The 55,475-nt window shown below is 64.2% G+C and carries 58 protein-coding genes and 1 pseudogene (1 of these 59 running past the window's edge); 32 read left to right on the top strand and 27 right to left on the bottom strand.

What is annotated here, in order from left to right; all coding sequences use genetic code 11:
* A protein-coding gene (locus I6F33_RS29515; RefSeq protein ID WP_036014324.1) for a hypothetical protein crosses the window boundary here: on the bottom strand, positions 1-79 show its beginning. 227 nt of this gene lie to the left of the window's left edge; 79 of the gene's 306 nt are visible here — the first part of the coding sequence; it begins with the start codon at positions 77-79; its stop codon lies off the left edge, out of view.
* A gap of 193 nt (positions 80-272) precedes the next feature.
* On the opposite strand from I6F33_RS29515, the gene I6F33_RS29510 reads away from it, so the two are divergent.
* The 5 genes from I6F33_RS29510 (at position 273) to I6F33_RS29490 (ending at position 5,601) form a co-directional block, all read left to right on the top strand.
* Positions 273-752, top strand: coding sequence for a hypothetical protein (locus I6F33_RS29510; RefSeq protein WP_036014322.1), 480 nt, complete (start codon positions 273-275; stop codon positions 750-752).
* 344 nt (positions 753-1,096) lie between these two features.
* Positions 1,097-2,044: a TAXI family TRAP transporter solute-binding subunit gene (locus I6F33_RS29505; RefSeq protein ID WP_036039897.1), complete on the top strand. Its 948-nt coding sequence runs from the start codon at positions 1,097-1,099 to the stop codon at positions 2,042-2,044.
* Between the two features lie 162 nt (positions 2,045-2,206).
* Entirely contained in the window at positions 2,207-4,327 is a 2,121-nt protein-coding gene (locus I6F33_RS29500; RefSeq protein ID WP_036027038.1) for a TRAP transporter permease, read from the top strand.
* Entirely contained in the window at positions 4,288-4,701 is a 414-nt protein-coding gene (locus tag I6F33_RS29495) for a DUF1850 domain-containing protein (RefSeq protein ID WP_225113356.1), read from the top strand. Before I6F33_RS29500 ends, I6F33_RS29495 begins: the two co-directional genes overlap by 40 nt.
* A gap of 93 nt (positions 4,702-4,794) precedes the next feature.
* Positions 4,795-5,601 (top strand): SDR family NAD(P)-dependent oxidoreductase, encoded by an 807-nt coding sequence (locus I6F33_RS29490; RefSeq protein ID WP_036027040.1) that lies wholly within the window; start codon positions 4,795-4,797, stop codon positions 5,599-5,601.
* Between the two features lie 78 nt (positions 5,602-5,679).
* Here I6F33_RS29490 and I6F33_RS29485 read toward each other — a convergent pair whose 3' ends face one another.
* Positions 5,680-6,015 (bottom strand): putative quinol monooxygenase, encoded by a 336-nt coding sequence (locus I6F33_RS29485; protein ID WP_225144907.1) that lies wholly within the window; start codon positions 6,013-6,015, stop codon positions 5,680-5,682.
* Between the two features lie 151 nt (positions 6,016-6,166).
* Here I6F33_RS29485 and I6F33_RS29480 point away from each other — a divergent pair, with 151 nt between their 5' ends.
* The 4 genes from I6F33_RS29480 to I6F33_RS29465 all read left to right on the top strand — a co-directional run bounded on the left by I6F33_RS29480 (position 6,167) and on the right by I6F33_RS29465 (position 10,639).
* A complete protein-coding gene (locus tag I6F33_RS29480; RefSeq protein WP_225144906.1) occupies positions 6,167-7,408 on the top strand; it encodes an FAD-binding protein in 1,242 nt (413 codons plus the stop codon).
* Positions 7,408-8,730, top strand: coding sequence for a glycolate oxidase subunit GlcF (gene glcF, locus I6F33_RS29475; protein WP_225144905.1), 1,323 nt, complete (start codon positions 7,408-7,410; stop codon positions 8,728-8,730). Before I6F33_RS29480 ends, glcF begins: the two co-directional genes overlap by 1 nt.
* A gap of 85 nt (positions 8,731-8,815) precedes the next feature.
* Positions 8,816-9,175 carry a hypothetical protein gene (locus tag I6F33_RS29470; protein ID WP_036039910.1) on the top strand — a complete coding sequence of 120 codons (360 nt, stop codon included), beginning with the start codon at positions 8,816-8,818 and terminating at the stop codon, positions 9,173-9,175.
* A gap of 450 nt (positions 9,176-9,625) precedes the next feature.
* Positions 9,626-10,639, top strand: a complete 1,014-nt coding sequence (locus I6F33_RS29465; RefSeq protein WP_036027050.1) for a TorF family putative porin — start codon at positions 9,626-9,628, stop codon at positions 10,637-10,639.
* 140 nt (positions 10,640-10,779) lie between these two features.
* On the opposite strand, the gene I6F33_RS29460 is transcribed toward I6F33_RS29465, so the two are convergent.
* A complete protein-coding gene (locus I6F33_RS29460) occupies positions 10,780-12,531 on the bottom strand; it encodes an ABC transporter ATP-binding protein/permease (protein ID WP_036039911.1) in 1,752 nt (583 codons plus the stop codon).
* Between the two features lie 387 nt (positions 12,532-12,918).
* On the opposite strand from I6F33_RS29460, the gene I6F33_RS29455 reads away from it, so the two are divergent.
* Positions 12,919-13,317 (top strand): META domain-containing protein, encoded by a 399-nt coding sequence (locus I6F33_RS29455; RefSeq protein WP_225144904.1) that lies wholly within the window; start codon positions 12,919-12,921, stop codon positions 13,315-13,317.
* Between the two features lie 125 nt (positions 13,318-13,442).
* On the opposite strand, the gene I6F33_RS29450 is transcribed toward I6F33_RS29455, so the two are convergent.
* From I6F33_RS29450 to groES, 3 genes are all read right to left on the bottom strand, one after another.
* Complete coding sequence (locus I6F33_RS29450) at positions 13,443-14,648, bottom strand: hypothetical protein (protein WP_036027054.1); 1,206 nt, start codon at positions 14,646-14,648, stop codon at positions 13,443-13,445.
* Positions 14,649-14,845: 197 nt separating this feature from the next.
* Entirely contained in the window at positions 14,846-16,477 is a 1,632-nt protein-coding gene (groL, locus tag I6F33_RS29445) for a chaperonin GroEL (protein WP_036014289.1), read from the bottom strand.
* A gap of 118 nt (positions 16,478-16,595) precedes the next feature.
* Positions 16,596-16,892, bottom strand: a complete 297-nt coding sequence (gene groES, locus I6F33_RS29440; RefSeq protein ID WP_025033779.1) for a co-chaperone GroES — start codon at positions 16,890-16,892, stop codon at positions 16,596-16,598.
* Between the two features lie 314 nt (positions 16,893-17,206).
* Between groES and I6F33_RS29435 the strand changes: the two genes are divergently transcribed.
* A complete protein-coding gene (locus tag I6F33_RS29435; RefSeq protein ID WP_036014287.1) occupies positions 17,207-17,728 on the top strand; it encodes a hypothetical protein in 522 nt (173 codons plus the stop codon).
* 234 nt (positions 17,729-17,962) lie between these two features.
* Here I6F33_RS29435 and I6F33_RS29430 read toward each other — a convergent pair whose 3' ends face one another.
* Complete coding sequence (locus tag I6F33_RS29430; protein ID WP_036014285.1) at positions 17,963-18,748, bottom strand: protein phosphatase CheZ; 786 nt, start codon at positions 18,746-18,748, stop codon at positions 17,963-17,965.
* Positions 18,749-19,064: 316 nt separating this feature from the next.
* Between I6F33_RS29430 and I6F33_RS29425 the strand changes: the two genes are divergently transcribed.
* Entirely contained in the window at positions 19,065-19,895 is an 831-nt protein-coding gene (locus I6F33_RS29425; protein ID WP_225113352.1) for a L,D-transpeptidase, read from the top strand.
* 34 nt (positions 19,896-19,929) lie between these two features.
* Positions 19,930-20,127 (top strand): hypothetical protein, encoded by a 198-nt coding sequence (locus tag I6F33_RS29420; protein ID WP_146207773.1) that lies wholly within the window; start codon positions 19,930-19,932, stop codon positions 20,125-20,127.
* Between the two features lie 417 nt (positions 20,128-20,544).
* Here the strand turns inward: I6F33_RS29420 and I6F33_RS29415 are convergent, their stop codons facing one another.
* The 6 genes from I6F33_RS29415 to I6F33_RS29390 all read right to left on the bottom strand — a co-directional run bounded on the left by I6F33_RS29415 (position 20,545) and on the right by I6F33_RS29390 (position 26,577).
* The gene (locus I6F33_RS29415) at positions 20,545-21,360 is read right to left on the bottom strand and encodes a DUF2076 domain-containing protein (protein ID WP_036014279.1); all 816 of its coding nucleotides are present in this window, start codon (positions 21,358-21,360) and stop codon (positions 20,545-20,547) included.
* Positions 21,361-21,484: 124 nt separating this feature from the next.
* Positions 21,485-22,330: a ChbG/HpnK family deacetylase gene (locus I6F33_RS29410; protein WP_225144903.1), complete on the bottom strand. Its 846-nt coding sequence runs from the start codon at positions 22,328-22,330 to the stop codon at positions 21,485-21,487.
* Positions 22,327-23,364, bottom strand: a complete 1,038-nt coding sequence (locus I6F33_RS29405; RefSeq protein ID WP_036014274.1) for a glycosyltransferase family 2 protein — start codon at positions 23,362-23,364, stop codon at positions 22,327-22,329. Before I6F33_RS29405 ends, I6F33_RS29410 begins: the two co-directional genes overlap by 4 nt.
* An 86-nt stretch (positions 23,365-23,450) precedes the next feature.
* On the bottom strand, positions 23,451-24,428 hold the full coding sequence (hisG, locus tag I6F33_RS29400) for an ATP phosphoribosyltransferase (protein ID WP_225144902.1): 978 nt from the start codon (positions 24,426-24,428) through the stop codon (positions 23,451-23,453).
* Positions 24,429-24,432: 4 nt separating this feature from the next.
* Positions 24,433-25,584 carry an ATP phosphoribosyltransferase regulatory subunit gene (locus tag I6F33_RS29395; RefSeq protein ID WP_109145350.1) on the bottom strand — a complete coding sequence of 384 codons (1,152 nt, stop codon included), beginning with the start codon at positions 25,582-25,584 and terminating at the stop codon, positions 24,433-24,435.
* 237 nt (positions 25,585-25,821) lie between these two features.
* On the bottom strand, positions 25,822-26,577 hold the full coding sequence (locus tag I6F33_RS29390; RefSeq protein ID WP_225144901.1) for a 16S rRNA (uracil(1498)-N(3))-methyltransferase: 756 nt from the start codon (positions 26,575-26,577) through the stop codon (positions 25,822-25,824).
* Positions 26,578-26,785: 208 nt separating this feature from the next.
* On the opposite strand from I6F33_RS29390, the gene I6F33_RS29385 reads away from it, so the two are divergent.
* Positions 26,786-27,448 carry a hypothetical protein gene (locus tag I6F33_RS29385; RefSeq protein ID WP_036014267.1) on the top strand — a complete coding sequence of 221 codons (663 nt, stop codon included), beginning with the start codon at positions 26,786-26,788 and terminating at the stop codon, positions 27,446-27,448.
* Positions 27,445-28,377 carry a 4-hydroxybenzoate octaprenyltransferase gene (gene ubiA, locus I6F33_RS29380; RefSeq protein ID WP_225144900.1) on the top strand — a complete coding sequence of 311 codons (933 nt, stop codon included), beginning with the start codon at positions 27,445-27,447 and terminating at the stop codon, positions 28,375-28,377. Before I6F33_RS29385 ends, ubiA begins: the two co-directional genes overlap by 4 nt.
* A gap of 119 nt (positions 28,378-28,496) precedes the next feature.
* Here ubiA and I6F33_RS29375 read toward each other — a convergent pair whose 3' ends face one another.
* Positions 28,497-29,015 (bottom strand): DUF6101 family protein, encoded by a 519-nt coding sequence (locus I6F33_RS29375; protein WP_225144899.1) that lies wholly within the window; start codon positions 29,013-29,015, stop codon positions 28,497-28,499.
* A gap of 264 nt (positions 29,016-29,279) precedes the next feature.
* Between I6F33_RS29375 and I6F33_RS29370 the strand changes: the two genes are divergently transcribed.
* From I6F33_RS29370 to lpxK, 6 genes are all read left to right on the top strand, one after another.
* Complete coding sequence (locus I6F33_RS29370; protein WP_036027073.1) at positions 29,280-30,671, top strand: TldD/PmbA family protein; 1,392 nt, start codon at positions 29,280-29,282, stop codon at positions 30,669-30,671.
* The gene (locus tag I6F33_RS29365) at positions 30,658-31,476 is read left to right on the top strand and encodes a 3'(2'),5'-bisphosphate nucleotidase CysQ (protein ID WP_036009209.1); all 819 of its coding nucleotides are present in this window, start codon (positions 30,658-30,660) and stop codon (positions 31,474-31,476) included. The genes I6F33_RS29370 and I6F33_RS29365 overlap by 14 nt, the downstream gene beginning before the upstream one ends.
* A gap of 61 nt (positions 31,477-31,537) precedes the next feature.
* Positions 31,538-31,780, top strand: a complete 243-nt coding sequence (locus I6F33_RS29360; protein ID WP_225144898.1) for a DUF4170 domain-containing protein — start codon at positions 31,538-31,540, stop codon at positions 31,778-31,780.
* Entirely contained in the window at positions 31,777-32,496 is a 720-nt protein-coding gene (locus tag I6F33_RS29355) for a lysophospholipid acyltransferase family protein (protein ID WP_036039958.1), read from the top strand. The genes I6F33_RS29360 and I6F33_RS29355 overlap by 4 nt, the downstream gene beginning before the upstream one ends.
* Complete coding sequence (locus I6F33_RS29350) at positions 32,459-33,805, top strand: 3-deoxy-D-manno-octulosonic acid transferase (RefSeq protein WP_225144897.1); 1,347 nt, start codon at positions 32,459-32,461, stop codon at positions 33,803-33,805. Before I6F33_RS29355 ends, I6F33_RS29350 begins: the two co-directional genes overlap by 38 nt.
* Complete coding sequence (gene lpxK, locus I6F33_RS29345; RefSeq protein WP_225144896.1) at positions 33,798-34,814, top strand: tetraacyldisaccharide 4'-kinase; 1,017 nt, start codon at positions 33,798-33,800, stop codon at positions 34,812-34,814. Before I6F33_RS29350 ends, lpxK begins: the two co-directional genes overlap by 8 nt.
* A gap of 317 nt (positions 34,815-35,131) precedes the next feature.
* On the opposite strand, the gene I6F33_RS29340 is transcribed toward lpxK, so the two are convergent.
* The 5 genes from I6F33_RS29340 to I6F33_RS29320 form a co-directional block, all read right to left on the bottom strand.
* Entirely contained in the window at positions 35,132-35,359 is a 228-nt protein-coding gene (locus tag I6F33_RS29340) for a hypothetical protein (protein WP_225144895.1), read from the bottom strand.
* A gap of 309 nt (positions 35,360-35,668) precedes the next feature.
* Positions 35,669-36,046 (bottom strand): TadE/TadG family type IV pilus assembly protein, encoded by a 378-nt coding sequence (locus I6F33_RS29335; protein WP_225113339.1) that lies wholly within the window; start codon positions 36,044-36,046, stop codon positions 35,669-35,671.
* Positions 36,043-36,483, bottom strand: a complete 441-nt coding sequence (locus tag I6F33_RS29330) for a TadE/TadG family type IV pilus assembly protein (protein ID WP_036027076.1) — start codon at positions 36,481-36,483, stop codon at positions 36,043-36,045. Before I6F33_RS29330 ends, I6F33_RS29335 begins: the two co-directional genes overlap by 4 nt.
* A 74-nt stretch (positions 36,484-36,557) precedes the next feature.
* Positions 36,558-37,853, bottom strand: a complete 1,296-nt coding sequence (locus I6F33_RS29325) for a pilus assembly protein TadG-related protein (RefSeq protein WP_081494561.1) — start codon at positions 37,851-37,853, stop codon at positions 36,558-36,560.
* A gap of 244 nt (positions 37,854-38,097) precedes the next feature.
* Positions 38,098-38,322 (bottom strand): DUF2093 domain-containing protein, encoded by a 225-nt coding sequence (locus I6F33_RS29320; protein WP_036009228.1) that lies wholly within the window; start codon positions 38,320-38,322, stop codon positions 38,098-38,100.
* A gap of 192 nt (positions 38,323-38,514) precedes the next feature.
* Here I6F33_RS29320 and I6F33_RS29315 point away from each other — a divergent pair, with 192 nt between their 5' ends.
* Together I6F33_RS29315 and I6F33_RS29310 are read left to right on the top strand one after the other, a co-directional pair.
* Positions 38,515-39,309 (top strand): dienelactone hydrolase family protein, encoded by a 795-nt coding sequence (locus tag I6F33_RS29315; RefSeq protein ID WP_225144894.1) that lies wholly within the window; start codon positions 38,515-38,517, stop codon positions 39,307-39,309.
* 64 nt (positions 39,310-39,373) lie between these two features.
* On the top strand, positions 39,374-39,520 hold the full coding sequence (locus I6F33_RS29310) for a hypothetical protein (RefSeq protein WP_197424412.1): 147 nt from the start codon (positions 39,374-39,376) through the stop codon (positions 39,518-39,520).
* A gap of 130 nt (positions 39,521-39,650) precedes the next feature.
* On the opposite strand, the gene xseA is transcribed toward I6F33_RS29310, so the two are convergent.
* Positions 39,651-41,270 (bottom strand): exodeoxyribonuclease VII large subunit, encoded by a 1,620-nt coding sequence (gene xseA, locus I6F33_RS29305; protein ID WP_225126863.1) that lies wholly within the window; start codon positions 41,268-41,270, stop codon positions 39,651-39,653.
* Between the two features lie 169 nt (positions 41,271-41,439).
* Between xseA and I6F33_RS29300 the strand changes: the two genes are divergently transcribed.
* The 3 genes and pseudogenes from I6F33_RS29300 to I6F33_RS29290 all read left to right on the top strand — a co-directional run bounded on the left by I6F33_RS29300 (position 41,440) and on the right by I6F33_RS29290 (position 44,316).
* Entirely contained in the window at positions 41,440-42,243 is an 804-nt protein-coding gene (locus I6F33_RS29300) for an acetoacetate decarboxylase family protein (protein WP_225126862.1), read from the top strand.
* 150 nt (positions 42,244-42,393) lie between these two features.
* Positions 42,394-43,569: an ABC transporter substrate-binding protein gene (locus I6F33_RS29295; protein WP_225144981.1), complete on the top strand. Its 1,176-nt coding sequence runs from the start codon at positions 42,394-42,396 to the stop codon at positions 43,567-43,569.
* A pseudogene (locus tag I6F33_RS29290) lies at positions 43,566-44,316 on the top strand (SDR family NAD(P)-dependent oxidoreductase). Before I6F33_RS29295 ends, I6F33_RS29290 begins: the two are co-directional and overlap by 4 nt.
* Here the strand turns inward: I6F33_RS29290 and I6F33_RS29285 are convergent.
* The 4 genes from I6F33_RS29285 to I6F33_RS29270 all read right to left on the bottom strand — a co-directional run bounded on the left by I6F33_RS29285 (position 44,313) and on the right by I6F33_RS29270 (position 48,320).
* Positions 44,313-44,582, bottom strand: coding sequence for a nuclear transport factor 2 family protein (locus I6F33_RS29285; RefSeq protein WP_225144893.1), 270 nt, complete (start codon positions 44,580-44,582; stop codon positions 44,313-44,315). The pseudogene I6F33_RS29290 and the gene I6F33_RS29285 sit on opposite strands and share 4 nt — an antisense overlap.
* 379 nt (positions 44,583-44,961) lie before the next feature.
* Positions 44,962-45,756, bottom strand: coding sequence for a YsnF/AvaK domain-containing protein (locus tag I6F33_RS29280; RefSeq protein WP_225144892.1), 795 nt, complete (start codon positions 45,754-45,756; stop codon positions 44,962-44,964).
* Positions 45,757-46,191: 435 nt separating this feature from the next.
* Positions 46,192-47,130 carry a PhnA-like protein gene (locus I6F33_RS29275; protein ID WP_225144891.1) on the bottom strand — a complete coding sequence of 313 codons (939 nt, stop codon included), beginning with the start codon at positions 47,128-47,130 and terminating at the stop codon, positions 46,192-46,194.
* Positions 47,131-47,555: 425 nt separating this feature from the next.
* Complete coding sequence (locus tag I6F33_RS29270; protein ID WP_225144890.1) at positions 47,556-48,320, bottom strand: IclR family transcriptional regulator; 765 nt, start codon at positions 48,318-48,320, stop codon at positions 47,556-47,558.
* A gap of 422 nt (positions 48,321-48,742) precedes the next feature.
* On the opposite strand from I6F33_RS29270, the gene I6F33_RS29265 reads away from it, so the two are divergent.
* The 6 genes from I6F33_RS29265 (at position 48,743) to I6F33_RS29240 (ending at position 52,674) form a co-directional block, all read left to right on the top strand.
* Positions 48,743-49,753 carry an alpha/beta hydrolase gene (locus I6F33_RS29265; RefSeq protein ID WP_225144889.1) on the top strand — a complete coding sequence of 337 codons (1,011 nt, stop codon included), beginning with the start codon at positions 48,743-48,745 and terminating at the stop codon, positions 49,751-49,753.
* A 2-nt stretch (positions 49,754-49,755) separates the two neighbouring features.
* Positions 49,756-50,277: a DUF2306 domain-containing protein gene (locus I6F33_RS29260; protein WP_225144888.1), complete on the top strand. Its 522-nt coding sequence runs from the start codon at positions 49,756-49,758 to the stop codon at positions 50,275-50,277.
* Complete coding sequence (locus I6F33_RS29255) at positions 50,274-50,825, top strand: hypothetical protein (protein WP_225144887.1); 552 nt, start codon at positions 50,274-50,276, stop codon at positions 50,823-50,825. Before I6F33_RS29260 ends, I6F33_RS29255 begins: the two co-directional genes overlap by 4 nt.
* Positions 50,826-50,827: 2 nt before the next feature.
* Entirely contained in the window at positions 50,828-51,127 is a 300-nt protein-coding gene (locus I6F33_RS29250; protein WP_225144886.1) for a transcriptional regulator, read from the top strand.
* A 315-nt stretch (positions 51,128-51,442) separates the two neighbouring features.
* Positions 51,443-51,688, top strand: coding sequence for a hypothetical protein (locus tag I6F33_RS29245; protein ID WP_225144885.1), 246 nt, complete (start codon positions 51,443-51,445; stop codon positions 51,686-51,688).
* A gap of 155 nt (positions 51,689-51,843) precedes the next feature.
* Positions 51,844-52,674, top strand: coding sequence for a hypothetical protein (locus I6F33_RS29240; protein WP_225144884.1), 831 nt, complete (start codon positions 51,844-51,846; stop codon positions 52,672-52,674).
* Between the two features lie 17 nt (positions 52,675-52,691).
* On the opposite strand, the gene I6F33_RS29235 is transcribed toward I6F33_RS29240, so the two are convergent.
* From I6F33_RS29235 to I6F33_RS29225, 3 genes are read right to left on the bottom strand one after another with little or no spacing between them, the layout of a single operon-like run.
* On the bottom strand, positions 52,692-53,762 hold the full coding sequence (locus I6F33_RS29235) for a PIN domain-containing protein (protein WP_225144883.1): 1,071 nt from the start codon (positions 53,760-53,762) through the stop codon (positions 52,692-52,694).
* A gap of 53 nt (positions 53,763-53,815) precedes the next feature.
* Positions 53,816-54,379, bottom strand: coding sequence for a PIN domain-containing protein (locus I6F33_RS29230; RefSeq protein WP_225144882.1), 564 nt, complete (start codon positions 54,377-54,379; stop codon positions 53,816-53,818).
* Positions 54,366-55,145: a hypothetical protein gene (locus I6F33_RS29225; RefSeq protein WP_225144881.1), complete on the bottom strand. Its 780-nt coding sequence runs from the start codon at positions 55,143-55,145 to the stop codon at positions 54,366-54,368. The genes I6F33_RS29230 and I6F33_RS29225 overlap by 14 nt, the downstream gene beginning before the upstream one ends.
* Positions 55,146-55,475: the final 330 nt, after the last annotated feature.

Here is a 55,475-nt window from a genome sequence, read left to right as displayed (position 1 = left end):
CGGTTTGCGCCAATGCGGGCGCTACCAATGCGCCGAGCGCGGCTGCGAGTGCAAATGTCTTGATTGAAAATGCCGTCATCCCATCCTCCCAAGATCGGGACATTCCATGATTGAACAAATCACGAACGATGCGTCCCGGTCAACTTGCGATAGCGCCGCAGCGCATCACGTCTTGCCCAGCAGTTTGTGATTTTCCCTCCGTCCCCTCGCGACTATGTTCCGCTTTCCGTTTAGAACGCAACTCGACAAAAATATTGGTGGGGATGATTCGAATGAACCTAGTCGTCAAAGCCTGCTCGGCTGCCGCGCTGTTGCTCACGGCGCTGGCGCCGGCCGCCCAAGCCGATGACTACCGGCTCAGCCACAACCAGCGGATTTCGTGCAGCCGAGGCCTTGCCCCGGGCAAGCTGAACACGGCGACCTGCAAGTCCTACACCTATCTCTTCAACACCAGGACCTCGGAATATTTCCGCTGCCAGGTCTCCCTGGCGCTGACCCGCGACAACAAGGAAGTCATCAACGTCCAGACCGACGGCGGCTGCACCAAGAAACCGCGCATTTTCGAGACCGACGGCAAGTACGATTTCGACGCCACCGAGACCGAGCCGCCGAACACCAATTCGTTCTTCGGCCCCGGCGGCTATTCGGTCTGGGCCGCCGACGTCGGCGCGCAGAAGGTGCGCGGCTGCATCACCATCTCCTCCGGCCTCGGCTCCGACATCTCCAAATGCCTGGACATGACGTTCCAGTGAGCGAGCGCTCGATAGCCACTGCGTAGACGGTGCGCTCCCTGCTCCGCCTACGGGGGAGGGCTGGGGAGAGGTGTCTCCGCATCGGGACAATCTCCTAGAGGAGAAAACCCTCACCCGCGCCTTCGGCGCGACCTCTCCCGCAAGCGGGAGAGGTGACCGAGCAAGCCGCTCCGACTCGAACCTAACGCGACTCCAGTCCCGCTGCGCCACCTCGCCGCACCGTCCGGTTCCCAAAAACCCAGCGGGAACGGCCCTTTGCCGCAGTCCTGTTTTGCCTTTTGGATGGGTTGACCCGCATCCCTCATCCGGCCAATTTCGCCGCCGGTTTGGGGAGAACAACAACCATGAAACGGACGATTTTCGGCGCGGCCGCGGCTCTGGCTCTGGCGGCGTCGGCACCTTGCGCCCAGGCGCAATCCTTCATCAACGTGCTGACCGGCGGCACCTCGGGCGTCTACTATCCGCTCGGGGTCGCGATCGGAAAGATCTACGGCGACAAGATTCCGAACGTGAAGACGCAGGTGCAGGCCACCAAGGCGTCGGTCGAGAACCTGATCCTGCTGCAGCAGGGCCGCGGCGAGCTGGCGTTCACGCTGGGCGACTCGCTGAAAGCCGCCTGGGAGGGCGAGGAGGAGGCGGGCTTCAAGACCAAGCTCGACAAGCTCCGCACCATCGGCGCGATCTACCCGAACTACATCCAGATCGTCGCGACTGCCGACAGCGGCATCAAGACGCTCGCCGATCTCAAGGGCAAGAGCCTGTCGGTCGGTGCACCGAAGTCGGGCACCGAGCTGAACTCCCGCGCGATCCTGGCCGCTGCCGGCATGAGCTACAAGGAGCTCGGCAAGGTCGAATATCTGCCCTTTGCCGAATCCGTCGATCTCATGAAGAACCGGCAGCTCAACGCCACGCTGCAATCGGCCGGGCTCGGTGTCGCCTCGCTGAAGGACCTCTCGACCTCGAGCCCGATCACGGTGGTGTCGGTGCCGAAGGAGACCGTCGACAAGATCGGCCCGCCCTTCGTGGCGGCGACCATTCCGGCCAACACCTATACCGGCCAGGACAAGGACGTGCCGACTGCGGCCGTGATCAATTATCTGGTCACCAGCTCCGCCGTCTCGGACGATCTCGCCTATCAGATGACCAAGCTGGTCTATGAATCGCTGCCCGAACTCGTCACTGCGCACGCGGCCGGCAAGGAGATCAAGCTCGAGACCGCCGCCACCGGCAGCCCGGTCCCGCTGCACCCCGGCGCGATCCGCTATTACAAGGAAAAGGGGCTGATCAAGTAATCAGCTCCTGTCGTCGGACGTCATGGCCGGGCTTGTCCCGGCCATCCACGTTCTGCGGCTGTGCATGGAAGTTTCGTGGATGCCCGGGACAAGCCCGGGCATGACGGCTCGGGACATACCGTGCCAATGCTACAAGCGCTCGACGATTGGGGATGGGCTGAGATGCTGGAAAAGGCAGAGGGGACTGAGATCGCGCCCGACAAGGTCAAGGTCGAGTTCGACAATTTCGAGCATGGCTTCCCAGAAGGCTTCGGCCCGGGCTGGTGGGGCCGGCTCGCCTACTGGATCGGCATCGCGTTCGCGATCTTCCAGCTCTACGTCGCCGCCTTCAACTATCTGCCGAGTCAGGTGGTGCGCGGCGTCCATGTCGGCTTCCTGCTCCTGCTCACCTTCGGCCTGATCGCCAACTTCACCGCGAAGAGCAATTTCGGCCGTGCGCTGGGCTGGGCGATCGGCGCCGCCGGCTTCTACTGCGGTCTCTACCAATGGATCTTCTATGCCGACCTGATCGCGCGCGACGGCGATCCGACCAGGCTCGATCTCGCCGTCGGCACCCTACTCGCGGTGCTGATCTTCGAGGGCACGCGGCGGCTGATGGGCGCGGCGCTGCCGCTGATGTGCGGTGCGTGTCTCGTCTATTGGTTCTTCGGTCAGTACCTGCCGTCGCCGCTCAACCATCGCGGCTATGATTTCGACCAGATCGTCACGCATCTGTCGTTCGGCACCGAAGGCTTTTACGGCGTGCCGGTCTACGTCTCCGCGACCTACATCTTCCTGTTCATCCTGTTCGGCTCGTTCCTGGAGCGCGCCGGCATGATCCAGCTGTTCACCGACGTCTCGCTCGGCCTGTTCGGCCGCACCCGCGGTGGACCTGCCAAGGTCGCGGTGTTCGCCTCGGGCATGATGGGGACCATCTCCGGCTCGGGCGTCGCCAACGTCGTCACCGTCGGTCAGTTCACGATTCCCTTGATGATCAGGTTCGGCTACCGCCGCGCCTTCGCAGCCGGCGTCGAGGCGACGGCCTCGATGGGCGGCCAGATCATGCCGCCGGTGATGGGGGCGGTCGCCTTCATCATGGCCGAGACGCTCGGCGTGCAATATTCGGAGATCGTCAAGGCCGCCGCGATCCCCGCGATCCTCTATTTCGCCTCCGCGTTCTGGATGGTGCATCTGGAAGCCGGCAAGCACGGCCTGGTCGGCATGAAGCGCTCGGAGATCCCGAGCGCCTGGAAGGCGCTGGTGACGCGCTGGTACCTCGTGCTGCCGCTCGCGGCGCTGGTCTACATGCTGTTCGAGGGTTTTACGCCGCTCTATGCCGGCAGCATGGGCCTTGCGCTCACGGTGACGCTGATCCTCGGCACCGCCATCACGACGGGCGCCTCCTCGAACGTGATCCGCACCATCTTCTGGGTCGGGCTCGCGCTCGTCGTCGCGGCATTGTCGCGCGACGGCCTCCAGATCGTGCCGGTCGCGACCGTCGTGGTCGGCCTGATCGTGATCACGGCGTTCGTGCGCGGCGGCTTTGCGGCGTTGCGGGCCTGCCGCGATGCGCTGGCCGAGAGCGCGAAATCCGCCATCACCGTCGGCATGGCCTGCGCGATCGTCGGCGTCATCATCGGCATGATGTCGCAGACCGGCGTCGGCACCATCTTCGGCGGCTGGGTGATCGGACTCGGCGAGAAGAGCCTGTTCCTGGCGCTGGTCATGACCATGCTGCTGTCGATCCTGCTCGGCACGGGCATCCCGACCATCCCGACCTACATCATCACCGCCGCGCTCGCAGCTCCCGCGCTGGCCAAGCTCGGCGTGCCCTTGATCGCGAGCCACATGTTCGCATTCTATTACGGCATCATGGCCGACCTCTCGCCGCCGGTGGCGCTCGCCGCGCTTGCGGCCGCGCCAATCGCCAAGGAGAACCCGGACAAGATCGGCTGGGAGGCGATGCGCATCGCGCTCGCCGGCTACGTCATTCCCTTCATCTTCGTCTATTCGCCGGCCTTGATGCTGCAGGCCGGCGATCCCATGGCGGCCAAGCTCGGCTTCTACGGGGCGGTGGCGCTGGCGAGCTTGAAGGCGCTGGTGGCGATCGGCCTGTTCGGCATGGCCGCGATCGGCTTCCTGTTCACGCGGCTGACGCTGATCGAGCGCCTGGTCGCGCTCGGCGCCGCGTTCTGCCTGCTCGGCGAATTCCCCTTCAGCGACAGCGCGGGCTTCGTGCTCGCCGCCGCGCTGGTGCTGTGGCAATGGCGGCAGCGTCCGCCGGCGCCGGTCGAGGCGGTGTGAGCCTCTGTCTTGCGACAGCGGGCGGCGTGAAAGCGCTGACGCTATCCGCGTTCACGCTTGTCTGGACGCATTCGATCGCGAAGGTCGAATGGCAGGAAGACTGGCGCCTCACGCCCGCCGGCCTCGAGCTGGTGCAAGCCCGCGTCAAGGGCACCGGCCCCGGCATGGAGCCGCCGGCCGAGGCGCGGCTGGTCGACGGCTGGTTTCAATGGCGGCCGCAGCGTGCGCCGATGCCGGAATTGGTGCTCGGCGATTCCGGCGCGGCCGGAGAATGGCGACTCTGCCATGACGGGACGTGCCGGACATTGTCGGAGATTGTCGGGCATCCCATTGGTGCTAACGTGACCACGTTGAGCGTCTGCAAAGAACCGTAGCCCGGATGGAGCGGAAGCGTAATCCGGGACCACTGCCCCGGATTGCGCTGCGCTCCATCCGGGCTACAAGAACAACAACACGGGAGACACGCGATGGATCGGCTCAAGGGCAAGGTTGCGATGGTGGTGGGGGCCGGCTCGATCGGTCCAGGCTGGGGTAACGGCAAGGCGACCGCGGTGACCTTTGCGCGCGAGGGCGCGCAGGTGTTCTGCGTCGATCGCAACGGTGCCGCGGCCGAGGAGACCGCCAGGATCATCAGCGGCGAGGGCGGCAAGGCGATTGCGTTCACGGCCGACGTGTCGCGGCCTGCCGAGATCGAGGCGATGGTCGCGGCGTGCCTCAAGGCCTATGGCCGCATCGACGTGCTCGACAACAATGTCGGCATCGCCGAGATGGGCAGTGTCGTCGAGGTGAGCGAAGACAGCTGGGACCGCGTCTTCAGCGTCAACCTCAAGAGCGCCTATCTCGCCATGAAGCACGTCGTTCCCGTCATGGTGAAGCAGGGCGGCGGTTCGATCATCAACATCTCCTCGATCGCCTCGATCCGCCACATGGGCATCTCCTACGTTACCTACGGCGCCTCGAAAGCGGCGATGAACCAGATGACGCGCACCACAGCGATCGAGTTCGCGCGCCATCACGTCCGGGTCAACGCGATCCTGCCCGGCCTGATGAAGACGCCGATGGTCGAGCACTCCGCCGGCCTCGCCGCCAGCTACGCCAAGGGCGATGTCGAGGCGATGTGGCGCGCGCGCGACGCCCAGGTGCCGATGGGCCATATGGGCGATGCATTCGACGTCGCCAACGCCGCGCTGTTCCTGGCCTCGGACGAGTCGAAATACGTGACGGGCATCGAGCTCGTTGTCGACGGCGGGATCACGTGCAAGGCCGGGGCTTGATCCAGCCCCAGCTTGCACGCAGCCCGCCGCTGCGAGTCATAGGCGATCGCCCTGGCTCGCAAGGAGGAAGCAGATCATTCACAGCAGGGCGTATTGCGCGCGTTCGCGCCTGGTTAGCAGCGGCAGCGCCTGTTCCGCGATGTAGCTCTTGAAATGCGCGCTCTCCTGGTGCGCCCTAAAGGCGTCTTCGTCGCGGAACAACTCGTAGAACAGGAACTGGGCCGGATTGTCCTTGGCGCGCGAGATCAGGAACAGCTTGACGCCTGGCTCGCGCTGCGCCTGAGGGAGGAAGCCGCGCAGGATTTCGGCAATGCGGTCGGCCTCTTCGGCCTTTGCTTCCCATTGCGCCACGACGAGAAGTCCGCCGCCGATGGCCGGGTGGCCGGTCTGTTGATTCATTGCCTGTTCGATCATGATGGAGCTCCCTGAGAATTCTCCATTCGATACCGCAGCTCTGGGCGACAATGGTTCGATGAACATCGTAGTGCGAATGTCGCCGAACGGCCCGACGTTCCGTCGTGGGTCGAATTGATTTCCTGCGCGAATTTCGCTACCGCCTTTTCCCGTGGATACGCTCAAGGTCAGAGACGCCAAAGACGTCGAAGAGGTGGTGCGCGCGGCGATCGCGAGCGAGCAGCCGCTCGAGATCATCGGCCATGGCGGCAAGCGCGGCATCGGCCACGCCATGGCGACCAACGCCGTGCTCGACCTCTCCGCACTCAATGCCGTCACCGCCTACGAGCCGAACGAGCTCATCATCACGCTCCAGGCCGGCGCGCCGCTGGCCGACGTGCTGGCGCTGATCGACGCCAAGAACCAGCAATTCGCCTTCGAGCCTGTAAACACCGCCCCGCTGCTCGGCACGCCGGCAACAGGCACCATCGGCGGCATGATCGCGGCCGGGCTCGCCGGGCCGCGGCGGATCCGGGCGGGCGGGGCGCGCGACCACCTGCTCGGCGCGCATGCCGTCTCGGGCTTCGGCGACAGCTTCAAGACCGGAGGCAAGGTGGTGAAGAACGTCACCGGCTACGATCTCTGCAAGCTGCTGGCGGGGTCCTGGGGCACGCTGTCGGTGATGACCGAGGTCACGCTCAAGGTGATGCCCAAGCCCGAGGCCGAGCGGACGCTGTTGCTGCGCGGGTTAGATGATGCCACCGCCAACAAGGCCATGACTGCGGCGCTGGGCTCGCCCTTCGACGTCTCCGCCGCCGCGCATCTGCCGAAATCCGCACTCCGGGCCGGGACCGAGGGGCTGGGCGACATTGCGGGCCAAGGCGAGGCCGAGGCGCTGACGGTGCTGCGGCTCGAGGGCATCACCGCGTCCGCTGCGCACCGCGCCGGCTCGCTGCGCCAATTGCTGGCGCCGTTTGGAACCGCGACGCTGATCGAGGACGTGGCATCCACGGCCCTGTGGAGCGCGATCCGCGACGTGCTGCCGTTCGCGGCGAGCGGCGCGCTCGGCGCCTGGCCGGTCTGGCGGATCGTCTGCCCGCCGGCCTCGGGCGCGGCGCTGGGCACGCAGCTGGCGCGCGAGACGGGGGGCGATGTGATCTACGATTGGGGCGGCGGCCTGATCTGGGCGGCGCTCCCGCCGAAGCCGGACGCGCATGCCCCGGCGGTGCGTGCGCACGCGAACGCGGCCGGCGGGCATGCCACGCTGATCCGGGCGACTGATGATGTCAGGCGCGAGGTCGACGTGTTCCATCCGCAGGCGCCGGGGATTGCCGCGCTGAGCGAGCGGGTGCGCGCCAGCTTTGATCCGAAGATCATTCTCAACCGGGGGCGGCTCACGCGGAGCGCTGGCTGATGAAGACCGAATTCTCACTCGCGCAGCTCGCCGACCCCGATATCGCGGAAGCCGACAAGATCCTGCGCGCCTGCGTCCATTGCGGCTTCTGCACCGCAACCTGCCCGACCTATGTGCTGCTCGGCGACGAGCTCGATAGCCCGCGCGGCCGCATCTATCTGATCAAGGAGATGCTGGAGAAGGACCAGGCGCCGACCGCCGACGTGGTCAAGCATATCGACCGTTGCCTGTCGTGCCTTGCCTGCATGACGACCTGCCCCTCGGGCGTGAACTACATGCACCTGGTCGACCAGGCCCGGGTGCAAATCGAGCAGCGCTATCGGCGGCCGCTGACCGAGCGGCTGCTGCGCCAGGTGCTGGCCTTCGTCCTGCCGGACCCGCAGCGCTTTCGCGTCAGTATGTGGCTGGCGCGGCTCGCCCGTCCGCTCGGCGTCTTGCTGCCGACACCCCGGCCTGCGGCGACGCCGGGCTTGATCCAGCGCATCAAGGCGATGCTGGCGCTGGCGCCGGACCGGCTGCCGCCCGCAGGGCCCGCCGCCGGCAGCGTGTTCGCGGCGCTGGGCAAGAAGCGCGGCCGTGTGGCACTGCTCCAGGGCTGCGCCCAGCAGGTGCTGGCGCCGCGCATCAACCAGGCCGCCATCAGTCTCCTGACCCGCCACGGCATCGAGGTCGTCCTTGTCAGGGACGAGCAATGCTGTGGCGCGCTGACCCATCACCTCGGCAACGACCAGGATGCGCTGGCGCGGGCTCGCGCCAACGTCGCGGCGTGGCGGAAGGAAATGGCCGGCGAGGGGCTCGACGCGATCCTGGTGACGACCTCCGGCTGCGGCACGGTGATCAAGGATTACGGCTATCTCCTGCGCGAGGACACAGCGTGCGCGGCCGATGCTGCGAGGGTCTCGGCGCTCGCCAAGGACATCACCGAATACGTCGCCGGCCTCGAGCTTGCGACGGCGGCGCGAGCGGACGACATCGTCGTCGCCTATCACTCCGCGTGTTCGTTGCAGCATGGACAGAAAATCACAGGGCTTCCGAAAGAATTGCTTTCCAAGAATGGATTCGTGGTGAAAGATGTGCCCGAGAGCCATTTGTGTTGCGGTTCGGCGGGGACCTACAACATTCTCCAGCCCGAGCTTGCGGGTCGGTTGCGTGATCGCAAGGTCGCCAACATCGCGAGCGTCAAGCCGGACATGATTGCCGCGGGCAATATCGGCTGCATGGTGCAGATTGCCAGTGGCACGTCAGTTCCGGTCGTACACACGATTGAGCTTCTCGATTGGGCGACGGGCGGGGCGCGGCCGGCACTGAACGCGCAGGTTTGAGCTTTCAGGAGCCCGAACTATCCTCCCGAGGTGACGACTGAAGACGCCCGATCAAGCATTGTTCGGCGGCAACAGGAGGACCACAATGGCGAAAGCGAAGAAGAAGAAAAGCAAGAAGGCCAAAAAGGCCAAGAAGGCCGTAGCGGCGAAGAAGTCCGCGAAGAAGGCGACGAAGAAGAAGGCGGCCAAGAAGACCGCCAAGAAGTCTGCCAAGAAATCTGCCAAGAAGGCCGCCCCGAAGAAGGCTGCCAAGACGACCGCAAAGAAGTCGGCGGCCAAGAAGGCTGCTCCGAAGAAGGCCGCGAAGAAGGCGGCACCGAAGAAGGCGAAGGCAGCGCCTGCTCCGAAGCCGTCGGCACCGGCGGAGACCCCCGCGCCCGCCGAGACAAGCTGGGCGATGCCTTCGTCTTCTGCGGAAGCGGCGCCGGCCGAGGGGCAGGGGTAGGAAGGCGGTCTCTCAGCGCCTTCGGACTGTCACTCGGGACTGTTACTCGGGATTGTTACTTGGGATTGTTACTTGGGATTGTAACGAGAAGGCCGCGGCACCCCGGTGCTGCGGCCTTTTTGCATCGTGGAAAGCCGCCCTGGCAAAGGCGCTCCGGGCCCACCCTGATTCGTAGCGAAGGTGTCACGCCGCCTGGCGATCCCCGGGTTTACACGGGTCTGCACTGCACCTTGGAATGCAAATAATGTGATCGAGAAGCCACACAGCCTGACAACCTTTCGTGAATTCGTCAAAACGCCTAAAAAGTCGGCAGATGCCCGTGCTTTTTGCTTCACGGTTCCTGTCCATCGATCCAAATTGCCGCAGTGACGCAATTTTGCAGGTAGGCCGCATGCCCCGGGGGGCTTCCGGGGGCGACTGCTAAGTAAGAACGGGTAGATGGGGATCGAAATGAAAAAAGTGGCTTTGTTGGCAACGGCGCTGGCAATGGTGACGACGGGTTCGGCGTTCGCGGCAGATCTGCGCGTGAAGGCATTGAAGGCCCCGCCGCCCCCGGCGTTCGATCCTTGGGATATCGCCTTCGGCGGCGGCATCATGAGCGATTACGTCTTCCGCGGCATCACCCAGTCGAACCATAAGCCGGCCGTCACGGCCTATTTCGAGCCTCGCTACAACGTCACCAAGGACTTGCAGCTCTACGTCGGTACGTCCGCCTCGAGCATCTCCTTCCCGAACCGCGCTGCGGCGGAAGTCGACTTCTACGGCGGTATCCGCCCGACATTCGGCATGTTCGCCTTCGACTTCGGTCTCTGGGGCTACCTCTATCCGGGCGGACAATGCTTCGGCTCGCAGTACACATTGGCTCAGGGCAATTGTGGCGGCGACATCGATTACTCGCAGGGGGCAATCGGCCTTCCGATCAACGGCAACTTCGCCAAGAAGGACGCCAGCTTCTTCGAAGCCTACGCCAAGCTGAACGTCGTCATCAACGACCAGTGGACGGTCGGCTTCAACGAGTACTACTCTCCGAACTTCCTGAACCTCGGCGCCTGGGGCAATTACGCCTCGATCACCGCCAAGTGGACCGCCCCGAGCACGATCTTCGGTGCCAGCGGCGTCGGCATGTATGTGTCGGGTGAGTTCGGCCGGCAGTGGTTCGGCACTTCCGACATCTTCTACGGCATCGCGGGCGATCCGGTTTATGCGAACGGCATCAAGGAGCCGAGCTACAACACCTGGAACGTCGGCGTCGGCTTCACCTACAAGGTGTTCACGCTCGATCTGCGCTATCACGACACCGACCTGAACAAGGGCGACTGCAACGCCTTGACCAGCGATCACACCGCGAAGTTCACCGGAAGCTTCACCCCCATCAACCCGGGCGGCTTCGGCTCCAACTGGTGCAGCGCGGCCGGCGTGGCCAAGCTCTCGTTCGACCTGACGGCGATGAGCAATCTGAAGTAAGCTTCTTCCCGAACGACTTCGCGAGGGCGGCAGGGCAACCTGCCGCCCTTTTGCTTTTCTCCACGCCGTCATGGCCGGGCTTGACGCGTGTATGGAGTGACGACTCGAACTTGATGATCAGCGGCTACCCAGCGCTCGCCTCAGCGCGCGGCGCTCGGCTCCGCCGCAGTCCGCTCGCCGCCGACGACGTGGATCGCACCGTCCTTCACCAGCGCCACCTTGCGGGTGTGGAAGGCATCGAGCGTCGAGCGGTGGCCGATCGAGACGATGGTGGCCTGCGGCAGTCTCTCCGCCAGCAGCCGGTAGAGCCGGGCTTCCGACGGCTCGTCGAGCGAGGCGGTGGCTTCGTCCAGGAACAGATAGTCCGGCGCATGCAGCAGCGCGCGCGCTAGCCCGAGACGCTGCTGCTCGCCGAGCGAGAGCATCCTGTTCCAGTGGCCGTCCTCGTCCAGCCGCTCGGCGAGATCGGGCAGCCCGACCGCGATCAGGGCCTCGCGGACCTGCGCGGCGTCGAACGCGCCCGGCGCTGCCGGATAGACCACGGCATCGCGCAACACACCGACCGAGAAATAGGGCCGCTGCGGCAGCATCATCAGCTTTGCCTTTTCCGGGACCACAACCGTGCCGGTGCCGAACGGCCAGATGCCGGCGATGGCCCGGAACAGCGTGGACTTGCCGGAGCCGGACGGTCCGGTCACCAGCACGCGCTCCGAGGCCTGAATGGTGAAGGCCTTGGCGGCCACCAGCGGCGTGCCGTTGGGCAGGTTCACGCAGAGCTGCTCGAGGTCGATATGGCGGCCGGCGACTTCCAGCGCGATGGCAGGCTCATGCGCCGGCAGATTGACCGCCGAGGCGACCGACATCTCGAAGCCATCGAGACGGGCAACCACCGCACGCCATTCGGCCAGGGATCGGTAGGCGCTCACGAAGAAGGACAGGGCCTTCTGCACGCTGCCGAAGGCGGAGCCGGTCTGCACCATCCCTCCAAGTTGAATCTTACCGGCAAAGTAGGCAGGCGCGGTGAGGATGAAGGGAAAGATTACGGCGGCTTGGGAATAGCTCGCCGTGAAGGCAGTCAGACGCTTGGTCCGGCTCATGATCGCGTACCAATTGCCGACGACATAGCCGTAGCGGAGTAGCAGTCGTTCGCGTTCGGCGCCTTCGCCCTTAAGCAGTGCGATCTGTTCGGAGTTCTCGCGCACGCGGACGAGGTTGAAGCGGAAGTCGGCCTCGTAGCGCTGCTGCTCGAAATTGAGATTGACCAGAGGCGAACCGATCCAGTGCGTCAGCGCGGTGCCGAAGATCGCGTAGACGAGCGCCGCCCACACCAAATAGCCGGGAATGGGAAAGTCGAGGCCCGAGATATGCAGCGGTGCCGCGTTCGACAGCCCCCACAGAATGACCACGAACGAGAGCAGCGTGACGATCGAGGAGAGCAGCCCGATGCCGATATTGAGAGTCTGCTCGACGAAACTCCTGACGTCGTCGGTGATGCGTTGGTCCGGGTTGTCGGCCGCATCGCCCTTGAGCTGCATCCGATAGTGGGTCGCGCTATTCAGCCATTCGCCCAGATAGTGACGTGTCAGCCATTGCCGCCAGCGAATCTGGAGCCACTGATTGAGATAGAGCTGGTAGACGGAAAGCGCGACGCTGGCGCTCGCGAGCAATGTGAAGACGCCCAGCTCCCAGACGAAGCCGTTCCAGTCGCGCTCCTGGAGATAGTTGTAGAAGCGGCTGTACCATTGGTTCACGAGCACATCGATGGCGACCAGCAGCAGTTCGATCACGATCACCGCGGCGAGCAGGCCGCGGCCGGCCCATTTGTCCTCTGACCGGAAATAAGGGATGGCGATTCGCCAGACGATCGCGAGCGTGGCGCGGATGTTGTTCACAGAGCTGGATCTCCTCAGGGGATGTGCACGATGCCCAGAGCCAAATAGCTGAGGCGATGGCGGAAATGGGCGCGCTTAGACTAAAGTCGCAAGTTCTGCAATTTGCGTTGGATTGTCGCAGCCAGCAACCCTAGCATGGTGCCCGCCGGTGCGGGGCAGGGTGCTCCGGGATTTCGCGACCTTGTGAGCGGCCGGGAACCGCCGGATGCGCGAGAACTTCGCGCCGCGGCTGCAACTGGCTGCCGATCGCTTTCTCGTTCGGCGTGGTCTTCGAAGGCGCCCCGGGCTTCGCCATGCCGGTGCGCCTGCATCGACCATGCGCGAACCTTCTCAACGCCCCCGCCGTCTCATAGAAGGTGCGGCAAGTCAGGTCGGTCGAGAGGTCTCATGGTTTCGTTCCAGCGATTGGTGTGTGCGGCGGTTGCAATGTTCGCGATGTCCACACTCGCGCGTGCCCAGGAGGCGTTTCCGTTCGGCACCGAGATGACGCTGGAGGCGTTGCCGCAGGCAGGCTCGAAGCGGATTCCCAACATCGAGATCGGCGACAATGGCGAGGTCGTGCTGGAGCTCTGGTGCAAGGGCGGCAAGGGCCAGTTCTCGGTCGCCGGCAACACCGTGATCTTCGTGCCCGGCCAGATCCAGAACCGCAACTGTCCGCCGGCGAGAGCGCAGGCCGACGACGAGCTCGTCGCAGCCCTCGGCAGCGTCGAGACCTGGAAGCGCCAGGGCGACGTGCTGACGCTGATCGGGCCGAAGCCGCTGCGCTTCAGGACGACGGGGAATTAGGCGTCGGTCATTCCCCGCGAAGGCGGGGAATCCAGTACGCCGCAGCCTATCGATTCCATCGCTGCTGTCTCGGAGTACTGGATCGCCCGGTCAAGCCGGGCGATGACAGCGGTGGCTGTCTCAGCCTACTTCCACACCGACTTGTCGGCGTCCCAGCGCTGGCCCTTCAGCTCCTTGACGAGCGCCTCGATCGAGCCGTTGTCGTCGGGCAGATCGCCTTCTTCGTCGAGGCTGGCATCGTCGGACAGATTGAGCCTGGCCCCGCTGCCCTCGTCGGCCGTCGTGGTCGCCGGGCTGCCGATCCAGAGCATGAGCTTGTCCGTGGTGCCCGGCTTGTCGGGCGAGACCAGGCCTGCGACCTCGATCGTGTCGGTGAGCTCGAGCGCCGGGAAGTCCTGGTTCGGCCGCTTGAACACCAGCTTGAGCCTGCCGGTGGCCGGGTTGAAGTTTTGCGTGACCGGCTTTGCCGCGAGCGTCCTGCTCAGCACGCTCGCCACCGCCGTTGCAAGCTTGCCCTTGTTGATCTTGTCGCCCTCGCGCCAGTCGGCCGCAGGGAAGCGGATGGTGCGGTCCATCTCGGTCATGCCCGCGGTCCAGCCTGCGGCGGTGACGCCCGGCATTGCCTTGAACTTCGCCAGCAGCGCGCCGGCGCGCTCGGGATCGACCGACATGGTGATGGTCTGCTCGCCCGCGCGCAGCGCGTCGCAGCCGACATTGAGGCTCGCCAGCGTCACCTCGACCTCCTGGCCCTTCAGGCTCTTCAGGAAGTCGGTCGCGGCGTCGAGCTTGACCTTGACCGCGATCGCTTCCGGCGAGACGTCGGTGAAATCCTTCGGCTGCGGCGTGATGCCGTCGTCGGAGGCCTGACTGTCCAGGAATTCCTTTTCACTGAGATCGGAATTGTCCGGCGAGGTCACTTCGGTCACCGCCTGGCCGACCGCGATCTGGCCGCGGAATTCGAACATGTCGCCGGACTGCTTGCGCGTCAGCTTGACGCTGACCGGCGACTTCTCACTGATGCTCTGCGTCGTTCCGGTCAGCGTCTGGCCGGCGACCTGGAGGTTGACGACGAAGCGGTCCTTGCGGTCGGAGTTCTTCGCGATGGGGTAGCAGACGTCGAGCACCGCCGCGGTCAGCGTCTTGCCCTGGCGCGTCTCCTTCAGGATCACGTCGGCATTGCCGTCCATCAGCCCGTCCATCGCGGTGAAATAGCGCGTCTCGGTTCCCCCCGGCGCGGTCGCCTTCGGCGACAGCTTCATCTGGGCGGAGGCCTGCGGCGGAACGGCGAGCAGGGCCAGAACGGCCGTGGAGCAAACCAGAAGCGCACGCATCGATGACATCCTCGCGCAACGGCCATGATCCGGAAAGCGTGAAGCGGTCTCTAGGATCATGCCCAAACAATCAGAATCGGCGCGCCACCGTAGTGGGTTTTGGCCGCTGGTTGAATCGGAAAGCGAAACGGGCAGGGTCGGCAAAAAAGAAGGCCGCCCGGAGGCGGCCTTCGCAACTCTGTCACGGAACGGAAGGCTTAGAAGCCGCCCATGCCGCCGCCGGGGGGCATCGCGGGCGGAGCTTCCTTCTTCGGCATCTCGGCGACCATGGCTTCGGTAGTCACCAAGAGGCCGGCCACGGAGGAGGCGTCCTGCAGCGCGGTGCGCACCACCTTGGCGGGATCGATGATGCCCTTCTCGACCATGTCGACATAGTCCTCGTTCTGGGCGTCGAAGCCGAAGGTCTCGGACTTGTTCTCCAGGATCTTGCCGACCACGATCGAGCCTTCCACGCCCGCGTTCTCGGAGATCTGGCGGATCGGGGCTTCCAGCGCCTTCAGCACGATGTTGATGCCGGCCTGGACGTCGTCATTGGCGTTGGTGAGACGGCCGACCGCCTTCTTGGCGCGGAGCAGCGCGACGCCGCCGCCCGGGACGATGCCTTCCTGAACCGCGGCGCGGGTGGCGTTGAGCGCGTCCTCGACGCGGTCCTTCTTCTCCTTGACCTCGATCTCGGTGGCGCCGCCGACGCGGATCACCGCGACGCCGCCGGCGAGCTTGGCGAGGCGCTCCTGCAGCTTCTCGCGGTCGTAGTCCGAGGTGGTCTCCTCGATCTGGGCCTTGATCTGGCCGACGCGGGCCTCGATGTCGGGCTTCTTGCCGGCGCCGTTGACGATCGTGGTGTTCTCCTTGTCGATCACCACCTTCTTGGCGCGGCCGAGCATCTTCACCGTGACGTTCTCGAGCTTGATGCCGAGCTCCTCGGAGATCAGCTGGCCGCCGGTCAGGATCGCGATGTCCTCCAGCATGGCCTTGCGGCGGTCACCGAAGCCCGGCGCCTTGACGGCCGCGACCTTGAGGCCGCCGCGGAGCCGGTTGACGACCAGGGTGGCCAGCGCCTCGCCCTCGACGTCCTCGGCGATGATGACGAGCGGCTTGCCCGACTGCACCACGGCTTCCAGCACCGGCAGCATGGCCTGCAGGCCCGAGAGCTTCTTCTCGTGCAGGAGGATGTAGGCGTCCTCGAGCTCGGCGGTCATCTTCTCGGCATTGGTGACGAAGTAGGGGCTGAGATAGCCGCGGTCGAACTTCATGCCCTCGACGATATCAACCTCGGTCTCGAGCGACTTGTTCTCCTCGACGGTGATGACGCCCTCGTTGCCGACCTTCTGCATCGCCTGGGCGATCATCTTGCCGATGGCGGCATCGCCGTTGGCCGAGATGGTGCCGACCTGGGCGACCTCGGAGGAGGCGGCGACCGGCTTGGCGCGCTTCTCGATGTCCTTGATGACGGCGGCAACCGCGGTGTCGATGCCGCGCTTGAGATCCATCGGGTTCATGCCGGCGGCGACCGCCTTGGCGCCTTCGCGCACGATGGCCTGGGCCAGCACGGTCGCGGTGGTGGTGCCGTCGCCGGCGAGGTCGTTGGTCTTGGAGGCGACCTCACGCACCATCTGGGCGCCCATGTTCTCGAACTTGTCCTCGAGCTCGATCTCCTTGGCGACCGTGACGCCGTCCTTGGTGATGCGGGGGGCGCCGAAGCTCTTCTCGATGACGACGTTGCGGCCCTTCGGGCCGAGCGTCACCTTGACGGCGTTGGCGAGAACGTCGACGCCGCGCAGCATGCGATCGCGCGCGTCTCCGGAAAACTTGACGTCTTTGGCAGCCATGGTCTGCAATCCCTCGTGTTATGTGATGTGTGTTGTCTTGTGCCGTGCGGCGGAACGATGGATGCCCGGATCGCCTGGATCCGGGCATGACATTCAGCGGCTGTTCAGGCGGACGGCCTTAGGCCAGCACGCCCATGATGTCCGACTCCTTCATGATCAGGAGCTCTTCGTTGTCGATCTTGACCTCGGTGCCCGACCACTTGCCGAACAGCACGCGGTCGCCGACCTTGAGGTCGATCGGGATCAGCTTGCCGGTCTCGTCGCGGCCGCCGGGGCCGACGGCGACGACCTCGCCCTGGGACGGCTTTTCCTTGGCCGTGTCCGGAATGATGATGCCGCCCTTGGTCTTTTCCTCGGCGTCGATACGTTTGACCACGACACGGTCATGCAGCGGACGAAATTTGGATTTAGCCATGACGTTTCCCTTTGGAGGCTCGCTTCGGAAGTAGTGGGGTCGGTGGGGCGGCGCTTCCGTCCGCCCTCGCGTCGAGGATCGAACGGCGCGCTTAGCAATCGGGCTTTCCGAGTGCTAATAGTGGGTCCGGAAATATGGCTTGGCCGCGATCCTGTCAAGCAAAGGTGGTTAAGCGATTGTTGAGGCGGATATAGGATGGTGGCATTGGAAACTCGCTCGGGGCGTCGCCGTAAAGAACGACGTCATTGCTCCGGCAGCGGTTTTGCGCTTGGCTGCGGGAGGGGTGCGGCCATGGTCTTGTTCGGGGGAATGCCATGATCAGTTCGGCTCACGCGCGCACGGTTGCCAATCTGGCGGCCGCCTCTTGTCTGGCGCTGCTGCTGGGCGCCTGCGGCGGCGGCTTCAACCTGCCGTCCCTCACGTCGTCCCCGCCGCCGCCCGAAGCCGAACCTGGCGTCGCTCCGGAAATGCCCGCCAGCATCCGCGCCGACGAGATCGTCGGCCGCTGGGGGCTCGCCTCGTTCCAGAACCCGGCCGATCGCGCCCGCACCGAGAAGATGGCGCGTGAGCAATGCAGGAACCCCTACGTGATCACCGCCGGTTCCTCCGGTGGCGTGATCATGCATCTCGCCGACCAGGCGACGCCGCAGGAGCTGCGGCTGAAGGGCTCGCCGAGCGGCAAGAACTACATCGGGCCGGCCGGCCCGACCCCCGGCGACCAGGACCGCGAAATCGTCTCCTTCGACGGTCGCGTCATGATCACCCGCTTCATCGACAAGGACGCTGGCACCCGCTACGGCAACATGGTCTACGTCCGCTGCGCGCCGAGGGCGTGACGGTCTCTTACCCTCTCCCCTTGTGGGAGAGGTGGCTCGCCGCGTAGCGGCGAGACGGGTGAGGGGTCTATCTCCTCACGAACGGTCTTGCGAGTGGAGAGAACCCCTCATCCGGCGCTTCGCGCCACCTTCTCCCACAAGGGGAGAAGGGAAGAAGAGTTCACGATCTGCACCGGCCAAAACAAAAAACGCCGGCCCAAGGCCGGCGTTTTGTTATTCCGATGTCGTCGCCGCTCAGTCGAACAGCGCGTCGATGTCGTCCTGCGAGGCGTGGCCGACGTCGCCGGCGAGCTTGGGGCCGTTGAGGAGCTTCTCGTCCTCGCTGCGGTTGTCGACCTGCGCGGGCACATGGGACTTGATCGCGTCGACGCCGCCCCAGATCTCCATCATCGCGTTGATGTGCTGCTCGATGAACTTCATCGTGCCCATGACCTTGCTGATGCGCTGGCCGGTCAGGTCCTGGAAGTTGCAGGCTTCGAAGATCGAGATGACGCGTTCCTGGATGTCGTCGGCAAGGCGCTTCTGCTGATCGATCGAGTCCACCTTCGACATCGCGCTGGCGGCCTGGTCGATCGATTCCGCGGCTTCGAGGATCTGCTGGGTCGCCTGCTCGGTGCCGCCGACCACCGCGCCGAGCTCGCCGTTGACCTTGGCCATCTCGCCGCCGTCGAAGCTCTTGCCGTGCAGCGTCGCGATCTCGCGCTTGGTGCGGTCGATGGCGTCGTGGATGAGGTCGAGCTCGACCTTCAGCTTCTCGCACTGCTCGATCTGCGCCCGGTAGGTATCGAGCATGGTGCGCGCTTCGGCAAGCTCGTGCGCGGTCGAGGCGTCGATCGCCGCCATGGCAGCGCTGCCGGACAGCGGGGCCGCGACGATGCCCTTCGCCATCTGGGCGCGGATCGCGCGCAGCTCGGCCATGATCTCGCTATGCATCGGGAGTGCCTCTTCGGTTACGTCTACAATGGGCATCTCGCCACCGACGATATCTTCGACGCGAAAACGCTTGCGGTGAACAGCCATCAGGATACTCCCCCCACCTCACTCACGCGTCTTTGTAGGCAGAAGCGATTTAACACGAAGTTCACAGCAGGAACTGCTGATCGGCCGCGCGCGACGCGGCGCAAAGAAGCGATTAACCATCACCGTGCGGCGTTCATCGAAAATAAACGCTGATCGCCAAATTGCAGGCGCGCTCGCGACGTGGTGAATCCAAACGCGCTGTCCGTTTACCAAACAAAACGGCTTTTGCTTTTTATTGACCACGTCGAAGAGCGCGGATCAGCCACCGGCTCTCCACGACGCATGTGATCTAGACGAAACAGTACAGAGTACGTCGATGTTCAAGAAAATGTCTGTCGCGCTGCTCGGCAGCGCTTGCACCTTCATGGCCGGCGCGAACGACGCGGGCGCCTTCGACAACAGCGTGCCGAACGATCCGCCCGCGGTGCTGTACCAGCCGCGCGTGCCGCCGGCGCCGGTGCGCGTGGCGTCCCATTCCAACATGGGCGGCGGCTTCATCGAATTCCTGTTCGGCGATGGCCCCGGCCGCGGCCCGGCCTACGCGCCGGAGCGGCCGGTGTATCAGCAGCAGCCGGGCTATTACGACCAGCGGCGCCTGCCGCCGATGGGCGAGCCGCAGATGCAAGGTGGGTATCAACAAGGCGGATATCAGCAGGGCGCGTCTCTGCAGCAGGAGGCGGTCGATCCGCGGCAGCGTCCGTTCGATCCGAAATTCGAGAAACAACTCGTTGACTATAGCGGCAAGGAAAGTCCCGGCACGATCGTGGTCGATACGCCGAACAAGTTCCTCTATCTCGTCGAGGGCAACGGCCGGGCATTGCGCTACGGCATCGGCGTCGGCCGTCCCGGCTTCACCTGGTCCGGCGTGAAATCGATCACCGCCAAGCGCGAATGGCCGGACTGGACGCCGCCGGCGGAAATGCTCGCGCGCCGGCCCGATCTGCCCAGGCACATGGAAGGCGGCCCGGAAAATCCGCTCGGTGCCCGTGCGATGTATCTGGGATCGACGCTCTATCGCATCCACGGCTCCAACGAGCCCTGGACCATCGGCACCAATGTCTCCTCCGGCTGCATCCGCATGCGCAACGAGGACGTCATCGACCTCTATGGCCGCGTCAACGTCGGCACCAAGGTCGTGGTGATGTGAAGCGTCATGCGCTCGATGGAGCGATCAAGTCCGGGTGCCGCGTCGGCTCGAAATGCGCGGCGTCGAAGGGACGCTGCCGCCGCCAAACGTCCGCCTGAATAGTCCTACGTCCGCTGACGGTGCCTCGACCCGCGACGAGGGACAGCGGCGCGGCGAGGACGAGCTGATGAAGCCGAATGCGGTGCGCGAGCCGAGCGGTTCAGCCGCCGCACCGACAGCTCTGCCTTCCTGAGGCGCTCGTGCAGTCCCTCCAACTCGTACAATTCGGTGATGAGATGGGTCGTGACGTCGCTCAGGGTCGCGATGCGCTGTTGAAGTGAACTCATTCTTAAAACCCCCGACTGTAGCCAAGAGAGGCAGCCACGATGTGTGGCATAAGCAGTGTGTTCTTCCAATTGAACACCCATGTCCAAATTTGGAAATCCGGGAGTCTACGGCGGCGTGTGTCGGAGGACGATTTCGCCCGGCATGGTGAAGTCAGGCGCACCTCGTGACGTTCTGCACGGTGCTGTCCGACAACGCACGCACTAGTCATATTATATCGAATGGCATCATGGCGTGTGGTGGCAGAGCAGAACTGCGTTGAGCTCTGCTTGAACAGAAATCGGCCGCCCGGAGGCGGCCGTTCCACATCTGTCGGTCGAATGGCCTACGCGTAATCGCTGCCGCCGTCGTCGTCGCCGCCGAAATCGCTGTTGTCGGCCGTGTCGAAGCTGTCGTCGTGATCGTTGCCGTAGTTCTGGTCGTAGTTGTCGCGCTCGTTCGACGCCTGGTCGAAGAAGCCCTGACGGGATTCCCGGTTCGAGCCGATGTCATCGAGGCCGGCCTCGCGCGCCAGCGAGCCGCCGGACTGATCGCCGCCGCCCCAAGGACTTCCACCAGCGCTGCGGTCGCCGAGCGCGTTGCTGTCGCCAAAACCCTGCTGGTGCGATCCGCCCATCATGCCGCGGATGCTCGAGAGCAGCAGCGAGCCGCCGACGACGCCGGCTGCGGCCGCCGCCGCCGTGCCGAGGAACGAGCCGCCGCCACCGCCGATCGGCGGAGCGCCCTGACCCGGACCTTGGCCGTAAGCCTGTCCGTAAGGCGGCGCGCCGTAACCCGGCTGGCCTTGCGGCATCGCCTGGCCGGTGTTCCAAGCCGGACGCTGCTCACGCTGCGGCACATTCGGCACCGAGCCGCGGGACGGGCCGCCGCCAAACAATGTGTCGCGCATGGTGTCGAGGAAGCCGCCGGACTGCGCCTGCTCGGGCGCGTGGGCCGCTTCCAGCTCCTGGATGCGGGCATTGGCGCGCTTCAGCGCTTCGTCCTGGACCAGCGTGGTCTGCACCAGCGCGTAGATGGCGCCGGGCGCCTTGCGCAGCCCGTCGGAGATCGCGGCGATCGCATCGGGATCGCGCTGTGCATTCTCCAGCTTAGAAAGCCGGTCAAAAAGGTCGTCGACGAGCTGGCGTTCCTGCGGCGTCATGATCTGTCTCCTTCGCGCCAAACCAAGCGCGAGAGGAGATGTAGGGTTCCATTATGGCCCCAACAGTGCCGGCCGGATTAAATTTCGGTATGCGACAAGCTGCCTCTGGGCCGCTTTTCGCCGTTCACTGCAGTGTCACGTTGCTGTCGGCCAGCAGGCGCGCGAACGCATCGCCCGCGAGATAGGCGTGCTCGCGCTCGCGCACGTCGGTCATGGGGTCGAGGCCGGTGAGGACATCATCGACAAAGCCGGGATGGCACATCACGATGCCGCCATCGGGAAGGCCGTCCAGGAATTGCCGCATCAGCGCGCCGAAATCGGCGGCGCGCGTGAAATCATAGGCGCCGGCGAAGCCGGGGTTGAAGCTGAGGCCGGCGCTGCCGGCGCGGCGGCGGAATTGCGCGCTGAGGATATCGAGCACCATGGCCTTGGGGGAGGCCAGCCGCTGCCGCAGCGGCAGGTCGCGGCCGCCTTGGCGCACCCAGGCGTTCGGCGCGACTTCGCTGACCGCATCGACAAAACCGTCGCGCACCTGCGGGAAGAGCTGCACATGCTGGTGACCGTCGACGAAGTCGGGGGCGCGTCCGAACGCGTCCATGAAGGCGGCCAGCTGCGCCTTCACCTCGTTGCGGATGAATTCACGGTCGAGCCGGCGCATCAGTCCGGCGCGCAGCAGCTTGGGAAAGGCGAAGAACATGTCGCCGTCCAAGGGGCGGAAATGCATGGTGAGCGGCCGGAACGGCGCCGACAGCGTCACATGCAGCCCGATCGCGCAACGCGGGCTTTGCGTTGCCGACGCCTGCAGCGCCTCGACGTCGCCGCGCGCGATCGCGGGTCCCACCATCATCACCGAGGTCGCATTGAGGCGGCCGCGTTCGATCAGGTCGCGGATGGCGCGGTTGACGCCCGGGCTGATGCCGTAATCGTCGGCGCAGAGCCAGATCCGCCGCGGGCTCGCGGCCACGCTCATTCGGCTGCCGTCCTGCTCGCGGCATCATCAGCTTCGGAATGCTTCTCGCTGTGCTCGGCGACGAAGTAGATCGGCCGCGCCTTCAGCTCGGAGAGGATCTTGCCGATATATTCGCCGACGATGCCGATCATGATGAGCTGCACGCCGCCGATCGTCATCAGTCCGATCACGAGCGAGGGATAGCCGGGCACCTGCTTGCCGGTCGTGAACACTTCCCAGAGGATCGAAAGGCCGAACAGGAAGGCGCCTCCTGCGAGAATGACGCCGAGCAGGCTGGCGAAGCGCAAGGGCGCCACTGAAAAGGACGTCAGGCCCTCGATCGACAGGCCAAGCAGGCTCGCGGCGTTGAAGGTGGTGACGCCATGGGCACGCGCTGCGGGCTCGTAGTCGACGCGGATCTGGCGGAAACCGATCCAGCTGGCGAGGCCCTTGAAGAAGCGGTTGCGTTCCGGCAGCTGCCTCAGCGCCGCGACCGCGCGCGGCGACAGCAGGCGGAAATCGCCGGCGTCCTCCGGAATCTTCTGACGGGCGCCCCAATTGATCAGCGCGTAGAAGCCGTGCACCGCGACCCGGCGCAGGAAGGACTCGTTGTCGCGATGCGCCTTGGCGGTATAGACGACGTCATAGCCGTCATCGATCCAGTGCCGCACCAGCTGTTCCACCAGCGCCGGCGGATGCTGGCCGTCGCCGTCCATGAACATCACCGCGCCGAGGCGGGCATGGTCGAGGCCCGCCATCAGCGCGGCCTCCTTGCCGAAATTGCGCGACAGCGACACCACCTGGACGTCGATGGCGTCGGCCGGCAATGACCGCGCGATCGACAGCGTCGCATCCTTGCTGCCGTCGTCGACATAGACGACTTCGCAGGACAGGCGATAGCGCTGCCGCAGGGTCTTGGCGAGCTCGCAGATGCGCTGATGCAGGCCGGCAAGGCCAGCCGCCTCGTTGTAGACGGGGATGACGATCGACAGCCCCTTCGCGGCTGCGCTGGCTGCGGTGGTCGTCATGCCGGATACGTCAGAGCCCAGCGTCATCGATCAAGGTTCCAGAGGTGTTTAGGTCTTCTCAACCGCATATGGTAGCTGCCGTTTGCTGTCGCAAAGCTGAACAAACCTTGGGCTCACCGCCGCAGGAACGCCTCCAGCCTGGCGAACAGCGGATTCTCGCGGTCGAACACGTAGTCGAGCGACACCACCGAGACGGTCTCGGCGCCATGCTCGCGCAGGAAGCTCGCCAGCGCGTAGAGCTGACCCGGTGGGCAGTGCAGGGTCAGCATGCCTGACGAGGTCGGACCGCCGAACGGGGCCCCCACGCCGAACCGGCTGTGGGCTTCCCCGAGCAGGGCGGCATCGCATTGGCGGAAGCGGGTGCGGACTTCGCGGTACTTGTTGGCCCGCGCCCGTGCTGCGATGTGATCGAGGATGACACGCGCCGTCTCGCGCGCCTGCGGCGACCAGTCGGCCTCCTTGGCGGCCACCAGATTGGCCTGGCTGCGCAGGATCACGCCGTCGTCGAGCACCCGCAGGCCGTTGGCCGCAAGCGTCGCGCCGGTCGTGGTGATGTCGACGATCAGCTCGGCGCTGCCGGCCGCCGGCGCCCCTTCGGTGGCGCCCGCGCTCTCGACGATGCGGTAATCGCTGATGCCGTGAGCCTGGAAGAAGCCGCGGGTGAGGTTGACGAACTTGGTCGCGACCCGCATCCGCATGTGATGCTGCTCGCGGAAGCCGGTGGTGACGTCGTCAAGGTCGGCCATGGTGCGGACGTCGATCCAGGCCTGCGGCACCGCGACGACGACGTCGGCATAGCCGAAGCCGAGCCCGTCGATCAGCGACACGCGCTTGTCGGCATCGGCGATGTTCTCGCGCACCAGGTCTTCGCCGGTGACGCCGAGATGCGCGAAGCCGCGCGACAATTGCGCGGCGATCTCGCTCGCCGAGAGATAGGCGACCTCGACATTGTCGAGGCCTGCGATGGTGCCGCGGTAGTCGCGGGCGCCGCCGGCCTTCGACAGTTTGAGGCCGGCACGGGCAAAGAAGGCCTCAGTGTTCTCCTGCAGGCGGCCCTTGGAGGGAACGGCCAGAACGAATGGCGCGCTCATGATTTTACGCTCCCACCTTGCGGCCGATCCGGTTCAGCGCCTCCACCCAGACCGAGAAGCCGACCGCCGGAATCGGCTCAGCTGATCCGAGCTGGGTCATCAGCCCGTCGTAGCGGCCGCCGGCGACCAGCGGCTCGGTGCCGTTGCCGCTGTGATGCAGCTCGAACTCGAAGCCGGTGTAATAATCGAGCCCGCGCCCGAACGCGGTCGAGAAACGAATCTGCCTCACGTTGATGCCGCGCGCGGCCATGAAGCCGACCCGGCTCTCGAACTGATCGATCGCAGATGCGAGATCGAGCTTCGCGTCCGTCGTGAGTGCGCGCAGCTCGGCGATGGCGTCGTCTGGATTGCCCGAAATCGACAGGAAGCGCTTGAGCACGGCGATCGCCTCGCGCGGCAGCGCGCCGCCTTTCAGCGTCGATTGCTCAAGGAAGCGATCGGCGATCTCTGCCGTGGTGCGGCCGCCGACATTGGTGGTGCCGGCGATCGACATCAGATCGGTGACGAAGGCGAGCGCCGCCTTGCGGTCGGAGCCGGCAAGGGCCGCCAGCACGCCCTCATACTCGCTGCGCGTCGCGGTGGTCGCGGCCGCCAGCCGCTCCAGATCCTGCTCCAGGCTGATCTTGCGGTTGAAATCCTTGACCAGGCGGCGCCGCCAGACCGGATAGAGATTGAGGGCGTCGAGCAGCGCATTGAACAAGGCGACATCGCCGGTGCGGATCTCGACGTCGCGGACGCCGAAGGCGGCCGTCGCCTCCAGCCCCAGCGCCAGCATCTCGGCATCGGCCGCGGCGCGATCCTGACGGGCGAACGATTCGATGCCGGCCTGGAGGAATTCACGGGCCTGGCCGCTACGGTAGCGGAACACCGGACCGAGATAGCTGAACCCCGCCGGCTGGCCGGCGCGCCCCGAGGCCAGATAGTCGCGCGCGACAGGAATGGTCAGGTCCGGGCGCAGGCAGAGCTCCTCGCCGGAGAGGTCGGTGGTCAGGTACAGGCTCTTGCGGATGTCCTCGCCGGAGAGGTCCAGGAACGGCTCGGCCGGCTGCAGGATGGCGGGTTCGGCCCTCACATAGCCGGCCTGCGCAAACGACAAGAGCAGCGTATCCGCCCAGGCGGCGGAGCCGGCAGCATTTGAGGTGGCAGTCGCGGTCATCTCTGCGGTCCATCGCCCGGCGGAACCGGGCAGGCAAGGGGAGGCGAATTGGCGCAGCCCTTAGCATGGCCCGACAGCGGTTTCGACCTCCAAAGGATCAATCGCTTAACGGGTGGGCAATTCGTCATGGCCGGGCTTGTCCCGGCCGTCCACGCCTTGCCCACCGGCGCAAAAGGACGTGGATGCCCGGGACAAGCCCGGGCATGACGACGCCATGCGTTTGCACCGCTGACGAAGTTAGCTGGCCTTTCCGCTCCAATCCCCCAGCACCGCTTGCACCAGCGCCAGGGCGGCGACCGCGGCGGTGTCCGCCCGCATGATGCGGGGGCCGAGCGCCAGCCGCAGGATTTTGGGCTGGCGCAGCAACAGCGCCCGCTCTTCCTCGGCAAAACCGCCCTCGGGGCCGATCAGCACGTCGATACCGCGTCCGACCTCGCGCGCGCCTTGCAGGCTCTGAATGGGATTCTGGACCTCCGCCGCCTCGTCGCAGAAGATCAGCAGGCGGTCGGCGGGCCGCTGGCTCAGGAAGCGCTCCAGCGGCACCGGCTCGGCCACGCTGGCGATGCTGAGGATGCCGCATTGTTCGGCCGCCTCGACCACATTGGCGCGCATCCGCTCGGTGTTCACCCGGGACGCCTGGGTGAACCGGGTCAGCACCGGCTGCAGGGCGGCGGCGCCCATCTCGATGGCCTTCTGCACCATGTAGTCCAGCCGGGCATGTTTGAGCGGGGCAAAGACGTAAGTGAGGTCGGCGAGATGGTCCTGGGGCCGGGTCTGCTGCAGGATCACGAGGCCGTCCGGCCGCTTGCGGCCCTCGATGGCGGCCTGCCACTCGCCATCCCTGCCGTTGAAGGCCAGGACCTCGGCCCCGGCCGCCAGCCGCAGCACATTGCCGAGATAGTTGCTCTGGTCGCGGTCGAGCGGCACCCTGGCGTCCTGGGCCAGGGGGGCATCGACGAACAGGCGGGGCGCGCGAAAATCGTGGGAAGGCATCGCTTGGGATCCGATTACCGGCCGTTCTTAACCGAAAGGCGCCATTTCGGGGGTAAATATTGCCGAACTGGTGCGTCCCAGCGCCGCGCTCTCGCCCTATTCCACGGGTTGTTAAGCGCCGGCGGGAATCGTAAAAACGCGAACACGCTGGTCGCGCTTCAATTGGGAAGCCCTGAACCCGTAAGCTCCTGCCGGAGAGACTATCTTGATGATCCGCCATTTGATGGTTCCGATCACTGCCGCCATGGTGGCCATGGGTGCTGCGGGCGCGTCTGCGCAAAGCGCGTTCCCGGCGCCGCTGCCCAACCAGCCTGCCGCCAATTCCCCATTTCCTCCGGTTAACGGTTCGGCACCTGCAGCTTCGCTCGGTGCGGCGCCGCAATCGTCCTTTCCCGTGAACGGTGCTGCCCCGATCGGTGGCGCCGGCGCCTTCAGCGCGGCTCCCCCGACGCAGGCCGGTCCCGGCGAGGACTGCATGAAGGCATTCATTCCGCTGCGCGAGGAAGCCGAGAAGCGCGGCAAGCTGATCAAGGCCGCGAGCGATCGTCGCGCGCAACCGGACGAGGCCTGCAAGCTGATCCGCAATTTCAGCCAGGCTGAAGTCAAGATGATCAAGTACATCGAGACCAATGCCGCCAAATGCGGAATCCCGCCCCAGATCGGTGCGCAGCTGAAGGAAGGTCACAAGAACACCGAGGCCATGGCGACGAAGGTCTGCAACGTCGCGCAACAGATGCAGAACCAGCCGCGCGGTCCGGCCGGTCCGTCGCTGAGCGAGGTGCTGGGCTCTGGCTCCGCGCCCGAGGCCAATGCCGGCAGGAAGGGTGGCAGCACCTTCGATACGCTCAACGGCAACGTCCTGACCCGATGAGCGATACATCCGCCCGCGTTGCCGATTCCACCGGCAACTGGGTCGATACGCTCGCGCCGCATTGGGCGCGGCCTTACCTGCGCCTGTCCCGCTTCGATCGCCCGATCGGCTCCTGGCTTCTCCTGATGCCATGCTGGTGGTCGGCGGCGCTGGCCGCCGGCATGGCGCATGACGTTCGCGGCCTGCCGCTCACCATCGTGCTGTTCTTCATCGGCGCTTTCGTCATGCGCGGGGCCGGCTGCACCTGGAACGACATCACCGATCGCGACCTCGACGGCAAGGTCGAGCGCACGCGCTCGCGGCCGCTGCCGTCGGGGCAGGTGACCACCAGGCAGGCGCTGGTCTTCATGGTCGCGCAGGCGCTGGTCGGTCTTGCGGTGCTGCTGCAGTTCAACCGCTTCGCGATTGCAACGGGCATCGCCTCACTCCTGATCGTCGCGATCTATCCCTTCATGAAGCGCATCACCTGGTGGCCGCAGATCGTGCTCGGGCTCGCCTTCTCCTGGGGCGCGTTGATGGGGTTTGCCGTCACCTTCGGCCGCATCGACGCCACCGCGCTCGTGCTCTATGCCGGCGCGATCTCCTGGGTGATCGGCTATGACACCATCTACGCGCATCAGGACACTGAGGACGACGCGTTGATCGGCATCAAGTCGACCGCGCGCCTGTTCGGCGCGCATACGCGCCAGGCGCTGGTCCTGTTCTACGGGCTCGCGGTGATGCTGATCGGCATCGCGCTGGCATCCGGCGAAGCGCGCTGGCCGGCCTGGCTTGGGCTTGCCGCCTTCGCCGCGCATCTGGTGTGGCAGATCGTGCGGCTAAATATCGCCGATGGCGCGCTCTGCCTTCGCCTGTTCAAGTCGAACCGCGATGCCGGCCTGCTGCTGTTTGCGGGATTGCTCGCCGACGCGGTGCTGCGGGCGGCGTGACGCGAAATGCGTAGGGTGGATTAGCGAAGCGTAATCCACCAACCCCTATCTGCGCGGAAAGCAAAGAGGTGGGTTACGCCCTTCGGGCTAACCCACCCTACGACATCTGTGATTGCCGTTTAATTCCTCGCGATGATCTCGCGCTCGCCCTGATGAACCGGCAGCTCGCGCGCCATTGCGGTGCGCCGGCGCATCAAGAATTTCGGACGACGGGCGCGGATCGCGTTGGTGCGGCGGCGACGCGGTGCGGGTTTGCGCGCGCCTTCGTCGAGCTGCGGCAGCGCAAAGATCTCGCTCCAGATCGCCCAGGCCTGCGCGATCTCGTCCGCGTCCGCGCTGATCAGTAGCGGGATGGACAGCGAAGGATCGCGATGCACGAGGACGAGCGTCTGCGTCTCGTCATTGCCGCGGAGCGCAACGCCGGTGAAGTCGGCGACGCGCACGTTGATCGCCATCTGCATGCCGCGCACGGCACGGCGCAGCACGACACGCTCGCGATGAAGCTCGATCTGCCTGACATGCCCGTCGGCGCGCGGATCATGCGCATCGAAGCGGACCGGAAGGGAAAGAGGGTCGAGCCGCAAGGAGCGGCTCGACCCGGCGGGGTGGGCCCCGCATGTTGCTGTTTGACGCCTCACGGCTTTGTTCTCCCCGCCAGGATTATGTTCCCGGTCGATGCGAGGACCTTAGCGCCGGGCGGTCCGAAACCGCTTAAAAAGGCTGGTTAACCCACCGTCACTCGCTCCTCATGATTGACAAGACCTTGGCGTGCATGATTGACGAGACGTTGCGCCGACGTCGCGAATCTGAGCTTTTGGCGGGCTGAAAATGCTTGAAGTCCGCGCTATCAGGGCACATCTGTGGGTTCCGGTCCCGAACCCCGCCCCAACAGGATTTCGTTCGTGAACTCTTCACCAAGCCCGACGCTTTCGCCTTCCGCCAATCGCGACCTGTTCGATCAGTCCGCGCTCTCCGATCTCGCGCAGCGGCTGGTCGAGGCGGCCAAGCGCGCCGGCGCGGATGCGGCCGACGCGGTCGCGGTGCGCGGTGTCTCGCAGGGCGTCGAGGTCCGCGACGGACGCGTCGAGGAATCCGAGCGGTCCGAGGGCGACGATGTCGGTCTGCGCGTGCTGGTCGGTCAGCGTCAGGCGGTGGTCTCCACCAACGACGTCAGCGGCGATGCCGTCACCAAGCTCGCCGAGCGCGCGGTTGCGATGGCGCGCGTCGCGCCCGACGACAAATATGTCGGCCTTGCCGATCCCGCGCTGCTCGCGCGCGACTTTCCCGATCTCGACCTGCTCGATCCCGCCGTGCCCACGACGACCGAGCTCGAGCGCCGCGCGCTCGCGGCCGAAGCTGCCGCGCTCGGCGTCAAGGGCGTGACCAAGTCCGGCGGCGCCTCGGCCTCATCCGGCATCGGCGGCATGGTGCTCGTCACCTCGACCGGCTTCCACGGCTCCTATCTGCGCTCCAGCCAGGGCATCTCCGCCACCGCCATATCGGGCGAAGGCACCGGCATGGAGCGCGACTACGACTTCACCTCGGCGCCGCATGGCGCCGATCTGCTGTCGCCGGAGGTCGTCGGCCGCTCCGCCGGCGAGCGCACCGTGGCGCGCTACAATCCGCGCAAGGTCGAGACCTGCAAGGTCCCGGTGGTGTTCGATCCGCGCGTCGCCGGCTCCCTGGTCGGCCATCTCGTCGGCGCCATCAACGGCGCCTCGATCGCGCGCAAGACCAGCTTCCTGAAGGACAAGCTCGGCCAGCAGCTGTTTGCGAAGAACATCCGCATCATCGACGATCCCCTGCGCAAGCGCGGGCTGCGCTCGCAGACCTTCGATGCCGAAGGCGTCGCGGTGAAGCGGACCGCGCTGGTCGACGACGGCGTGTTGACGACTTGGCTGCTCGACTGTGCCACCGCGCGCGAGCTCGGCCTCACCACCACCGGTCACGCCCATCGCGGCGTGTCCTCCTCGCCTTCGCCGGGGCCGTACAATCTGCATCTCGAGCCCGGCTCTGCAACGCCGGCCGAGCTGATCGCCGACATCAAGCAGGGCTTCTACGTCACCGACCTGATCGGCTCCGGCGTCAACGGCGTCACCGGCGATTACAGCCGCGGCGCCTCCGGCTTCTGGATCGAGAACGGCGAGATCACCTATCCCGTCAGCGAGGTGACTATCGCCGGCCATCTGTTCGAGATCTTCAGGTCGATGCAGCCTGCGAACAATCTCGAATTCCGCTACGGCATCAATGCGCCGACGGTGCGCATCGAGGGTTTGACGCTTGGCGGACGCTGACGCGCATTCTCTCGACCACACCCTCCTGACCCGCGACGCGGCGCTGCTGAAGGACACGGTGCGGGAGGCGGGCGCGCTGGCGCAGTCGATGTTCCGCACCGAGCTGAGGAAGTGGACCAAGGGCGCGTCCTCGCCGGTGTCGGAGGCCGACATCGCCGTCAACGATCTGCTCGAATCGCGCCTGCGTGCCGCAACGCCCGAATATGGCTGGCTGTCCGAGGAGAGCGCCGACGATGCGGCGCGGCTGTCGCGGCGGCTGACCTGGATCGTCGATCCCATCGACGGCACGCGCAATTATCTCGGCGGCCATGACGAATGGTGCGTCAGCGTGGCGCTGGTGGCGGACGCTTCGCCGGTGCTCGCCGCCGTATTCGCCCCGGCCAGCGACGAATTCTTCTTCGCGGTGCGCGGCAAGGGCACGACGCTCAACGACAAGCCGGTGCGCGCGACAGGCGGATCCGAACTCGACTTCGCCCGCGTCGCCGGCCCGAAGCCGCTGGTCGAGCGGCTGAAGCCGTCACTCGGCGAGATCAAGCTGCACCGGCGGATCGGCTCGCTGGCGCTGCGGCTGTGCCGGGTCGCCGATGGCGCGCTGGATGCGGCATTTGCGGGCGGCAACAGCCATGATTGGGATCTTGCGGCGGCCGATTTGATCGTGCAGGAAGCGGATGGTAGGATGAGCGACCTCTCCGGAGAACCCATCCTCTATAACCGCCGGGAAGTGGCGCACGGGGTGCTGGTGGCAGCGGGACGCGAACGTCATGCGGGCATTGTCGCGCATTTTCGCAACCGTCCGATAGCCTAAGGCGCATTCGTGGTGCTTCTCGAACACTGCTTTGCCGGGCAGCCCCTTAGGAACAGAACTCATGCCAGATAGCGCCCCGCAACAACTGCTCCACCTCGTCATCGGCGGCGAGCTCGTCGATCTCAAGCACAACACCTTCAAGAATCTGGACGAGGTCGACATCGTCGGTCTGTATCCGAACTATGCCAGCGCCCACGCCGCCTGGCGGGCCAAGGCGCAGAGCACGGTCGACAATGCGCAGATGCGCTACTTCATCGTCCACCTGCATCGGCTGCTCGATCCGAATCAAGAACCGGCGCGTTGAAGAAACTGCTTCGCAATACGCTGCGAAGCAGCTGGTTTCAGCGTGCCGTCGGGGTCCTGGCGGCCGAATATCTGCGTCTGGTCTGGCGGACCAACACCTTCACCTTCGATCCGCCCGACGTCTACGAGCGCGTCGAGCCGCAGCTCCCTGCGATCTTCGCGTTCTGGCACGGCCAGCATTTCCTGACGCCCTTCATCAAGAACCAGAACAAGGCCTCCTATCGGGCCAAGGTGCTGATCTCCCGGCACCGCGACGGCGAGTTCAATGCGATCGCCGCCGAGCGGCTCGGGATCGGCACCATCCGCGGTTCCGGCGACCATGGCGGCGCGTTCCACCGCAAAGGTGGCGTCGGCGCCTTCAAGGAAATGGTGCGGACGCTCCAGGCCGGTTGTAATGTCGCGTTGACCGCCGATGTCCCCAAGCGCTCGCGCGTGGTCGGGCTCGGCATTATCATGCTGGCACGGGAATCGGGACGGCCGATCATGCCTTTCGCGATGGCGACCAGCCGCTTCGTCCGGCTCAAGAACTGGGATCGCACCACCATCAATTTGCCATTCGGGCGGGGCGCTTTGGTCGGCATCAAGGAAATCCACGTTCCCGCAGATGCCGACGCCGCCATGATGGAGACGTTGCGACAGGAGCTGGAAGACACGTTGAACGAGGCGACCCGGCGCGCCTATGCGCAGCTCGGCCGCCCGGGACCGGAAGATGCCTAAGTCGCTGCCCATTGCGCTGCCGATCACGCTGCGGATGTATCGGCGCCTGGCCGCCGGCCTGGTGCCACTCGCGCCTGCGCTGATCAAGCGGCGGCTGAAGCAGGGCAAGGAGGATCCCGCCCGCGTCGGCGAGCGGCGCGGCCTGTCCGCCGACGTGCGGCCGCACGGCCCGTTGGTCTGGATTCATGGTGCCAGCGTCGGCGAGGTCCTGGCGGCGGCCGCCCTGATCGAGCGCCTGCGCGATCTCAATCTGCGCATCCTGCTCACCTCGGGCACGGTCACCTCGGCCGCGGTCGTCGCAAAACGCTTTCCCCCCGACGTCATCCATCAATACGTGCCGTATGACTCGCCGCGCTACGTCGCGCGCTTCCTCGATCATTGGAAGCCGTCGCTGGCGCTGTTCATTGAATCCGATTTGTGGCCGAACCTGATCCTCGCCGGCGCGGCGCGCCGGGTGCCGATGGTGCTGATCAACGGGCGGATGTCGCCGCGTTCCTTCCCGCGCTGGCGCCGCATGCACGGCACCATCTCGGCGCTGCTGTCGCGGTTCGACATCTGTCTTGCGCAGTCGAGGAAAGATGCCGAGCGCTTTGCCGCGCTCGGCGGCCGCGACGTCGCGACGACGGGCAATCTCAAGCTCGACGTGCCCGCGCCGCCGGCCGACCCCGCCAAGCTCGAACGGCTGATGGCGATGACGCGCGGGCGTCCGATCATCGTCGCGGCCTCGACCCATCCGGGCGAGGACGAGATGCTGGTCGCGGCGCATCGCAGCCTGGTCGGCTTCTTCCCGCAGCTTCTCACCGTGATCGTGCCGCGGCACCCGGATCGCGGCTCATCGATCGCAGGCCTCGTCACGGCGTCGGGCCTGAAGCCCAGCTTGCGCTCGCGCGAGGAGCTGCCGACCGCGACGACCGACGTCTATGTCGCCGACACCATGGGCGAGCTCGGCCTGTTCTATCGGCTCTCGGGAATCGTGTTCATGGGCGGATCGCTGATCCACCATGGCGGGCAGAACCCGATCGAGGCGATCAAGCTGGGCGCCGCGATCGTCCACGGTCCGCACGTGTTCAACTTTGCCGACGTCTATGAAGCGCTCGATACCAGCGGCGGGGCGCGGCAAGCCGACACGCAGGAGGCGCTCGTCAAGCAGCTCGGCCAGTTGCTGGCCGATCCCACCATGCGCGACAAGATGCAGCGCGCAGGCACGGGCGTGGTCGAGCAGCTTGGCGGTGCGCTTGATCGCACCATGACCGCGCTCGAGCCGTATCTGCTGCAATTGCGGATCGAGATGGGGGCCGCCAATGCGTGAGCCGGCCTTTTGGTACCGGCCACGCTCCCTTCAATCGTACGCGCTATGGCCGCTCGGTGCGCTTTACGGCGCGTTCACTGCACGGCGCATGCTGCGCCAGGGCGTGGACGCCGGCATCCCCGTGATCTGTGTCGGCAACTACCATGTCGGCGGTGCCGGCAAGACGCCGACGGTGCTGGTGTTGACCAAACTCTTGCGCGAGCTCGGCGAGACGCCGGTCGTGCTCAGCCGCGGCTATGGCGGGCGCCTGAAGGGGCCGGTGATGGTCGACCGCGAGCGTCACGATGCGGCCGACGTCGGCGACGAACCCATGATGATGGCGCGCGACGTCCCGGTCGTGGTCGCGCGCGACCGCCTCGACGGCGTCGCGCTGGCGAAATCGCAAGGCGCCACCGTGATCCTGATGGATGACGGCTTCCAGAATCCGCGCCTGTTCAAGGACGCCTCGCTGATCGTGATCGACGGCGAGCGCGGCCTCGGCAACGGCGCGGTGTTTCCCGCAGGGCCCCTGCGCGCCCCGCTCGCGGCGCAGCTCGCGCGCACCGATGCGCTGGTGCTGATCGGCGACGGCAATGCCGCCAACGATGTCGCGGCGGAGATCGCCAAGCGGAACAAGCCCGAGCTGCGTGCGCGCCTGAAGCCGGATGCGGCCTCGCTCGCGCAGCTGCTCGGCAAGCGGGTGTTCGCCTTCGCCGGCATCGGCGATCCCGAGCGTTTCTTCCGTACCTTGCGTGCGAGCGGGATCGACGTCGCGCGCACGCGCGCCTTCGCCGACCACCACATGTTTTCGGACGGCGAGATCGCAGCGCTCGCAGCGGAGGCGCAGCGCGAGCAGCTCACGCTGGTGACCACGGAAAAGGATCTTGCACGCTTGCGCGGCCGCGCAGGCGTGCCTGACGGCATCGTGCCGTTCGCCGTTCAGCTCGAGTTCGATGACTTGGCGAAGCTGCGGCAATTGATCAGCGATCATCTATACAGAGCGCGCGAGCGAAGGTTCAGTGCGCGCTGATCGCGCAACGTGAGGCAACGTCTCTGCCCTGGTCGCGAAACGTGTCGTATTCGCCGCCGGGAAGCTGATCTGCGGATCCAAAGTGCAGCCGCCGCCGTCGGACGACGCGGCGGCTGTACTCATGTCGAAGTCGGAATCATGTCTGCAACGAGCCATGCTCACCACGCGCCGGCGGCCATCAATCCGATGATGGTCAGGCACGACATGCAGGCGACGACGACGGTGTAGCATTCGGGTGTATTCATTGCCGTCTCCCAAACTGTTGCCAATTGCTTGGTCACTGCTACGCGGGAGTGATCGCCGGTCTTGGAGCCGCTTCAATTCGGCAGGCCGAGACCGGTCTTGCGGTGCGGGTCCGTTTCCTCATCGTCACTCAGCGTCGCGGGATAATGATCCGCTGCGACAGCTTCAGCGCGCTCAGCTGCGATCAGAAGCTGTTTGCGCATCTCAGCGAGACGGGCGCGGCAATATTCACGATAGAGCAGGTCGAAAATGGCGGGCATGATCACCCCCATCGCTTGATTGTCGATTTGCAGATATTCCACCGCGAATTTTCAAGGTGATCGTCGCCCGTCAGATGGCTCTTCGATATGAGCCCGTTCACAGACCGCGCCAATTCCAACGCTCGATGGCTGTTTGGTTGACCTGATCGTCTGTGCGATAAAAAGAACAGGGCCAATTACCTAACCTGCACTATAGCAGTGCTTTGTTTCAGCAGAACTTCATCAAACAACTCTAGGGCGCGGAATTGCAACAAAGAATCCAACCACAGGGCGAAACGACTCACCCACGGCTGCAAGGAATGTAGAACGCAAGCGATTGGCATGGCAGAATCCATTTTTCTGTCGGCGACCTCAACTCGGGAAGCAGGCTCGCGCGGTCAGCGTGATCGGAGACAGGTTGATGATCTGCGGAAACTCGAATGAATAGCTCGCGCTGACCTGGTTGCCGCATGCGGCCGTGGCAAAGGTGAATGTCCCCGGCGGGAGCGTGAGGCCGTAGGCCTGCTGGGCAGCGTAGGTCGTGATCGCGCTGCTGCTCGGACAGAGCGTGTTGTTGACGCTCGCGCAGCGCGCGGCCATTTCGCTGCCATGCTGGATTCCGAGCTGAGTCCAGAACAGCAGCCCGCATTCGATGATCCCGAATATGAACAGGAAGAACACGGGAGCGGTCAGCGCGAATTCCAGCGCCGTGGTGCCCCGCGTGTCCCGCCATAATGCGGTGAGCTTCACTGCAGCCTCGTGGTGGACTGCGCGGTGTATGTGTAGGTAGCCGCCACGATCTGATAGTCGATGATCGTATAGTACGTCGCTTGCGCCGAGACCGTCGTATATGTTCCGGCCGGCGCACCGCCGGTGCAGACCGTTCCGCAGCTGGTGGCGCTCACGCCCGCACTCGTCGGACATCCGCAGAACTGGACTGGCGGAGGTGAAGCGGTGATGTTCGTCGCGCTGGTGGCACTTGCGACGGCGTTCGCGATGCCGCTCGTGTCGAAGCCGCGCGCAATCGCGTACTGGGCTCCCGCTTGCGCGGCATTTTCGACCTGCATCTTGCGATAGAGGGCAAGCCCGATGTCCGTGACCGAGACGACCATCAGGGACAGCAGGGGAACCAGGATGGCGAATTCGGCTGCCGCGACGCCCCGTTGATCGCCGGCAGCGATTCGCACATGCCGCGCCAGAGAACCGAGCAATCGACGGCCAAGCTTAAATGAGAAACTCTGGATCTGCATCGCTCCAAACCTCATTCGACGAGCTGCGCGGTTTGCGAACCGATCGTCGCGGTGCCGAGCGCGGTGCAATTGACCTGCAGGTTCGACGTGCCGCTGAACGTCAGCGTATCCGCGATGATCTTGGTGCAGGATGTGCTGGTGCCGTTGCCGCCGCTGAAGCTGAGATTGGCCTTTGGCAGGTAGATGGCACCGCCGAAATTCTGCGTAGCACCGCCGGTGAGATTGAAATTGGTCCCGGCCGGCATGTTGCGGTCGCCGTACATGACGATGCCCTTCGTTGGGCCGCTGGTCGGCCCGGTCAGGTCGACGCTCGCGTTGCTGCCGATCGAGGCGGTGCCCCAGTCGCTGCCGGAGCCCGTGAACACCAGGGTGACGCCGCTGCCGGTGATGGTGGCATTTCCGGCGACGCTCAAGCTGGCGCCGTCCAGATAGTAGATGCCGGGATTGAGGTTCAGGACTGCGCCGGCGTTGACCGTGATGCTGCCCATGTAGCAGCCGGGGTCGAGCGAGTTCGTCTTTCCGTTGGCGTTGACCGTGATCTTGGCATTGCTGCAACTCGGCCGCGTCGGCGGAGTGACGTCAGCATAGGGATCGGCGACAGGCGTGATGTGCGTCTTGACCCCGTTGGTCGCCGTGATGCTGCTCGCGCCGGAGACGTCGCCGACCACGCCGACCTGGTTTGCCGCCACCGAGGCGCTGCCGGCGACGTTGAGCGAGGGGCTCGCGCTCGAATTGCTGTAGAGATTGCACTTGATCAGGTTGAGCTGGTTGCCGCCGCTGACGTTGACGGCGGGGCTTGCGCTCCTGTTGAGCGCAAGGACGCAGCCCGTCCCGGAGTTGGGCAGCGCGACCGAGCGCGCGGTGATTGGTACGCGATCCGAGCCGAACAAGGCCGACAGCAGCCGACGCTGCGGTTGACTGACGATGACTTCGATGGCCTGCGCGTTCGACGCTTGACTGCCTGTTTTCGGTGGCTGGTTCACGGTGACAGTGACGTCGTTCGCGCCGTCGGTGTAACCATAATTTGCCGCGACCGCCTTGGCTTCCGACGAGGGGTCGCCGCCGACACTGGCAGCCGTCGCAGCGCTGACTGCGCCGGAATCTGCAACGCTCTGCATGTTCTTGTGCTTGTAGTACCACCAGCCCACTTCCGTTCCCAGGCCGGCGGTGCCGACCAGGACCGGCATGAGCACCGCAGAAATGAGCACGTAGCTGCCCTGCTCGTCGCGGATGAACCGTTCGAGCAAATGATCCCTTGCGCTCGAAGGTACACCGAACGAACGGCTGAAAATTCTCCGGAGGTCCATGCTTCCTGCCCGCTTGCCACTTTATCCCGAGGCAATGTGGTGCGGGCCGGCTTAAATGGGCCCCAATGGAAGCCTGACAATTTTAAATATCGGCGAACATTCAGCCGGCATTCATGGCCGCAATCTTATGGAATGAAGCCGCGTCCAGGAGAAGTCAGATGGAATTGCACTCTGCAATTGTTACCGCCAGCATTATAGGTCTGCCGGTTTTACCCGCCTTACGAGAGTTGCGAGAGCCGAAGGATCACGGCTGCTTCAGCGCGCCGGGAAAATGCCGCTGCAGCACCGCGGTGGGCGTGGCATAGGCCTCCTGCAGATCGACGCTCCAGTACTTCAGCTCGTCGAGCGGGATGCGGACGTCGGTGATCGCGCAGCGCACGAAAGTCCCCGGCGAGATCACGCGGAAATCGCCGTCGAGATATTGCACCTGCGCTTCGCCATGGCCCGAGGGGCCGAACTTGTTCAGCACGGTCGAAAGTCTCCGTGGGGGCCTCTCCAGGAACGCCGTGGAAGGCACGATGTGTTGGACGGGATGTAGCATAGATGGGGTGGCTTGTCCGCCCGTTAAACCCACCGGTTCGTGATGATTTGCCGCCGTTTTCGCATGATAAGGCTTCGGTCGAAGGGGCGCCGGTTCCGGCAGCTCCTGCCGCAGAGTCCGATGCGCCTTCGCCTCGCCGCTTTGTTCCTGACGCTGCTGATGTCGGCCGCGCACGCCGCCCCGGCGCCGCAGCCGGTCGAAATTCCGCTCGCCTCCGGGGTGCTCCATGCGCAGCTCTACAAGCCCGCGGGCGAGGGGCCGTTCCCGGCCGTGATCGCGCTGCACGGCTGCGGCGGGCTGGGTAGCCATTCCGATCCCGTGCTGCCGCGCTATCGCGAATGGGCCGAGCGTCTGCTCAAGGCGGGCAATGCCGTGCTGCTGCCCGACAGCTACGGCTCGCGCGAGCTCGGCCCGCAATGCCGCGTCAAGGAGATGCACGTCAAGGCGCGGCGCGAACGCGTCGCCGATATCGCGGCCGCGCGCGCCTGGCTGATGCAGCAGCCTTTCGTGGCGCGGGACCGTGTCAGCCTGATCGGCTGGGCCAATGGTGCGAGCGCGCTGCTCTGGGCCGTGCGTCCGCAGAGCGCGGGGCGCGATCACGGTCCGGACTTCCGCGCCGCGATTGCGTTCTATCCGGATTGCCGGATCTCGGCGGGCCTCGGCTGGAGCACGCGGGTGCCGACGCTGGTCTTGATCGGCACCGATGACGAGGTGTCGTCGCCGCCGGCCTGCCGCCAGATGGTGGACGGCGCGCGCGGCCGCAGCGCGCTGGCGCGCATCGTGGTCTATCCCGGCGCCGATCACGATTTCGACCGCGCCGGCGCGCCGGTGCACGCAGCCGCCGCGCCCGAGCACGGAGATGCCGAAGCCCGCGCCGCCTCGCAGAAGGACGTCGCGCAATGGCTGGCGCGGTGATGGCGGTGCCGTAGCACGTGCCCGCGCCATCATTCGACCACGATGTCGATTAAACGCATCTCACATGCATGGCCGCATCACGCTCTTTGCCTCCGCCCTGATCGTCTTCACCGTCGCGATCCTGCTGTTCGAAGCCCACGCCGGCCCCCACCGCGCGCCGGACCATTGCGGCTTCTGGACCACGATCGAGGCGGGATTGTCGTGCCGGTAGGGGCACGCTGTTTCCTCGTCGTCATTGCGAGGAGCCCTTGCGACGAAGCAATCCAGAGTCCCTCCGCGGAAAGACTCTGGATTGCTTCGCTGCGCTCGCAATGACGCGGATAGAGCCCGTGCTCGCTCCCTCAGAACAAGCTGCCCTGATCCACCGGCTTGACCAATCGCCTCGGCGCCGGCTTCGTCTCCGCAGCCGGCTTCGGCTGCGCCGGTGCGCGCCTCTCCGCAGGTGCCGCGCGATCTGCATCCGCCGTTGCGCCGACGCGGCCGTCCGCGAACTCGATCTCGACCCGCGCGCCGGGGCCGATCGCATCAGCCGCATGCACGGGATGGCCGGCCTCGTCGCGCACCAGCGCAAAGCCGCGCGCGAGCACGCTGCGATAGGACAGCGCGGAGAGCAGCTTGCCGCTGTTCTCGACCCGCGCCTCCAGCCGGTGCAGCAGCGTGACGAGCGCACGCTCCGCCCGCTCAGTCAGACGATGCGTGCGCTCGCGCTGGCGGGCAATCGCATTGCGCTGCGCCTGCGCATTCGCAAGCTTTGAGGCGCGCAGGCGCACCTGCAAGCCCGCAAAGCGGTCGCGCCGCTGCCGCAGCAGCGAGCGCGTGGAGAGACCAAGCCGCTCGCCGCAAACGGTGAGGCGATGATCGGCCTGCGAGATCTGGCCGTGCAGCACCCGCAGCGTCAGCTTCGCGCTGGCCGCGGTGAACCTGCGGAAATGCGCATGCGTGTTGGCCTTGAGACAGCGGGGCAGGGACGCGCCTGCCGAATCCAGTCGCTGCCGCGGGATCGCCAGGAGATCGCCGGCCGCCGGCAGCGCGCGCGCGGCGGCGCGCAGCTCGCTGCGGCGGCTCTCCTGGGCGCGCTGCCAACAGGCGCGGGTGCGGCGCCCGAGATCGCCGACTTCGACGAACAGGTCGCTGCGCACCGGCACCGCCATCTCGGCCGCCGCCGTCGGCGTCGGCGCGCGCTTGTCGGCGACGAAATCGATCAGCGTGATGTCGGTCTCGTGCCCCACCGCCGAGATCAGCGGGATCATGCTCTCGGCGGCGGCGCGCACCACGATCTCCTCGTTGAACGACCAGAGGTCCTCCAGCGAGCCGCCGCCGCGCGCGACGATGAGCACATCGGGCCGCGGAATCCGGCCGCCCTCGGAGAGCGCGTTGAAGCCGCGGATCGCGGCCGCGACCTGCTCGGCCGAGCCGTCGCCCTGCACCTTGACCGGCCACACCAGCACGCGGCGGGGAAAACGGTCCTCCAGCCGATGCAGGATGTCGCGGATGACGGCGCCGGTCGGCGAGGTCACGACGCCGATCACCTCCGGCAGCCACGGCAGCAGCTGCTTGCGCGCCTCGTCAAACAGGCCCTCGGCGGCGAGCTTCTTTTTGCGCTCCTCCATCAGCGCCATCAGCGCGCCGATGCCGGCCGGCTCCAGCGCCTCGATCACGATCTGGTATTTCGAGGAGCCGGGATAGGTCGTCAGCTTGCCGGTGGCGATCACCTCGAGCCCCTCCTGGGGCTTGAAGCGCATCCGGCTGTGCACGCCCTTCCAGATCACCGCCTCGATCTTGGCGCTCTCGTCCTTGAGCGCGAAATAGCAATGGCCGGAGGAATGCGCCCCGCGGAAGCCGGAGATCTCGCCGCGGACGCGGACATGGCCGAAGGCGTCCTCGACCGTCCGCTTCAGGGACAGGGACAGTTCGGAGACGGTGAATTCAGGCGCGTTGAGCAGTTGTTCCGCAGGCGGCATAGCAAACGATTCGGCATTTCGGGGTCAGGCCCGACGTTAAGGATTTTCGCGCCGCAGCGCCAATCGATTCGGTAGACCCAAGGAACCGCAGCTTGGAAGGCAACTTGACTCGACCTAAATTTCATATATGAAATTTACAAATCATATATAAATCAGAGGAAGCGGCCCCATGGCTGTGGTCACCGATCCCGACGACCCGCGCGGACGCATGTTCGGGCAGTACCAGCTCAAGCCGAATAGCGGGGTCAATCCGCCCTATTCGCCGGCTTATCCGGTGGAGTGGGGCTGCACCTTGCGCACCGTCGAGATCATGACCCGTGTCGCGCCCGGCAAGGTCGCGACCTTGCTCGCAGAGACGCCGTTCGAGATCGCCAGCGACCGCGTGGCCTTTCGTTTCATGCGTTCGCCTGGCCATTCCCTCGCCGTGCACGCGGGCGAGATGTTCGACCTGATGATCTCGGTGCCCGTGCGCTACAAGGGGCTGTTCACCGAGACGCACATCTTCATGTATTGCAGCGATCCCATGGGGATCTGCGCCGGGCGCGAGGTGTTCGGCTACACCAAGAAGGATGCGCATTACGCGTTCGACGAGCATGCCGATGGATCGATCACTGGATGGGTCCGCCGCCGCGGCATTCCGCTCGCCGATTTCTCCTTCACGCCGGATCCGTCCGCGCCGGTCGTCCGCATCGTCGACGGCGATAAGCTGCCGGCCGGTGAGATCCATGTGCGCCGTCTGCCGCATCCCGAGCGGCTCGGCACGGCCTATGCGGACATCGCCTATCGCCGCACGCCGTTGAAATATTCCAAGCCGGTGCCGGGTCGCGCCGCGATGACGCTGCACGCCAGCGCGTACGATCCGATTGCCGAGCTCGAGCCGGAGATCCTCGGCGCGCATTTCATGGTGTCGGACGTCTATGGCGGCGGATTCGAGGTCGAGGATCGCAGGCTCGTCGAGCGCCTCACGCCCTGAACGATAAGATCAGCCTGCGTGCGATGTACATGCGGGCGGCGAAAATTGGGAAGAAACACGCACAAGGCAAAGGAGGGTCTGCCCATGGCAGCACGATTTCGAGTGAGCCGCCGCCGGCTGCTGGCTGGCGCCGGCGGATTGGCGTTGGGCATGACGGGGCTCGGTGCACGGGCACAAGAAGCAAAGCCGCTCCGCATCGGCGTGCTGACGGATATGTCCAGCCTCTATGCCGATGTCACCGGCCCGGGCTCGCTGCTGGCGGCAAAGATGGCGGTCGAGGATTTCCAGGCATCGTCTCCCAGGATGACCCGGCCGGTCGAGATCATCAGCGGCGACCACATGAACAAGGCCGATCTAGGCGCCAACATCGCGCGCGAATGGATCGACCGGCAAGGCGTCGATGTCATCGTCGATGCGCCGAATTCGGCCGTCGCCCTCGCGGTGCGCAACGTCGTGCAGCAGAACAACAAGACGCTGCTGGTCTCCGGCGCCTCCTCCTCGGACCTGACCGGCAAGTCCTGCTCGCCCAATCTCGTGCATTGGACCTACGACACTTACGCGCTCTCCTCGGGCGTCGCGCGCGCCGTGGTCGAGAGCGGCGGCAAGAGCTGGTTCCTGCTCACCGCCGACTACGCCTTCGGTCATGCCATGGAAGGCGACATCAAGAACGTCGTGCAGAAATTCGGCGGCAAGGTTCTCGGCGGCGTCCGCACGCCGATCAACACGCAGGATTTCTCATCCTTCCTGTTGCAGGCGCAAGCTTCGAAGGCGGAGATCATCGCCTTGATCAATGCCGGCGGCGATACCATCAGCTCCATCAAGCAGGCGGTCGAATTCGGCATTCCCCAAGGCGGCCAGCGCGTGGTGGCGACGGTGCTGTATCTCAGCGACGTGCATTCGCTCGGCTTGAAGATTGCGCAGGGGCTGCAGTTCACCGAAGCTTTCTATTGGGATCTGAATGACGATACGCGTGCCTGGACCAAGCGATTCGCGCCGCGCAACAACGGCCGCTATCCGACCGCGCTGCATGCGGGTGCCTACGCCACGACGCTACATTATCTGAAGGCCGTTGATGCGCTTGGCGCCTCCAGCGACGGCAAGGCCGTGGTCGAGCAGATGAAGAAGCTGCCGACCGATGATCCCCTGTTCGGCAAGGGCAGCGTGCGCGCCGACGGTCGCAAGCTGCACAACATGTATCTGTTCGAGGTGAAGACCCCCGGTGATTCCAAATACCCCTGGGACTATTACAAGCTGGTCAAGACCATCGCGCCGTCCGAGGCCTGGCGGCCGCTGGCGGATGGCGGCTGCGAGTTCCTGAAGTCGTGAGTGGCACTGATCGGCCGGTCGCGCTGGTCACGGGCGGCGGGGGCGATATCGGGCGCGCCATTGCGCTGAAGTTGGCGCAGATGAGCGCTGCGGTCGCGATCGTCGACCGCGACGAAGCGGCTGCACGCGCCACCGCACAGCTGGTCGAGAAGGCCGGGGCAAGGGCGCTCGCCATCCGCGCGGATGTCTCCCTCGCTCAGGATACGATCGCATTCGTAGAGGCGACCGAAGCACGTCTGGGGCCGATCGGCATCTTCGCCAACAACGCGGGCATCGAGGGCGTCGTCGCTCCTCTTCACGAATATCCCGACGAAACGTTCGATCAATTGCTGCAGGTGAACGTCAAGGGCGTTTTTCTCGGCCTCAAGCACGTGATCGCCAGGATGATGCGGGACGGGCGCGATCATCAACACCGCATCGACGTCCGCGATCCGCGGACGTGCAGGGCTCGCAGGCTACGTCGCCTCCAAGCACGCCGTGCTCGGACTGACGCGCACGGCAGCGCTCGATGTCGCCGGAACGAAGATCAGGGTCAACGCCGTTCTGCCCGGTCCGGTCGAGTCGCGCATGATCCGGGAGTTGGAAGGCCAGGCGCGCGAGGGCGCCATCACAATGCGTCGAAATGCTGCGAGCGCGCACGGACGACCGCAGGACGTCGCGAACATCGTTGCCTTCCTCGCATCCGACGAGGCTGCTCACGTGAACGGCGCGGCCTGGATCGTCGATGCCGGCATGACCGCCGGTTAGAGCGTGAGCGTCCATTTTGAAATGCCCGTGTTTGCCATCGTATCCGCAAAATGCTCGGCGTCGCCGTAGTGAACATCCGGCAAGCCTTCAAAGCGCGTCGCGAGCCCGTCTCGTACGTTGCGTTTGCCTTCGAAGCGGGAGCCCCAAGGCTTGCTTCCCCTCGGCATCTCCAAGATACAATCGTCAGCAAAGAACTCCATGATGGAATCCAAGTCGTGCGCGTTGAACGCGTCACCCGGCGCCGTCAATTTCCATCGGATGTCCATCCTTCCCTCCATCGAGTTCTCGGAAGGGATACAATAACATAAGGGCACACAGGTGAGTTGAAGGGCCGATTAGACGTTTGGTCGATGTCGCCTTCGGGTCATCAGCGCCGTTTGGAAGCTCGGCCGGTCGCTCCCGCTCTGTCCCAACCAACGTGTACGCCGCCTGAACCTCGCCTAAGGGCCACAAGCGGCGGTCGAAGTGAGCACGGCCCCCGCGTCCGATCTACCGTGCATGTGAGCCAACAGCTGTGAGGCCGATGAAGTGCTGGCGCTTTCGCTCTGACGCACGACTATTTTAATATCCGAGCAAGTGAGAGCGGCCCAAAGCCGCCCTCACTCGCCACTGCCGATCTTTGATGCCGGCGGTTGATCAGCTAGCTCAACGCTCAGTCTTGTCGATGTCGGCCCTGGTTTTCTTCACCGTATCAGCAACTCTCTCAGTGCGTTCGGCCGCTTCTTTGCGTACCACCAGTTCTTCACCGGCTCGAGTCTCCTTCTGGACTACGGGCTCCTCATGCAGCTCTCGCACCTCGTACTCCCGTTCCGTTGGTTGCCCTGTCGCAGCTCCCGTAGCTGGACGGCGCTCGATGACAGTTCGCTCATCGCGCAGTTGTACGTCCTTTTGTACAGGCTCCTCGACTACGTAAGTTCTTATATGCTTGACGGTTTCGGTGGCCCGTTTGCCCACCTTCAATTCTTCTTCCGGGAGAGGGATAACCTTCTCGGGTTCGTCGCCTTGAGAGTCATACCCTTCTTGCCTCACCGAGGGTCCTGACACTCCGCTTCCGACCGCTGTCGAGCCGCCCCCATTTTCTTCGTGGATCTCGACCGGATTGTACTCCTGCAGCACACCTTCGATGCGTTCGAGATCGGCCATGGTGGGAGCATCCACTAGCACCGACAATGCGGTGCCGCCCCTTTCCATGTGGCTTTCATACAGGCGGCGCTCGTCTGCCGGTACATCGCTTCCAAACAGCCAGTCCCAGAAACTTCCTCCATCCGAGCTTTCGCTTGCTCTTTCGCTGCTTGACTGTGATGGCTGATTGCTCAGCCTCACATGATCTGCTGGAACGCCTGAACCGACCACAGCACGGTACGCTTCCTCTGCATCGTTACGAGAGTTGTATACTGCTACCACGCATTGTCCTTGCATGTTTGCCTCCTCTATGGACATGCGCCCAACGTTAGAGACAACGCATCGTTCTTAATTTTTTTTCGCAAGGTTTGCGAAGCGCTCGCTATAGACGGGGCTGCCGGGCAACGACGCGAGCTTGGAGCTACCGCTCTTAGATTTGGACCGGCGGCGATGCGAGCATACTGTCGCGACAGGCTGCAAATCAGCTTATCGAACACTCACCTCGTCCTTAGTCCGACAAAACCCGGAGCGATTGCGTAACCATCCATGCCGCGAATGAAGCCACGGTCGCCAAAGACGATCGTTTGGAGCCGCTCGTCCGCGCGCGACCACCTTCCTGATCATCTGCCAGAGATGATGCATGATCAGGTCGCCTGCTTCAACGAACGAGGGACAAAGCGCTGAAGCGACGCCTTTCGGTGAGCTGACGAACTTGGTTGTTCGAGCTGAAGTCGATTTCTCGGGTCGTTGTTGTCATCGACGGGCGACTTGCGCCGACACTGTTGGATTCACGGCCCCGGCTTGCCCTGCAAAGAACGCGGCCAAGGCGCCCAGTAACAATGCCACTGCCGCGAACAATGCACCTTGTGAGACGCGCTTGGCAGCTGTATCCGCCGCCTGCTTTGCCTGCTCCTTCGTCTTGGCTACCGCTTCCTTATATTGCTGTTGGTACTGACTGATCTGCGCCTTTGCTTCGTCTTGAGATATATTCTGAGCCTTGGCTAGAGCCTCGGCCGCCTTGTCGTTAGCCGCTGCCTGCTGAGAAGCGTCACCCGTTAGCGCCGCGCGGACGGCTGTGGCCGCGGCATCACGAAGCGCGGCGGGATCTTGCCCTCCCGAGGCGCCTCTAACTTTGCTTTCGATGGCAGCCATCGGGTCGCTAACATTGTTCAGCGTAGGCGCTGCCGCTTGAACTGCGGTTTGGACCGACCCTCCGAGCGCTTTGCCCGCTCCGCCCAAAGCGGAAGATGCTGTGCTGAGAGCGCCACCAGCCAAGCCGGAAGCGGCGGAAGAAAGCAGATACATCACCGCCAGCGTTGAGACTGCCCATGACATTAATCCATGATAAGCCGTCGTTGAAGCAGACGCCTTGCCAGAAAGCCGACCGGCTATGTAGCCGCCCAGTGCCGCAGCCAGAATGCCGGAAACTATAAACCAGATACCTGCACCAACCGACATCGAGCTTGCGCTGGGCGTGCTACCTTCCCCAACGTCTACCGTGGATAAACCCACGCCAAGGCCGATCATGTTTAGAATAATCTGCATCACAAGCGCGATGGCTGCACCCGCGAAAACCGCGCCCCACGCAACCTGATTCAACATGATTGTGCGAATTTCGTCGGCGGGAACGACATCGCTCGTCTGAGGGGGCGTGCGGTGGCTTGAATGAACCATTTCGGGAGAGTTGGCCATGACGTTGATCCTTGAAGTCTGTTTGATGCCGCAACTTGCTTTTGCGTCCGACGTTCCTAAAATCGCAGACCTCAACTGCAAGCCCTTGCAGCACGGCCACTCAAATGCCCGCTAGCGTGCACCTCCGAACTGTCCCTCCGCCGAGTTCGAGCAGAGCGGCTCTCCGACTGGGGAAGTGAAGGCACAAGACTGCCCTGCTTCATTCACCTCCCAATGAGCGAAGCCGACCGTAGCAGGCAGGCGCAAATGTCCGCTCTGGTCAAAAGAGCCGGCTCGAACGACCCTGCGTCACTTCCGTTGTCCCCCCGATCAGCTGACCATATCTGAACCAAACCGAACTTCGCCATCGGGTCACAAGCTGCCGATCACGCCCAAAGGTCCGAGCTTCCGCTTTACTGGTAAGCCGACGTTTATGCGTCCACGTCCTAGGAGATGCCGCCGATCCTCTCGGAGACGATCCTGGCCGCGCTGCGCAGCTCCTCGGCGATGGTGCTGGCTTCTGCCGCGGGAATTTGATCCTGCCTCACCAGCGGCACGGTCATCGCGGCCACCGCGCGGCCGGAGGCTTCGATGATCGGGCAACTATAGGCAAGGATGCGGGTATAGCCATCGTCGTTGGAGAAGTTTCCTCCCTCCGCCGAAATGCGATCGAGCGCCGCAAGCGCCTTCTTGGTGCTGATCCGGTCATTGGTCGCGATGACTTGCGCCAGCTCCTGGCGCCGGCCCTCGAGCTGGAAGGCCGCCAGCACCTTTGCGGAGGCGTATTGCTGGGTGAGCGGAAACACCGCGCCGACCTTGACCGACCATCCCATCAGCCATTCCGGCTCTATCCTGGCGATCACCATGAACTGCTCGCCGTGCAGCACCGTGAGGTGACAGGACAATTGCACGCGCGAGGCGAGCTGCTCCATCACCGGCAGCGCCGCCTTCAGCAGCCGCTCGGTCGGCGGGAATTGCGAGGCGATCCGGAACAGCTTCAGCGTCAGCGTGTATTCTCCGGTCGCCGGGTCGCGCGCGACATAGCCCCGCCGCTCCAGCGCCACCAGCATCCGGAAGATCTCGCTGACGGAGCGCCCCACGCGTTCGGCAAGCTGCTTCTGGCTCATTCCGCGTGCGGAGCCCGCCAGCGCCTCCAGAAGGTCCAGCCCCTTTTCCAGGGCGGGCGCGCCCGGCTGCAGCTTTTCAGTCATTCTTTGGGCCTTGTTGGATCAGCGCCCGCGAGCACACGGGGAAATGCAATTCCCGTGTAGCCGATCGCTTGCATGGCGAAAAGTCATTCGCCAGCAAGCGCCTAGCCGACCCCGACGAGATCATCCACCAGCCGCCGCATCTGAAGATCATGTCCGCCCTCACCGTGCTGCCAGCAGCGTGAGGTCTCGCCCGGAGACATTCTCCGACATCCTTCGATTGCAATCTGCGCGCGCAGATCGAGACGCCGGCGAGGGCGGGCTACGTCTCCGTCGAGAAAGCCTTCAGTAAGAAGCCGCAGACACGGTGGCAGCCACGGCTGCTGACAGGAGCGTTTGCTCCGATACCGCCGCCAATGCTGGAATTGACGGAAAGAGTACTCTGTATTATAGAGTTCTCTGAAGTCCGGCTGGAAGGGGCGATCATGGCGACGCAATTGCTGCGGGGTGCGCTGAGCTTGCTGAAATGGGGCCTCTGCGCGGTCGGCGCCGTGGCGCTGCTTCTGACCGCCATGATCGCGACGCCGCTGCAGCGGCCGAGCGAGCTGCGCTCGGTCTCGGAGTCCGCCAAGGGCATCGACTGGTCCACGCTTCCGCCGCTCGAGCGCTTCCAGGCCCGCGACGGCACCTGGCTCGGTTTCCGGCACTACGCGCCGAAGGGGACCGCCACCGATCGCGGCGCGATCTTCATCCACGGCTCCTCCGCCTCCTCGGCCACGGTCAATCACGCGCTGACCGCGGCGCTCGCAGCCCGCGGCGTCGAGACCTGGGCGCTCGACATCCGTGGCCATGGCGGCTCCGGCACACGCGGCGACATCTCCTATGTCGGCCAGCTCGAGGACGACCTCATCGACTTCGTCGCGCATGTCCGCAAAAGTGCCCCGGACCTGAAGCTCACCCTGGTCGGCCATTCCGCCGGCGCCGGCTTCTCGCTGCGCGTGGCCGCGACGCCGATCGTGCAGGACATGTTCGTGCGCACCGTGCTGGTTGCGCCCTATCTCGGCTATGACGCGCCGACCAACAAGCCGAATTCCGGCGGCTGGGCCAATCCCGACATTCCACGCTTGCTGGGCCTTGCGGCGCTGCGCAAGCTCGGCATCGATTGCTGCTCGCAGCTTCCGGTGCTCGCCTTCGCCGTGCCGCCGAACTCGGAGCGGATTTTGACGGCGACCTATTCCGACCGCCTGATGCGCAACTTTGCGACGCGCGGCTATCGCCTCGATCTGCCGGGCGTAACGCACCCGATGACGATCTTCGGCGGCGCAGAGGACGAGATGATGATCTCGGACAAATATGCCGACACCGTGCAGGCGGTGAAGCCGTCGATCGACGTGAAGATCATCGATGGCGTCAACCACATGGGCATGGTGACAAATCCAAAGGCGGTGAATGCGATCGCCGAGGACGTGGCAACGCGCGGCGCACTGGGGAGCTGATCATGATAGCGCATTTGACCCCCGCCGGTGCGATCCACGTGGTGCTGGCGCTGATGTGTCTCGTTGCCGGGCTCATTCAGTTTCTGCGGCCGAAGCGCGGTGCCGGCCATCGCGCGCGCGGATACTTCTATGTCTACGCGATGCTGGCCTCCGACGCCGCAACCTTGCTGCTCTACGGGTTCACCGGTCATTTCAACGCGTTCCATGTCGCCGCAATCGTGAACTTCACCCTGATCGTCCTGGCCATCGTGCCGCTGCTGCGAACGCCGCGACCTTCGAACTGGCGAAGGGCTCACTATAATTTCATCGCCTGGTCCTATGTCTCTCCCGTGTCGGCGGCGATCACGAACATCGCGTCGCGATTGCTGCCCGTGACGACGCGGGAGCAGGTCGCATTGATTGCACTCGCCGCGTCGCTTGCGACGATGATGGTCGCCTATATTCTGATCCGGAAGCATCAGCCTCCAGCGGATGCACCAGCGATGTCCACCGGGTTGGTCGAACGGAGCGGAGCGTCATCGTGATCGACAGCAAGCAGGCCTCCGAAGCGCTGACCGATATCGAGGACACCGTCCGCCGTGTGCGGCAGTCGCGGATCTACGAGGTCTCCAGTCTCGCCCTGCTGATGTGGGGCGTGCTGGCGTTCGTCGGCAACATCTCGGGCTGGCTCTGGCCGCGCCACGGGCTCTACATCTGGTTCGCAGTGTACGGGGTGTCGGCCGTAGGCCTGATCGCGCTCGGCGCCTATCACCGCGCGAAGAGCCGCATTCGCGTGTTCGACGGGCGCTATTTTCTGACATTTCTGCTGATCGCCGCCTTTGGCATCTTTGTCTGCTATTTCGGTCAGTTCACGCCCCGCCAGCAGACGGCGTTCTGGCCGATCTACATCATGCTGTTCTACATGATGGCAGGCGTCTGGTTCGGCTATGCTTTCCTGATCATCGGCGCCGCCATCGTTGCGCTGACGCTGATCGGCTATTTCTACATCCCGGGTCCATCGCTGCTGTTGTGGATGGCCGTCGTCAACGGCGGCGGGCTGACCCTCGGCGGGCTCTGGATGCGGCGGAGCTAGCAATGGCCGAACTCGACGACATCATCCATCAGCCGCTGCGGCTGAAGATCATGGCCGCGCTGAACGCGCTGCCTGCGGAGGTGGGGCTCGAATTCGTCCGCCTGAAGAAGCTCACCGGTGCCACCGACGGCAATCTCGGGGCGCATATCGAGACGCTGGCGAAGGCCGGTTACGTCTCGGTGGAGAAGGCGTTCGTGGGGAAGAAGCCGCAGACCACGGTGACAGCGACAGCTGCGGGGCGAGGCGCCTTCGCGCGGCATGTGGCGACGCTGCAGGAGATTATTGCGGGGAGGCAGGGGTGACTCGTAGCAACCATTTAGTCTTGGCCGTATTTTCCAGCCGCGGGTTACCTCTGCCGACGACGGTGTTGATGTAGATGAGAGCTTCCTGGCGCAGGCGATGAGGGCGGTGGCCCAGATGCAGTTAAAGTCGTGATGTACCTTCAGTCACCAGATCAGTTTACCGGTGAGGCATCTTGAAACCGTGGGTAGTCCAGGTAGGATGGTGTCGCGGGCGTATTTGACGTCGAGTTGATTTCTTTATGTATGATGTATGGCTACGTGATGGCGCTAATCCGCCGCCATGTCAGAGCGGCCACAAGAAAATCCAGGTGGAGCATGGAAATCCTCGATCTCAAGTTCGCAGGTGTACCGATTTGGCTGCTTCTTCTGATCGGATGCATCTTTTACAACGGACGCTACGCATACCGCGAGTGGCTCAAGGATCGGGAAACCGCGCGGGAGCTAGACGAGGCACAGCACCAATTCAAAGCCGAGCACGAATGGAGACCGCGCATCGCTGGCGGCATTGACTGCGGCGAATGGGTGCGGAAGGACGGACGCCCCTTCGGTGCTGAAGATTGAGCTGAGGAGCTATCGACGCGATGCCGGCTCGATGGATCATCGTCCTAGTACTCATACTTACTCCTCTTACTGTACGCGCGGGCAATTCAGATATCGAGCATCGTTGCACGGTAATGTACCCGAGCATGACGCAGTACTTCGCGTGGAAGGACTGCGTGAAGACTCAAACAGAATATGAAGAAAGAGACGCAATCAGACGCCAAGCTGAGGAGCGCAAGCGCGCAAACGAAGAGGCGGCCAGACCGTGCATAGCGGGGGACATTCCACGCATGGAGAGCTTGGCCTTCAAAGTAAAGGCTGCGGTTTTGCCAGATGTGCCCTTGGAGGAGGTTAGGGCGGCAGTCGGACTTACCCTCGGCAAGGTGGGCGATATAGAGATCCCGGACGACGATATAAAAGAGCGCGTGCTCATCACGACAATCCCCACGCAGTGCAGATCTGATTTTCATTTTTTGGTGAATGTCCGGGAGGGCAGGGATAAGAAGATTCGTTGGCTCAGAGTCTCGGCGGAGAATGCTCCAGCAGGCTATCACCCTAAGCTGCAAAGTGAATTAGGGAGAGAGTTTGAGGCCGAACGCGAGCAACAGCGCATTCAAGCTGCGCAAAAAAAGAACGAAGAGGAATTTAGGGCGCACTTCGCTGAACTCAATGAGAGCCGCCAAGACCTCCTTCAGAGCGTCAAGGTCAGCGACGTGAGATCGCTCTGTGACACGAAATCGTGTGCCACCCGAACGCTTGAGTTCAAGATAACCAATGTCTCGAAGCGTCCAGTGGTCGACGTTTCTTTCGGTTGGATGTTCCTGCCATCCAAGTTCGCCGAGTGCCCTAGCGAACTCGCAACAAACGAGCGCGGGATTGGGTTGGTACTTCAGCCAGGGCAAACAGAAAAGAAGACAATCTATGTCTTCAATGCGCCTGAAACTCGCGAAGCAAGATTGTGCTTGAAGGTGACCAACCTTCGGCGGCCATACAGCTGGGAGCGCTAGGATCGCGCGGCAGCATTCTAAAATCGACGACGATGGGCGTTGCTAATTGCCTCAATGTCGCCCGCTTCAACTTCAATGTCAGAATTCACATACACCGATTCAATTTCGGCATCTTTCGGACTTGATGAGTCGAAACGAACGACGACGATAGGATATAAGTGTTGGTATACGGGCTCGGCCTCATAAAGTGTGTAACTGGGATCATAGTCTTCGTATCCGTATCGTCCGCCGACCTCGATGGTGAATTCGATGTCAAGGCAGATTTCAACCTCAATCTCGCATTCAAAGACGTTCTGATCTTGGGAAATGACATTTAAGTGGATGATACGCAGGTCCGTCGCGGCGTTGACGGTCCCCGACACACTATCGATGTTGTCCGCCCCGTACAGCTTTGTAACCTTGACCTTACTTCCCTTTAGTTCGTCCGACAGACTCGACGCAAGATGTTCACTTTCAGCGAGAAACTTTAGCAGATCGTCATGAACCTGCTTAGTAACCGTTGCCATTGAGATCACATCAGCAAGCCGCTCGATGTGGATTAAATCGCCGCCTTCGCCGCAAGCGGCTTTCATGTCGGGGTCGCCGGAAATCACGTAAACCTTTGTGCGGTGATCCGCTCCCCATTTGCGCAGCGATGTAAGGACGACCGCGTCGGGGAATTCTGACTTTTTGCCTCCACTAAATGGTGGCGTTTGCGCAAAGTAGCCCTCGAAAAGTTCTTCAAGGTCAGCCCGCAGGAGGACTTCGCGCGCCTTGATTTCTACAAGGAACTTCTCAAACAAGGCTTCCAGTGCGGCCGCAGCGCTCGGCGCATTGACTGCTTCCGTCGCAACAGAGCCTCCTAAATGGCCAAGTATGATTTCGTGCTTTTTTAAAGATTTTGCTGCGTTGTCCAACGCCTCTTGTTGCTTTCGCACTACCTCCCTTCTTGTGATGCTCGTCGTCAAGACCCGCAGATGACCAGCTTTGACGAGTTCTTTAAGTCGAGAGAATGCGAGGGAATTCCAATCAAACTTTTCTCGAACAAAAGTTTCCGTGTCGATAAAGATAACATCGGTGTCGAGCTGTGCTCCGCCGCTATCGGTCATGCATCTGAGTCTCGGTAATGCTCTTCTATGAATAATGAACGATGACGACCGCGTCAGCCTTCATCGCTGGAGGCTGCTTCTATGTTGGCGGTGGGCTCCAGCAAAAAGTCGAGTTGATCCTTCTCGGGCGGCAGAGGCAGGTCGGACAATCGGATGACCTTGATCTTCGCTTGTTCGCCCAGAGTCGCGACGTCTTCATCATCGGAATAGATTTCTGTCGCACCATGGACCTTCGCGATGGCGACGATCTGACGATCAAACTTCACCTTTTGCCACGGTGCCGTGGACTTGCCCTTTTTGTTGCCACCAGCGAGCGCGGCGCGCGACATTGCTGAGGCTTCCAGCGCTGCGCGCGTGTCGAATGGCTCGATGCTGAACACCGCGTGCTTCTGCAACTCCTCGACGATCTGCAACGAAGCGGCGGCTCCCGCCTTAACGAGGGCCTCGCTAAGCGCGGGCGTCGGAATGATGATCCGCGCTTTCGCCTTGCTCAGTCGATGCACCAAGTAGTCGATGCGCTCTTTCGCGCGATCTACCGGTTTGCCATTGAAGCCACCCGGCACAGGAGTATCTGGCCGCAGCAGAAGCAGCAGATTGGTGGAATCAATGACCACCATTCTTGCCGCTCCCCGGTCCCTTCCGTCCTTTGATTAACTCGCCGTAGGCGTCGTCGCCCCACTCCGTTGGGATGTCGCGAAGACTCGCGAGGGCTTCGGTAAGGGGGCTGTCCTGAAGCGGCTCGAAGCTCTCGATTCGGAAGTGTTCAAGCGTCCACTCGCCATCGGCGTCCCGTACCCAGCGGCCTTTTCCAAAGAGCCGCACCGGTTCAAACAGTTTTGCTCCGAGCTGCTTTGCAACGGCCCGCGTAGTCTCGCAGCCGCTGATCTGCCGCCCTTCGGATTGAAGTGTTACATGGATCGTCGCATCCTTGCCACGCACCCCGGTGACGAAGCCGTCAATCGACCCCTGCTGACGAACGGTGAACTTTTCCTCAGTCAGATCGCGGCCCGGAAAGCGAATGACAACCGCGCCACGAGGCGCAGCGTCTCGCAACACGCCGACAGCGTTGTCCGCCCTCAGAAGTGTATTCAATGCGTTGAAAGCCCGCAGCGCTTCAGCGCTCGCGTCCCCCGATCTCACCGCCACCATCCGGTCGTGAACCTTGGGCGCAGCTTCTCGGTCAACGCGCGCGTTCAGGATGGTGCTGCCTTTGGTGAGACCCCGAAAGTGAACGGCATCGCGCTCGCCAAGCAGGATCGCCAGTTCGTTCATGTACTGGGCGAGGCGAGCCATTGGAATCGTCGCCGGGGTGTAGGCGTCGATTTTGAACTTGTAGTGCTCGGTGCCGTCAACGCGGCTTTTGCGCTTGCGAGGCGTGGCCATTGGGGAACTCAGAAGGACCGTATAGAACCCAGTAAAACAGAACGGCCCTAACAATACCACCAACGCGCGCACCGACTTTGGGCGGTCATCCCTCTGTTGATGCTCCCCTGAGCGGTGAGAGATGAGGCTCAGTTTTTGAGGCATCTACAGCCAATTCTGAAGGCTAACGCGAGCGAGGCACAATAGCGGACAGTGTGCCGCCAATTCGTTGATTCTACGAGCAAATGCTCAAACTCGCTTCTCCGTTGAGGGGAGAACTGAAGGCGGCTCGCTGCGCGCCCCGGAATGACGGGAGAGTCTGGTCTGCCCCCCTTGAGCCCCACCCCGATT

It is taken from the genome of Bradyrhizobium sp. BRP20 (genome assembly GCF_020194215.1).
GTDB classification, from domain to species: Bacteria; Pseudomonadota; Alphaproteobacteria; order Rhizobiales; family Xanthobacteraceae; genus Bradyrhizobium; species Bradyrhizobium yuanmingense.
This window is presented reverse-complemented; position numbering and strand designations above follow the sequence as displayed.

Bases quoted from the DNA above. Each gene is read 5' to 3' on its own strand.
- I6F33_RS29265 (WP_225144889.1), top strand. From the start codon at position 48,743: ATGGCGACGCAATTGCTGCGGGGTGCGCTGAGCTTGCTGAAATGGGGC.
- groL (WP_036014289.1), bottom strand. From the start codon at position 16,477: ATGGCTGCCAAAGACGTCAAGTTTTCCGGAGACGCGCGCGATCGCATG.
- I6F33_RS29435 (WP_036014287.1), top strand. From the start codon at position 17,207: ATGATCAGTTCGGCTCACGCGCGCACGGTTGCCAATCTGGCGGCCGCC.
- I6F33_RS29395 (WP_109145350.1), bottom strand. From the start codon at position 25,584: ATGACCGCGACTGCCACCTCAAATGCTGCCGGCTCCGCCGCCTGGGCG.
- I6F33_RS29470 (WP_036039910.1), top strand. From the start codon at position 8,816: ATGGCGAAAGCGAAGAAGAAGAAAAGCAAGAAGGCCAAAAAGGCCAAG.
- ubiA (WP_225144900.1), top strand. From the start codon at position 27,445: ATGAGCGATACATCCGCCCGCGTTGCCGATTCCACCGGCAACTGGGTC.
- I6F33_RS29295 (WP_225144981.1), top strand. From the start codon at position 42,394: ATGACGGGGCTCGGTGCACGGGCACAAGAAGCAAAGCCGCTCCGCATC.
- I6F33_RS29405 (WP_036014274.1), bottom strand. From the start codon at position 23,364: ATGACGCTGGGCTCTGACGTATCCGGCATGACGACCACCGCAGCCAGC.
- I6F33_RS29350 (WP_225144897.1), top strand. From the start codon at position 32,459: ATGCGCAGCTCGGCCGCCCGGGACCGGAAGATGCCTAAGTCGCTGCCC.
- I6F33_RS29325 (WP_081494561.1), bottom strand. From the start codon at position 37,853: ATGGACCTCCGGAGAATTTTCAGCCGTTCGTTCGGTGTACCTTCGAGC.
- I6F33_RS29410 (WP_225144903.1), bottom strand. From the start codon at position 22,330: ATGAGCGTGGCCGCGAGCCCGCGGCGGATCTGGCTCTGCGCCGACGAT.
- I6F33_RS29390 (WP_225144901.1), bottom strand. From the start codon at position 26,577: ATGCCTTCCCACGATTTTCGCGCGCCCCGCCTGTTCGTCGATGCCCCC.
- I6F33_RS29465 (WP_036027050.1), top strand. From the start codon at position 9,626: ATGAAAAAAGTGGCTTTGTTGGCAACGGCGCTGGCAATGGTGACGACG.
- I6F33_RS29230 (WP_225144882.1), bottom strand. From the start codon at position 54,379: ATGGTGGTCATTGATTCCACCAATCTGCTGCTTCTGCTGCGGCCAGAT.
- I6F33_RS29505 (WP_036039897.1), top strand. From the start codon at position 1,097: ATGAAACGGACGATTTTCGGCGCGGCCGCGGCTCTGGCTCTGGCGGCG.
- I6F33_RS29275 (WP_225144891.1), bottom strand. From the start codon at position 47,130: ATGGCCAACTCTCCCGAAATGGTTCATTCAAGCCACCGCACGCCCCCT.
- lpxK (WP_225144896.1), top strand. From the start codon at position 33,798: ATGCGTGAGCCGGCCTTTTGGTACCGGCCACGCTCCCTTCAATCGTAC.
- I6F33_RS29310 (WP_197424412.1), top strand. From the start codon at position 39,374: ATGCATGGCCGCATCACGCTCTTTGCCTCCGCCCTGATCGTCTTCACC.
- I6F33_RS29280 (WP_225144892.1), bottom strand. From the start codon at position 45,756: ATGTCCATAGAGGAGGCAAACATGCAAGGACAATGCGTGGTAGCAGTA.
- I6F33_RS29360 (WP_225144898.1), top strand. From the start codon at position 31,538: ATGCCAGATAGCGCCCCGCAACAACTGCTCCACCTCGTCATCGGCGGC.
- I6F33_RS29490 (WP_036027040.1), top strand. From the start codon at position 4,795: ATGGATCGGCTCAAGGGCAAGGTTGCGATGGTGGTGGGGGCCGGCTCG.
- I6F33_RS29510 (WP_036014322.1), top strand. From the start codon at position 273: ATGAACCTAGTCGTCAAAGCCTGCTCGGCTGCCGCGCTGTTGCTCACG.
- I6F33_RS29270 (WP_225144890.1), bottom strand. From the start codon at position 48,320: ATGACTGAAAAGCTGCAGCCGGGCGCGCCCGCCCTGGAAAAGGGGCTG.
- I6F33_RS29245 (WP_225144885.1), top strand. From the start codon at position 51,443: ATGGAAATCCTCGATCTCAAGTTCGCAGGTGTACCGATTTGGCTGCTT.
- glcF (WP_225144905.1), top strand. From the start codon at position 7,408: ATGAAGACCGAATTCTCACTCGCGCAGCTCGCCGACCCCGATATCGCG.
- I6F33_RS29235 (WP_225144883.1), bottom strand. From the start codon at position 53,762: ATGACCGATAGCGGCGGAGCACAGCTCGACACCGATGTTATCTTTATC.
- groES (WP_025033779.1), bottom strand. From the start codon at position 16,892: ATGGCTAAATCCAAATTTCGTCCGCTGCATGACCGTGTCGTGGTCAAA.
- I6F33_RS29260 (WP_225144888.1), top strand. From the start codon at position 49,756: ATGATAGCGCATTTGACCCCCGCCGGTGCGATCCACGTGGTGCTGGCG.
- I6F33_RS29450 (WP_036027054.1), bottom strand. From the start codon at position 14,648: ATGCGTGCGCTTCTGGTTTGCTCCACGGCCGTTCTGGCCCTGCTCGCC.
- I6F33_RS29425 (WP_225113352.1), top strand. From the start codon at position 19,065: ATGTTCAAGAAAATGTCTGTCGCGCTGCTCGGCAGCGCTTGCACCTTC.
- hisG (WP_225144902.1), bottom strand. From the start codon at position 24,428: ATGAGCGCGCCATTCGTTCTGGCCGTTCCCTCCAAGGGCCGCCTGCAG.
- I6F33_RS29495 (WP_225113356.1), top strand. From the start codon at position 4,288: ATGGCGGCAGCGTCCGCCGGCGCCGGTCGAGGCGGTGTGAGCCTCTGT.
- I6F33_RS29415 (WP_036014279.1), bottom strand. From the start codon at position 21,360: ATGACGCCGCAGGAACGCCAGCTCGTCGACGACCTTTTTGACCGGCTT.
- I6F33_RS29315 (WP_225144894.1), top strand. From the start codon at position 38,515: ATGCGCCTTCGCCTCGCCGCTTTGTTCCTGACGCTGCTGATGTCGGCC.
- I6F33_RS29225 (WP_225144881.1), bottom strand. From the start codon at position 55,145: ATGGCCACGCCTCGCAAGCGCAAAAGCCGCGTTGACGGCACCGAGCAC.
- I6F33_RS29385 (WP_036014267.1), top strand. From the start codon at position 26,786: ATGATCCGCCATTTGATGGTTCCGATCACTGCCGCCATGGTGGCCATG.
- I6F33_RS29430 (WP_036014285.1), bottom strand. From the start codon at position 18,748: ATGGCTGTTCACCGCAAGCGTTTTCGCGTCGAAGATATCGTCGGTGGC.
- I6F33_RS29250 (WP_225144886.1), top strand. From the start codon at position 50,828: ATGGCCGAACTCGACGACATCATCCATCAGCCGCTGCGGCTGAAGATC.
- xseA (WP_225126863.1), bottom strand. From the start codon at position 41,270: ATGCCGCCTGCGGAACAACTGCTCAACGCGCCTGAATTCACCGTCTCC.
- I6F33_RS29500 (WP_036027038.1), top strand. From the start codon at position 2,207: ATGCTGGAAAAGGCAGAGGGGACTGAGATCGCGCCCGACAAGGTCAAG.
- I6F33_RS29285 (WP_225144893.1), bottom strand. From the start codon at position 44,582: ATGGACATCCGATGGAAATTGACGGCGCCGGGTGACGCGTTCAACGCG.
- I6F33_RS29300 (WP_225126862.1), top strand. From the start codon at position 41,440: ATGGCTGTGGTCACCGATCCCGACGACCCGCGCGGACGCATGTTCGGG.
- I6F33_RS29455 (WP_225144904.1), top strand. From the start codon at position 12,919: ATGGTTTCGTTCCAGCGATTGGTGTGTGCGGCGGTTGCAATGTTCGCG.
- I6F33_RS29485 (WP_225144907.1), bottom strand. From the start codon at position 6,015: ATGATCGAACAGGCAATGAATCAACAGACCGGCCACCCGGCCATCGGC.